Source organism: Arenimonas sp. (genome assembly GCF_044353605.1).
GTDB lineage: Bacteria > Pseudomonadota > Gammaproteobacteria > Xanthomonadales > Xanthomonadaceae > Arenimonas.
This window is the reverse complement of the sequence record NZ_JBILBO010000010.1, coordinates 1-56,049: the sequence shown is the minus strand read 5'-3', so window position 1 is coordinate 56,049 and position 56,049 is coordinate 1. Positions and strand designations below refer to the sequence as shown.

The 56,049-nt window shown below is 59.2% G+C and carries 54 protein-coding genes and 1 tRNA gene (1 of these 55 only partly in view); 30 read left to right on the top strand and 25 right to left on the bottom strand.

Annotation, left to right across the window (positions count from 1 at the left end; translation table 11 throughout):
* The 3 genes from ACIQ1A_RS07365 to ACIQ1A_RS07355 all read left to right on the top strand — a co-directional run.
* Positions 1–1,572 carry the 3' portion of a DUF5916 domain-containing protein gene (locus ACIQ1A_RS07365; RefSeq protein WP_395770415.1) on the top strand. The gene continues 621 nt to the left of window position 1, outside the view, so the window shows 1,572 of its 2,193 coding nt (coding positions 622–2,193); its start codon lies beyond the left edge, outside the window; its stop codon occupies positions 1,570–1,572.
* A gap of 106 nt (positions 1,573–1,678) precedes the next feature.
* The gene (locus tag ACIQ1A_RS07360; protein WP_395770414.1) at positions 1,679–2,149 is read left to right on the top strand and encodes an LEA type 2 family protein; all 471 of its coding nucleotides are present in this window, start codon (positions 1,679–1,681) and stop codon (positions 2,147–2,149) included.
* Between the two features lie 4 nt (positions 2,150–2,153).
* Positions 2,154–2,999 (top strand): S1/P1 nuclease, encoded by an 846-nt coding sequence (locus ACIQ1A_RS07355; protein WP_395770413.1) that lies wholly within the window; start codon positions 2,154–2,156, stop codon positions 2,997–2,999.
* 3 nt (positions 3,000–3,002) lie between these two features.
* On the opposite strand, the gene ACIQ1A_RS07350 is transcribed toward ACIQ1A_RS07355, so the two are convergent.
* From ACIQ1A_RS07350 to msrA, 4 genes are all read right to left on the bottom strand, one after another.
* Entirely contained in the window at positions 3,003–3,875 is an 873-nt protein-coding gene (locus ACIQ1A_RS07350; RefSeq protein ID WP_395770412.1) for a dienelactone hydrolase family protein, read from the bottom strand.
* A complete protein-coding gene (locus ACIQ1A_RS07345; protein ID WP_395770411.1) occupies positions 3,872–6,319 on the bottom strand; it encodes a mechanosensitive ion channel domain-containing protein in 2,448 nt (815 codons plus the stop codon). Before ACIQ1A_RS07345 ends, ACIQ1A_RS07350 begins: the two co-directional genes overlap by 4 nt.
* A gap of 13 nt (positions 6,320–6,332) precedes the next feature.
* Positions 6,333–7,913, bottom strand: coding sequence for a M20/M25/M40 family metallo-hydrolase (locus ACIQ1A_RS07340; RefSeq protein WP_395770410.1), 1,581 nt, complete (start codon positions 7,911–7,913; stop codon positions 6,333–6,335).
* An 88-nt stretch (positions 7,914–8,001) separates the two neighbouring features.
* Positions 8,002–8,631: a peptide-methionine (S)-S-oxide reductase MsrA gene (gene msrA / locus ACIQ1A_RS07335; protein WP_395770409.1), complete on the bottom strand. Its 630-nt coding sequence runs from the start codon at positions 8,629–8,631 to the stop codon at positions 8,002–8,004.
* Positions 8,632–8,757: 126 nt separating this feature from the next.
* On the opposite strand from msrA, the gene msrP reads away from it, so the two are divergent.
* From msrP to ACIQ1A_RS07315, 4 genes are read left to right on the top strand one after another with little or no spacing between them, the layout of a single operon-like run.
* On the top strand, positions 8,758–9,711 hold the full coding sequence (gene msrP, locus ACIQ1A_RS07330) for a protein-methionine-sulfoxide reductase catalytic subunit MsrP (protein WP_395770408.1): 954 nt from the start codon (positions 8,758–8,760) through the stop codon (positions 9,709–9,711).
* 5 nt (positions 9,712–9,716) lie between these two features.
* Complete coding sequence (locus ACIQ1A_RS07325; protein ID WP_395770421.1) at positions 9,717–10,316, top strand: sulfite oxidase heme-binding subunit YedZ; 600 nt, start codon at positions 9,717–9,719, stop codon at positions 10,314–10,316.
* Positions 10,317–10,322: 6 nt separating this feature from the next.
* Positions 10,323–10,679 (top strand): arsenate reductase (glutaredoxin), encoded by a 357-nt coding sequence (gene arsC, locus ACIQ1A_RS07320; RefSeq protein WP_395770407.1) that lies wholly within the window; start codon positions 10,323–10,325, stop codon positions 10,677–10,679.
* Between the two features lie 13 nt (positions 10,680–10,692).
* Positions 10,693–11,073 carry a GFA family protein gene (locus tag ACIQ1A_RS07315; RefSeq protein WP_395770406.1) on the top strand — a complete coding sequence of 127 codons (381 nt, stop codon included), beginning with the start codon at positions 10,693–10,695 and terminating at the stop codon, positions 11,071–11,073.
* A gap of 8 nt (positions 11,074–11,081) precedes the next feature.
* Here ACIQ1A_RS07315 and ACIQ1A_RS07310 read toward each other — a convergent pair whose 3' ends face one another.
* Positions 11,082–11,801, bottom strand: coding sequence for a pirin family protein (locus ACIQ1A_RS07310; RefSeq protein WP_395770405.1), 720 nt, complete (start codon positions 11,799–11,801; stop codon positions 11,082–11,084).
* 94 nt (positions 11,802–11,895) lie between these two features.
* On the opposite strand from ACIQ1A_RS07310, the gene ACIQ1A_RS07305 reads away from it, so the two are divergent.
* The 3 genes from ACIQ1A_RS07305 to ACIQ1A_RS07295 are packed head-to-tail and all read left to right on the top strand — an operon-like array spanning position 11,896 to position 15,092.
* Positions 11,896–12,771: a LysR substrate-binding domain-containing protein gene (locus tag ACIQ1A_RS07305; protein WP_395770404.1), complete on the top strand. Its 876-nt coding sequence runs from the start codon at positions 11,896–11,898 to the stop codon at positions 12,769–12,771.
* 12 nt (positions 12,772–12,783) lie between these two features.
* On the top strand, positions 12,784–13,878 hold the full coding sequence (locus ACIQ1A_RS07300; protein ID WP_395770403.1) for a succinylglutamate desuccinylase/aspartoacylase family protein: 1,095 nt from the start codon (positions 12,784–12,786) through the stop codon (positions 13,876–13,878).
* A 20-nt stretch (positions 13,879–13,898) separates the two neighbouring features.
* On the top strand, positions 13,899–15,092 hold the full coding sequence (locus ACIQ1A_RS07295; protein WP_395770402.1) for a glycosyltransferase: 1,194 nt from the start codon (positions 13,899–13,901) through the stop codon (positions 15,090–15,092).
* On the opposite strand, the gene ACIQ1A_RS07290 is transcribed toward ACIQ1A_RS07295, so the two are convergent.
* On the bottom strand, positions 15,089–16,960 hold the full coding sequence (locus ACIQ1A_RS07290; RefSeq protein ID WP_395770401.1) for an ATP-binding cassette domain-containing protein: 1,872 nt from the start codon (positions 16,958–16,960) through the stop codon (positions 15,089–15,091). The two genes, ACIQ1A_RS07295 and ACIQ1A_RS07290, sit on opposite strands and share 4 nt — an antisense overlap.
* Before the next feature lie 75 nt (positions 16,961–17,035).
* Between ACIQ1A_RS07290 and ACIQ1A_RS07285 the strand changes: the two genes are divergently transcribed.
* On the top strand, positions 17,036–18,565 hold the full coding sequence (locus tag ACIQ1A_RS07285; protein WP_395770400.1) for a DUF4080 domain-containing protein: 1,530 nt from the start codon (positions 17,036–17,038) through the stop codon (positions 18,563–18,565).
* A gap of 44 nt (positions 18,566–18,609) precedes the next feature.
* Here the strand turns inward: ACIQ1A_RS07285 and ACIQ1A_RS07280 are convergent, their stop codons facing one another.
* The 15 genes from ACIQ1A_RS07280 to ACIQ1A_RS07210 form a co-directional block, all read right to left on the bottom strand.
* The gene (locus tag ACIQ1A_RS07280; RefSeq protein ID WP_395770399.1) at positions 18,610–19,221 is read right to left on the bottom strand and encodes an OmpW family protein; all 612 of its coding nucleotides are present in this window, start codon (positions 19,219–19,221) and stop codon (positions 18,610–18,612) included.
* 161 nt (positions 19,222–19,382) lie between these two features.
* Positions 19,383–20,315, bottom strand: coding sequence for an alpha/beta hydrolase (locus ACIQ1A_RS07275; RefSeq protein WP_395770398.1), 933 nt, complete (start codon positions 20,313–20,315; stop codon positions 19,383–19,385).
* The gene (locus ACIQ1A_RS07270) at positions 20,299–21,774 is read right to left on the bottom strand and encodes a flavin-containing monooxygenase (RefSeq protein WP_395770397.1); all 1,476 of its coding nucleotides are present in this window, start codon (positions 21,772–21,774) and stop codon (positions 20,299–20,301) included. Before ACIQ1A_RS07270 ends, ACIQ1A_RS07275 begins: the two co-directional genes overlap by 17 nt.
* A 69-nt stretch (positions 21,775–21,843) precedes the next feature.
* Entirely contained in the window at positions 21,844–23,124 is a 1,281-nt protein-coding gene (locus ACIQ1A_RS07265; RefSeq protein ID WP_395770396.1) for an amidohydrolase family protein, read from the bottom strand.
* A gap of 64 nt (positions 23,125–23,188) precedes the next feature.
* Positions 23,189–24,169, bottom strand: a complete 981-nt coding sequence (locus ACIQ1A_RS07260; RefSeq protein WP_395770395.1) for a GGDEF domain-containing protein — start codon at positions 24,167–24,169, stop codon at positions 23,189–23,191.
* Between the two features lie 30 nt (positions 24,170–24,199).
* A complete protein-coding gene (locus ACIQ1A_RS07255) occupies positions 24,200–24,307 on the bottom strand; it encodes a GlsB/YeaQ/YmgE family stress response membrane protein (protein WP_395770394.1) in 108 nt (35 codons plus the stop codon).
* Positions 24,308–24,937, bottom strand: coding sequence for a 4'-phosphopantetheinyl transferase family protein (locus ACIQ1A_RS07250; RefSeq protein ID WP_395770393.1), 630 nt, complete (start codon positions 24,935–24,937; stop codon positions 24,308–24,310).
* Positions 24,927–26,288, bottom strand: coding sequence for an NAD-dependent succinate-semialdehyde dehydrogenase (locus tag ACIQ1A_RS07245; protein ID WP_395770392.1), 1,362 nt, complete (start codon positions 26,286–26,288; stop codon positions 24,927–24,929). Before ACIQ1A_RS07245 ends, ACIQ1A_RS07250 begins: the two co-directional genes overlap by 11 nt.
* 10 nt (positions 26,289–26,298) lie before the next feature.
* Positions 26,299–27,144: an ABC transporter permease subunit gene (locus tag ACIQ1A_RS07240; RefSeq protein WP_395770391.1), complete on the bottom strand. Its 846-nt coding sequence runs from the start codon at positions 27,142–27,144 to the stop codon at positions 26,299–26,301.
* Positions 27,141–28,058 (bottom strand): ABC transporter permease subunit, encoded by a 918-nt coding sequence (locus ACIQ1A_RS07235; protein ID WP_395770390.1) that lies wholly within the window; start codon positions 28,056–28,058, stop codon positions 27,141–27,143. The genes ACIQ1A_RS07240 and ACIQ1A_RS07235 overlap by 4 nt, the downstream gene beginning before the upstream one ends.
* Positions 28,055–29,200 carry an ABC transporter ATP-binding protein gene (locus ACIQ1A_RS07230; protein ID WP_395770389.1) on the bottom strand — a complete coding sequence of 382 codons (1,146 nt, stop codon included), beginning with the start codon at positions 29,198–29,200 and terminating at the stop codon, positions 28,055–28,057. The genes ACIQ1A_RS07235 and ACIQ1A_RS07230 overlap by 4 nt, the downstream gene beginning before the upstream one ends.
* Before the next feature lie 60 nt (positions 29,201–29,260).
* Positions 29,261–30,385 (bottom strand): polyamine ABC transporter substrate-binding protein, encoded by a 1,125-nt coding sequence (locus ACIQ1A_RS07225; protein WP_395770388.1) that lies wholly within the window; start codon positions 30,383–30,385, stop codon positions 29,261–29,263.
* Positions 30,386–30,449: 64 nt separating this feature from the next.
* Entirely contained in the window at positions 30,450–31,808 is a 1,359-nt protein-coding gene (locus ACIQ1A_RS07220) for an aspartate aminotransferase family protein (RefSeq protein ID WP_395770387.1), read from the bottom strand.
* A 14-nt stretch (positions 31,809–31,822) separates the two neighbouring features.
* Positions 31,823–33,331, bottom strand: coding sequence for a glutamine synthetase family protein (locus ACIQ1A_RS07215; protein WP_395770386.1), 1,509 nt, complete (start codon positions 33,329–33,331; stop codon positions 31,823–31,825).
* The gene (locus tag ACIQ1A_RS07210) at positions 33,328–34,086 is read right to left on the bottom strand and encodes a gamma-glutamyl-gamma-aminobutyrate hydrolase family protein (RefSeq protein WP_395770385.1); all 759 of its coding nucleotides are present in this window, start codon (positions 34,084–34,086) and stop codon (positions 33,328–33,330) included. Before ACIQ1A_RS07210 ends, ACIQ1A_RS07215 begins: the two co-directional genes overlap by 4 nt.
* A gap of 247 nt (positions 34,087–34,333) precedes the next feature.
* On the opposite strand from ACIQ1A_RS07210, the gene ACIQ1A_RS07205 reads away from it, so the two are divergent.
* From ACIQ1A_RS07205 to ACIQ1A_RS07175, 7 genes are all read left to right on the top strand, one after another.
* Positions 34,334–35,710, top strand: coding sequence for a glutamine synthetase family protein (locus ACIQ1A_RS07205; protein ID WP_395770384.1), 1,377 nt, complete (start codon positions 34,334–34,336; stop codon positions 35,708–35,710).
* Positions 35,711–35,724: 14 nt separating this feature from the next.
* Positions 35,725–37,002, top strand: a complete 1,278-nt coding sequence (locus tag ACIQ1A_RS07200; RefSeq protein ID WP_395770383.1) for an NAD(P)/FAD-dependent oxidoreductase — start codon at positions 35,725–35,727, stop codon at positions 37,000–37,002.
* Positions 37,003–37,104: 102 nt separating this feature from the next.
* Complete coding sequence (locus tag ACIQ1A_RS07195) at positions 37,105–38,010, top strand: segregation and condensation protein A (protein ID WP_395770382.1); 906 nt, start codon at positions 37,105–37,107, stop codon at positions 38,008–38,010.
* Positions 38,011–38,017: 7 nt separating this feature from the next.
* Positions 38,018–38,716, top strand: coding sequence for an SMC-Scp complex subunit ScpB (scpB, locus tag ACIQ1A_RS07190; protein WP_395770381.1), 699 nt, complete (start codon positions 38,018–38,020; stop codon positions 38,714–38,716).
* A gap of 29 nt (positions 38,717–38,745) precedes the next feature.
* Positions 38,746–40,410 (top strand): 23S rRNA pseudouridine(2605) synthase RluB, encoded by a 1,665-nt coding sequence (gene rluB, locus ACIQ1A_RS07185; protein ID WP_395770380.1) that lies wholly within the window; start codon positions 38,746–38,748, stop codon positions 40,408–40,410.
* A 246-nt stretch (positions 40,411–40,656) separates the two neighbouring features.
* Positions 40,657–42,447 carry a DUF3300 domain-containing protein gene (locus tag ACIQ1A_RS07180; RefSeq protein WP_395770379.1) on the top strand — a complete coding sequence of 597 codons (1,791 nt, stop codon included), beginning with the start codon at positions 40,657–40,659 and terminating at the stop codon, positions 42,445–42,447.
* Between the two features lie 11 nt (positions 42,448–42,458).
* Entirely contained in the window at positions 42,459–43,397 is a 939-nt protein-coding gene (locus tag ACIQ1A_RS07175) for a DUF2950 domain-containing protein (protein ID WP_395770378.1), read from the top strand.
* A gap of 201 nt (positions 43,398–43,598) precedes the next feature.
* Here the strand turns inward: ACIQ1A_RS07175 and trmY are convergent, their stop codons facing one another.
* The 4 genes from trmY to ACIQ1A_RS07155 form a co-directional block, all read right to left on the bottom strand.
* Positions 43,599–44,192, bottom strand: coding sequence for a tRNA (pseudouridine(54)-N(1))-methyltransferase TrmY (trmY, locus tag ACIQ1A_RS07170; protein ID WP_395770377.1), 594 nt, complete (start codon positions 44,190–44,192; stop codon positions 43,599–43,601).
* A gap of 134 nt (positions 44,193–44,326) precedes the next feature.
* On the bottom strand, positions 44,327–45,487 hold the full coding sequence (locus tag ACIQ1A_RS07165) for a PQQ-dependent sugar dehydrogenase (protein WP_395770376.1): 1,161 nt from the start codon (positions 45,485–45,487) through the stop codon (positions 44,327–44,329).
* An 11-nt stretch (positions 45,488–45,498) separates the two neighbouring features.
* Positions 45,499–46,305 (bottom strand): amidohydrolase, encoded by an 807-nt coding sequence (locus ACIQ1A_RS07160; protein ID WP_395770375.1) that lies wholly within the window; start codon positions 46,303–46,305, stop codon positions 45,499–45,501.
* Positions 46,302–47,450: a pyridoxal phosphate-dependent aminotransferase gene (locus ACIQ1A_RS07155; protein WP_395770374.1), complete on the bottom strand. Its 1,149-nt coding sequence runs from the start codon at positions 47,448–47,450 to the stop codon at positions 46,302–46,304. The genes ACIQ1A_RS07160 and ACIQ1A_RS07155 overlap by 4 nt, the downstream gene beginning before the upstream one ends.
* Positions 47,451–47,578: 128 nt before the next feature.
* On the opposite strand from ACIQ1A_RS07155, the gene ccmA reads away from it, so the two are divergent.
* The 12 genes from ccmA (at position 47,579) to ACIQ1A_RS07095 (ending at position 55,940) form a co-directional block, all read left to right on the top strand.
* Complete coding sequence (gene ccmA / locus ACIQ1A_RS07150; protein WP_395770373.1) at positions 47,579–48,223, top strand: heme ABC exporter ATP-binding protein CcmA; 645 nt, start codon at positions 47,579–47,581, stop codon at positions 48,221–48,223.
* Positions 48,216–48,881, top strand: a complete 666-nt coding sequence (ccmB, locus tag ACIQ1A_RS07145; RefSeq protein WP_395770372.1) for a heme exporter protein CcmB — start codon at positions 48,216–48,218, stop codon at positions 48,879–48,881. Before ccmA ends, ccmB begins: the two co-directional genes overlap by 8 nt.
* A 7-nt stretch (positions 48,882–48,888) precedes the next feature.
* On the top strand, positions 48,889–49,638 hold the full coding sequence (gene ccmC, locus ACIQ1A_RS07140; protein ID WP_395770371.1) for a heme ABC transporter permease CcmC: 750 nt from the start codon (positions 48,889–48,891) through the stop codon (positions 49,636–49,638).
* Positions 49,635–49,775: a heme exporter protein CcmD gene (gene ccmD / locus ACIQ1A_RS07135; RefSeq protein WP_395770370.1), complete on the top strand. Its 141-nt coding sequence runs from the start codon at positions 49,635–49,637 to the stop codon at positions 49,773–49,775. The genes ccmC and ccmD overlap by 4 nt, the downstream gene beginning before the upstream one ends.
* Positions 49,772–50,248, top strand: a complete 477-nt coding sequence (gene ccmE / locus ACIQ1A_RS07130; protein WP_395770369.1) for a cytochrome c maturation protein CcmE — start codon at positions 49,772–49,774, stop codon at positions 50,246–50,248. The genes ccmD and ccmE overlap by 4 nt, the downstream gene beginning before the upstream one ends.
* A complete protein-coding gene (locus ACIQ1A_RS07125) occupies positions 50,248–52,167 on the top strand; it encodes a heme lyase CcmF/NrfE family subunit (protein ID WP_395770368.1) in 1,920 nt (639 codons plus the stop codon). Before ccmE ends, ACIQ1A_RS07125 begins: the two co-directional genes overlap by 1 nt.
* Positions 52,164–52,691 carry a DsbE family thiol:disulfide interchange protein gene (locus ACIQ1A_RS07120; RefSeq protein WP_395770367.1) on the top strand — a complete coding sequence of 176 codons (528 nt, stop codon included), beginning with the start codon at positions 52,164–52,166 and terminating at the stop codon, positions 52,689–52,691. Before ACIQ1A_RS07125 ends, ACIQ1A_RS07120 begins: the two co-directional genes overlap by 4 nt.
* Positions 52,688–53,125 (top strand): cytochrome c-type biogenesis protein, encoded by a 438-nt coding sequence (locus ACIQ1A_RS07115; protein WP_395770366.1) that lies wholly within the window; start codon positions 52,688–52,690, stop codon positions 53,123–53,125. Before ACIQ1A_RS07120 ends, ACIQ1A_RS07115 begins: the two co-directional genes overlap by 4 nt.
* The gene (locus ACIQ1A_RS07110) at positions 53,125–54,114 is read left to right on the top strand and encodes a tetratricopeptide repeat protein (RefSeq protein WP_395770365.1); all 990 of its coding nucleotides are present in this window, start codon (positions 53,125–53,127) and stop codon (positions 54,112–54,114) included. The genes ACIQ1A_RS07115 and ACIQ1A_RS07110 overlap by 1 nt, the downstream gene beginning before the upstream one ends.
* Positions 54,111–55,241: a homoserine O-acetyltransferase gene (locus ACIQ1A_RS07105; protein WP_395770364.1), complete on the top strand. Its 1,131-nt coding sequence runs from the start codon at positions 54,111–54,113 to the stop codon at positions 55,239–55,241. The genes ACIQ1A_RS07110 and ACIQ1A_RS07105 overlap by 4 nt, the downstream gene beginning before the upstream one ends.
* Positions 55,238–55,822, top strand: coding sequence for a cysteine dioxygenase (locus tag ACIQ1A_RS07100; RefSeq protein ID WP_395770363.1), 585 nt, complete (start codon positions 55,238–55,240; stop codon positions 55,820–55,822). Before ACIQ1A_RS07105 ends, ACIQ1A_RS07100 begins: the two co-directional genes overlap by 4 nt.
* Positions 55,823–55,854: 32 nt before the next feature.
* Positions 55,855–55,940, top strand: a tRNA-Leu gene (locus tag ACIQ1A_RS07095).
* Positions 55,941–56,049 lie beyond the last annotated feature (109 nt).

Genomic DNA, 56,049 nt, shown 5'->3' with positions numbered 1-56,049 from the left:
CGCAAGGATGACCGCAATAACAAATGCGACCTGTGCCAGCAGAACAAGATCAGCGGCTTCGCCCATGCCGACCCGGGCAGGAACATCCTGGTCAATCCGACTCTGACCGCGGGTTACGGCGAAAACCGCAATGCGCCCGGTCAGGACTTCAGCAGAGACGGCAGCAACATCGATTTCGGGCTGGACCTGACCTGGTCACCGACGCCGAACAATACGCTCAGCGCGACCTACAATCCGGATTTCTCGCAGATTGAAATCGACGGCGCCCAGCTTGATGTCAATACCAGTTTCGCGCTGTTTTACCCCGAAAAACGGCCATTCTTCCTGGAGAGTGCCGATTTCTTCAGCACTCCGACGCAATTGGTGTATTCACGCAATATCGCCGACCCCGATTACGGCGTCCGCTTCACCGGCCGCAGCGACGACAACACCTACGGATTCTTCGGCGCCAGCGACACCCAGACCAATGTGCTGCGCCCTGGCCCCTTTGGTTCACGCATCGGGTTCATCAATGCCGAATCGACCGATCTGGTCGGCACCTACCGCTACAACCTGAATGCCACTTCCAATATCGGCACTCTGGTGACCCATCGCAGTGGCGGCGATTACCACAACACGCTGGTCAACCTGGATGGTAAATGGCAGAAAGGCGGCCATACCCTGTTGGCGCAATTCATGCACTCCGACACCGAGGATGCACTCGGTTACTCGGCCGTGCCGTTCACCGGTAACGCTTATCTGGTCAATTATGAATACCGCGATCGCGAAAAATCCTTCAATATCGGAAAACGTAGGAACGACCCAGGATTTCGCGCCGACATGGGCTTTGTCGGCCAGGTCGACTACGAACGCTGGGTCGTTGGCGGGTCGTACCGCTGGTATCCGAAAGAGCAATTTTTTAACCAGATTTCAATTAACGGCGACTGGGACATCACGCATCAGCTCACCGTTGACCGGCTAATGGAACGGGAGATCGAAGCGTATATCAGCGCCAGAGGCAAGATGCAAAGCTTTATTCAGACTGGTGGCGGACAACGTGAGCGTTTCTGGCGCGGCATCAACTACGATGAAACCTTCTATACGTTTTACGGTCAGTTCACGCCGTTCAAGTCCTGGCAGTTCGAGCTGTTCTACCGCGGCGGCGACCAGATCGACTTCCGCAACAATGCCCTGGGCCGTATCACCACGTTCGAGCCGGGCGTGACCGGGAGCATCAACGACAACATCAGCCTGAACCTGAATTATGTGGATGAAGCGCTCCGCCGCGATGGTGGCACGGTGTATCATGCGCGGTTGCTGGATACCCGGCTGTCCTGGCAGTTCAATCTGCGCCAGCGTCTGCGCCTGGCCGTCCAGTACGGCACCACCGACTTCGACCTGAGCCTGAACCCGGGCCAGACCGATGCCGAGCTGTCGGACTTCGGAACCCAGCTGGTGTATTCCTACAAGATCAACCCACGCACGGTGTTCTATGCCGGCTACAGCGACAACTACATCGGGTCCGACAGCATTGACAGCTTCCAGACCAATCGCTCGTTGTTTCTGAAGCTTGGCTACGCCTGGCAGCCTTGAGTCGTGCTTGAATCCGGACTGAATAAGCGGTCCAGCAGCGTTGCTGAAGACCGCCGATTGTAGCGGGCATCGGGCATACTGTGCCGAATCTTACCGGAGCCCATCCATGCTTTCCGCCCGTCTTTATGCTTTCCGACTGCTGTTCCCGATGCTGTTGCTGGCCGTTCTGGCCGGCTGCGCTTCCCTGCCCGAGTATGATCCACCCCGCATCGGCGTGGCCGGCATCGCTCCGCTCGCCGGACAAGGCAGCGAACTGCGCTTCAACGTCAAGCTGCGCATCCAGAACCCGAACCGGGTCGACATCAACTACAAAGGCGTGGTGGTTGATCTTTACATCGAAGGCAAGCGCGTGGCGACCGGCCTGAGCGACGTACCGGGCAAAGTACCCGCCTACGGCGAACTGGTCTATGACCTGCCGGTCACGGTCTCGACCCTGAATGCCATCGGACAGGCCTTCACCTTGATGCAGAAACCGCCGCAAAACGGCATCGGCTACGAGGTCCGCGGACGGCTCGATAGCGGTCTGTTCGGCACGGTTCGCTTCAGCGATAATGGACGCCTCACCCTGCCGAGATAATCCGATGACACCTGCCACCCGAATTCTGTTCTGCATCAGCCTTTGTCTCGGTTCCCAACAGCTTCTGGCCTGGGGCCAAACCGGCCACCGTGCCATCGGTGAAATCGCCGAAGCCAACATGCGTCCGGATGCTGTGAAAAAAGCCCGCGCCCTGCTCGACGGCCGTGATCTTGCCTATGCGTCCACCTGGGCCGATGAAATCCGCTCCGATCCCAAACGGTACAGCCACACGTTTAACTGGCATTACACCACCTGGCAGGATGAAGATGAGCGCTTTCATTCGGCGGACGAGACCAAGGACACGGGCTTTCTGCTGACCCAAGTGGACAAGCAGCTGGCCATCCTGAAAAACAGCAAAGCCCCGAAAGCCGAGCGCGCCGACGCCCTGCGTTTCGTGGTGCATCTGGTCGGTGATGCCCATCAGCCGCTGCATGTGGGTGGCGGCAACGACCGGGGCGGCAACACCTGCCGGGTGACCTGGTTCGGCAAAACCACCAACCTGCATTCGGTCTGGGATGGCGAAATCATCGAAGGCAACGGCCTGAGCTATACCGAATTGGCCGTCTTCGCCAGCCAAGGCCGGACCGCCGCCGACATTGCCGCGGCCAAACGCGGCGATATGCGCAGCTGGGCGCAGGAATCACGGAAATTGCGTAGCGAAATCTATCCGCCGGAAGTTCAGACGCCGAATGCACCAGTCACCTACCTGACCTATTGCCGTGAACCGGTTGCTGCTGAAGCCATGCCGAAACTGGGCTATGAGTACAGCTACCGCTTTCTGCCGATTGTGCACGACAGAATCTACGTCGCCGGCATCCGCCTGGCCCGCCTACTGGATGAAGCGCTTTAATCTTTAGAGCGTTTTCGAAAAAAGCCCGAGCGTGCGGGTCCAGGCCAGATCCGCCGCGGCTTTGTCATAGCGCGCGGTATTGGTGTCGTTGTGGAAGGCATGTTGCTTGCCGTCATACAGAAAACTCTCGAACCGGATGTTGGCGGCTTTCATGGCTGCTTCGTAAGCCGCGCGACCGGCATTGATGCGCTCATCCTGACCGGCGTAGTGCAGCATGACCCGGGCTTTGATCTGCGCCACCAATGCGGTTTCCGGTGCCATGCCATAGAAACAGACAGCGGCATCCAGATCCGGTTCGAACACCGCCAGTTGATTGACCATGCCGCCGCCCCAGCAGAAACCGACGGCACCGATGCGGCCGTTGCTTTCCGGCAGTGTTTTCAGGTAGGCCAAGGCCGCCATGCCGTTGTTGGGGGTTTCGGCACGGTTGAGCTTCGAGAACCACTCGCGCGCCGTGTCTTCATTGTCGGGGGTGCCGCCCAGCGGACTGAGGAAATCCAGAGCCAGGGCGTTGCAGCCGGCGAGTGCGGCACGGCGGGCGACATCGCGGATATGCGGATTGAGGCCACGATTTTCATGGATGACCAGCACCGAACCGCGCTTGCCCTTGGCGGCCGGCTGCGCCAAATAGCCCTTCAACTGATTTTTGGGGCCTGCGAATTCGATGGATTGCGTACGCAAACGCGGATCGGACTCCGGCACCAGTGCCGCATGCGCATAATTATTCTCCAGCAAAGGCAGTAATGCATAGGCGGCGGCCGTACTGCCGGCCAGCGACGCCAGCTGCTTCAGGAACACGCGCCGATCCAATGGCGCATGGGTGTATTCGTCGTAAAGATCGATAATCGGCTGTGGCAGATTGACTGGGGTGTTCATGGCGTGCTCCGTTGCAATTGACTGAGGATTTCCGGATCAACCGAACGTAAGTGCAGATCGCGCTGCGGATAAGGTATGGCAATGCCGGCCTCGATCAAGGCGGCATGGATATTCACGGCCAGGGCGCTGCGCACGAAGATCGCATCATCGTAATTATCGGTCCAGGCACGCACACTGAAATCAAGCGAACTGGCACCGAAACCCATGAACACCACCGATGGCGCCGGATTCCGGGTAACGCCATTCGCCGCCTCGGCCACAGCAGTCAGCACAGCCAGCACCTGTTTCGGGTCCGCATCATAAGACACGCCGATTGGAATTTCGATACGGCGCTTGTCGCTGCTGAGCGTCCAATTGATCATCTTCTCGGACAGGAGCATGCCATTGGGCACGATGACATCGGCGCCGTCGAAGGTGGTCAAGGTAGTGGCGCGCATGCCGATGTCACGGACCTTGCCTGTGGTATTCGAGACTTCCACGATGTCACCGGGCTGAACCGGGCGCTCGACCATCAGAATCAGGCCCGAAACGAAGTTCTTGACCACATCCTGCAGGCCGAGGCCGATACCGACGCTGAGCGCGCCGAGGATGATGGCCAGCTGCGAAATATGGAATCCGGCGGCGGCAAGCGCCACCATCAACCCCGTCAATAGCAGGGCGTAATAAGAAAGGGACGAGACGCTATTCGCTACCCCACGCGGTAGTTCCATGTTCGGCAGGATGTCTTCCGAAAGTACGCCCCGGATGGTTTTGGCCAGCCAGAATGACAAATACACGGAAATCCCGAAAAGCACGATGCTGCCGATGGTAATGGAGATGCTACCGAATTCAATGGCGAACGAGGCAATGGACTTCACAAGCGCCATCAACGGCCTGAAGACACGGAAAGCCGACAGAGCGCCGTAAAGCCAGAGCGCGGCAAGGGAAAAATTGAACAGCCCTGATATCACCTCCAGAAGACCGCCGGCATGCTGCGTTCGTGACTTCAGCCTTTCAGCGGTGCCGCGGAACAGCAATCGGGAAAATGCCCGCACCACATTGCCAACTGCGAAGAGGAACAGGCCCAGATAGGCTGTGTCCAGAGTAGCATCGGTCAACATGGCGGCCAAAGTGACGTTCCCGATGGCATTGGATATCACCGCAATCAGCATGACCAGAGCGCTCACCCCGATGATGATGCGCAGCAGCAGCTGCCGGTTAGTCCTGGTTTTCAGTTCCGTCCGCGAGCGGTAAAGCAGCCAGGCGAGCGTTCCAAGCATCAACAGGCCATTAAAGAGCACCGTCAGACGGAACAGGATCGGATTCTGGGACAGCAGAAACGCCAGCAGATTGATGACATAGAAAACCGCCGTCAGATACATCCAGCGTCCGATGCCGTCATGTACATGCTGTGGTTGCAGCCGCATGACCGGCAGCCAGGCCAGCAGCATCAATAGCTGGATGCGGATCATCGGTCCGGACATCTGCAGCAGCAGCAGCCCCATGACGGTCAGCAACAGCCAGGCCGAGAACGGACGGGTCAGGGTCTTGCGGTATTGCTCCAGACGCGAATCGCTTTTTAGAAGTGTCTTGGCACTGTATGAAAGCCAAAAAAACAACGGCAACAGAAGCAATGCGAAAATCCAGAATACACGTTCCGGCCTTGCATTGGCCCGGTCGAACTCGGCTCTGAAATCTTCTTCAATGCTGAGTCCCTTCTTCAGGGACTCCAAATCCCCAGCCTCATTGGAGCCCGATGTGGTCAGAGCAATGTAGAGGTTCTCGGAATCGAGCACGGCAAGGTCATGATCAACCGAGTCAATTTGCTTGCGTACCGCGTCCAGATTCCGGCTGACGCGTGCCTGAATGATACTGGCATCACGGCCAAGATCCAGTAACTTGGTCAATGGCTGGGATATCGCCTGATCGGCCTTTTCGAACTCGATCAGAAGTTCATCCAAGCTGCGCAGCAACGGAACCGCGAGAGTCCCGGCGGCCGCGGTGCGGGTGTTTATCCAGACCTGCTTGCGCGCGGCAAGTTCGGCTGCATCTTCGGAGAGCGGCTTTGCCGCAGATTGCAGCCGGCTTTGCCACTGTGTAAGTTCGCGGTCAAGAAAACTCCAATGCCGGTCCAGGCTTTCGAGCCGTGAAATCTGCACACCCTCAAGCTTGCTACTCTGCGACTTCTGCGAAAGTGTGCTGACGCTTTTCTGGATTTCCTTCAGTTGACGGGCCATGGCCTCGGCTTTGCTGGAAGATTGCGCCCTCAGCATGGCCTCTTGGATGAAACGCTCGTCTTCTTCCCGCTTCAGTGGAATATTGGCAATGGCAATGGTAGCCGGCGCCTCCACTTTTTCTTCGGCAGGCGCCGGCTCTGCCTTGCTCAGTCCCGGAATCTGGGCCATCGCTGCCATCGGCAGCAACAGCGCGACGAATGCATAACGAAGTTGTTGACGGCAATTCATGGAAACTCCGGACTCAGGGCTGGGCTTTGCGCGGCAAGGGTTCATCGCGCATGGCCGTCAGATAGGCCAGCGTGGCGACCACAACCGCCGACTGGCGCAGGTCTTCGGCCTGCAGGTGGTCGAGTCCATCGAGGTGGGTGTGATGGACATGGGTGAAGTAATCGAGATTGTCCTGTACGAACTGGAATCCCGGAATGCCCACGCGGTCGAAGGGAATATGATCGGTGCTGCCGGTGTTGCGGTTGGTGACGGTGGTCACGCCAATATCCGCCATCGGCACGATCCACTGTTTGAAAACCTCGGCTGCAGCCAGATTTTCCTGGGCATAGATGCCGCGGATGCGGCCGCCGCCGTTGTCATAGTTGTAGTAAGCCGAAATCCTTTTGTGATCGGCCTTGTAGACCGGCGGCAGGGGCGATTCCTGCAAAGATCGCGGAAGGTCTTTCAGCTTGGGATCTGCCGGTGGCGGCAATTCGGCAAAGTGCTTCTCGACATAGGCACTCGAACCGAGAAGGCCCTGCTCCTCACCGCTCCAGAGGCCGATGCGGATGGTGCGCTTGGGTTTCAGGCCGCTGGCTTTGAGAATCCGCATGGCTTCCATCATGACCGCCACGCCGGCGGCGTTGTCCGCCGCACCGGTACCGGTGTGCCAGGAATCCAGATGCGCACCGATCATCACTAGTTCGTTTTTACGGCTGCCGCCGGGAAGATCGGCCAGGGTGTTGTAGGCCATGCGGTCATCCTCGGAGGTGAACTGCGCCTTGACATCAACCGAGAGCCGGACCATTTCCTTCTTTTCGATCAGGCGCAGAATCTGGTTGTAATGCTCAGTGATCATCACCAATGCCGGAACGCCGACCGGTTCACCGGCCTTGCGCGAACCGCCGCCCGTGACCCGGAGGATGCCGTTGTCCCAGGAACTCAGGCTGACCGTGGCTACCACGCCTTCTTCGGCCATGAATCGGTTGCTGAAGACAGTGAACTCCCGCTGCTTCAGGAAGGCCTCGGCATCGGTAGCGCGCTTCTTGGGGTCGAGAGGCGCGGGAATCGGTGATGCCTGCAACTCTTTCAGCTTGTCTTCGTCGTACCGCGTGAAATCCGGCTTGTCGGCCGGTTTGTATTCACGGGCATCACTGATGAACAGGATTTTTCCTTTCAGCTGGCCTTTATGCTTTTCCAGATCCTCGCGGGTTTTCGCCACCAGCAGCATGGCTTCGCCCTCAACCGGGCCGGCGGTTCCCGGCGTCCAGGCCTTCGGCAAGGCGCTGAGGGTAAATGCACGTGGCGCGGTCATGTTGACCGAGGCGGATTGGTATTGCCAGCCACGGCCGAACGGACCAAAGGCTTCCAGTCGGGCGTTACTGAGGCCCCATGCGGCCAGTTGGTCACGTGTCCAGGCATTGGCGGCAGTCATCTGCGGGGAGTTGCTCAGGCGCGGTCCGATCTTCTCGGTCAAGGTGGTGACGGTCTCCATGACTTTCGAATTGGAAAAGCCCTCCTGGCGTATTTTCGCCAAGGCCGAATAATCAATCGGCTCCGCTGCGGACACTGCCGCCGACAAGGACAAGACCGCCAAAGACAAAAGGACACGCATGAAAACTCCCCGGAAAAGAACATTGAATGGCGCTGATGCGCATGGTCCGATTATAAACGGACAATTCCGTGTTAAGGCGGAACGGGCGTCAATCCGCCGATTTCAGCAAATGCGGGAAATACTGCCGCAGTTTTCCGGCCTTGGGCGCGGAAACACCGCGGATATAGGGCTGGTCCGGATTGCGGGTCGCATAGTCGAAGTGGTAGCGTTCGGCCAGGTAAAAGATCTGGCCGGGCTCGATGGTGGTCGCAATCGGGGCCAGGAAAATACCGGCATCGCCCAGCTCCCGGATATAGGACCGCAAAAGTTGTTCCTGTTGCCCATCCTGAGGAAACACCGCGGAGCGGTACTGGCTGCCGATATCATTGCCCTGCCGGTTCAGCTGGGTCGCATCGTGGGCCACGGCAAAGAACACCTGCAACAGCGCCGGAAATCCAATGACCGCGGGGTCGTATTCGATCCGGATGGCCTCGGCATGACCGCTGACGCCGGTGCACACCGCCTCATAGTTGGCACGCTCGGCCCGGCCTCCGGCATAACCCGGGGCGATGCTGCGGACCCCGTCCAGGGCGCCGAACACGGCTTCCGTACACCAGAAGCAACCACCGGCCAGGATGGCAACGCCGCAATCCATCGCCGGCGGTAAAGGCATCCCGGGTGGTGGAACCTGCTCCGGAGAGACGCTCAGATTCAAGCCGGGGATGGCGCAGACGCTCATGATTCACAATTCCTTGCCGCTTTGACGGCATACTGGATGTAAGGTAGCTGGATTGATTTTGCCCTGTAAGTTTAGCTCCGGTAGCGCGACCAATCCGTGAAGCCACCGTCTGCATCAGGATAGACCATGAACGATATGAGCCATATTCCCGCCTCCGAAATCACGCCCGAATCGGTGTATCTGCGGCGCCGGGAGCTGATCGGCGCCGGTCTGGCCACCCCGCTGCTGGCATTAACCGGTTGCAGCGAAGCCAAGGAACCTGCGGCCGTGAACCGTCCGAAGGATAGCCCAGATGGCTTCCGAACGGCGGATACCCTGACGCATTTCGAGGATGCCAGCAGTTACAACAATTTTTATGAGTTCGGGACCGGCAAAACCGACCCGGCTAAAAATGCCCATCGCTTGCGCACCCTGCCCTGGGTCGTGTCGGTGGAAGGCGAAGCGGAAATCACCGGCGCCTATCATCTCGACAAGTTGCTCAAAGGCATGGCCGTCCAGGACCGCATTTACCGTCTGCGTTGCGTGGAGGGCTGGTCGATGGTCATTCCCTGGCAAGGCGTTCCGCTGGCAGAGATCATCAAACGCTTCAAGCCGACCTCGAAGGCCAAATACGTCGCGTTCTACAGCAAAGCCGACCGCGAGCAGATGCCCGGAATGGCCTATGAGAGTATTCCTTGGCCCTACCGTGAGGGCCTGCGCATCGACGAGGCCATGAACCCGTTGACGCTGCTGGCCACCGGTATGTATGGCAAACCGATGCCGAACCAGAACGGCGCGCCGATGCGTCTGGTGGTGCCCTGGAAATACGGCTTCAAGAGCATTAAGTCGATCGTACGCATCGTGTTCACCGAAAAAATGCCGCAAACCAGCTGGAACATGCTGCAGCCCGAGGAATACGGGTTTTATTCCAACGTCAACCCGGCGGTCGATCACCCGCGCTGGAGCCAGGCCAGCGAACGCCGCATCGCCGGAACGGACAGCAAGCTGTTTGGCCAACGCATCGCCACCCTGCCCTTCAATGGCTACGCCAAGCAGGTGGCCCATCTCTATAAAGGCATGGATCTGCGCAAGTGGTTCTGAGCCACATGGACTGGCGCTGGTTCGGTCTGAAGACGGCAGCGCACGCGCTTGCCGTGTTGCCGGCGGTCTTGCTCATCACCAACGCCCTCAATGACCGGCTCGGCGCCGACCCGGTCGCGGCACTGACCCACCAAACCGGCGAATGGGCGTTGCGCCTGCTGCTGCTGAGTTTGGCCATGACGCCGCTAAGGATGGTCCTGAAACAGGCCTGGCCTATAAGATTTCGTCGCTTAATTGGTCTCTATGCCTTTTTCTATGCCAGTCTGCATTTCGCGGTGTATTTGTTTCTCGATTTGGGCAGCGGCTATTGGTCGCAGATCGGTGCCGACATCCTGAAACGACCCTTCATCACGGTCGGCTTCACGGCTTGGCTGCTGCTGTTGCCGCTGGCACTGACCTCGAACCGGTGGATGATGCGATTGCTGAAAAAGAACTGGCAGCGCCTGCACCGGCTGGCCTATGCCATCGGCGTACTGGCCGTGCTGCACTACTGGTGGCTGGTGAAATCGGATATCCGCGAGCCCTTGCTGTATGCGGCAATTCTTGCCCTGTTGTTGGGCATTCGCCTGTTTGCGCATTTGAAGGTCCGTCGTACCGCGGTATAATGCCTCATGGGATCCGTGACGCTTTATCACAACCCGGCATGCAGTAAATCCCGTGACACCCTCGCGTTGATCCGCGCCGCCGGCATCGAGCCGGTTGTCATCGACTACCTGCAAAATCCGCTTTCCCGGCATGACCTGGAAGCCTTGCGCATCGCTCTGGATCTTCCGGTCGTTTGCCTGCTGCGCACCGGCGATACACGCTATGCCGAGATGGGATTGGACGCGCCCGATTGCAGCGATGAACAGCGCATGCAGGCACTGGTTGCGGAACCATCCCTGTTCAACCGGCCGGTGGCTACAAGCGCATTTGGCACCCGTATCTGCCGCGCACCGGAAACGGTACTGGAAATACTTCCGAAATAAACAAGAGGCCTTTATGCATCAGGGATCATGCCTTTGCGGCGCCGTCCGCTTTGAAATCAATGCCGAGCTACATAGCCCTGATGCTTGCCACTGCCGGCAATGCCGAAAGCACTCAGGCCATTACTGGGCCTCCACCGATGTCAGTCGCATCGCACTTTCCATTCAAGGCGACGAAAACATCGCCTGGTATGCATCCTCTGAAAAAGTCCGCCGCGGATTTTGCAAAACATGCGGGTCGTCGTTGTTCTGGGACCCCATCCACAAGGATAAGATAGCGGTAGCCATGGGCGCTTTGGATGGCCCGACCGGCACCCAGCTCAGCATGCATATCTTCACTTCCGAAAAAGGCGATTACTACCGGATCTCCGATGGCATCACCCAGCACCTGCGCTAAAGCCGGCGTCAATAACCCGGCAATTCGTTCGGGCGCAGATCCCAGACCAGCACTTCGGCGTTCTCGCCTTTGCTGAAATTCAGTGCTGTTTCCCGGCGAACACGGGCGCCATCACCCGCCGTCAAACGCACGCCATTGACCTCAAGTGCGCCCCGGGCCACATGCAGATAGGCATAGCGGTTGTCTGCCAGCGCCAAATCGAAGCTTTCATCAGCATCGAACAGACCGGCATACACCCGCACATCCTGATAGACGTTGAGCGAGCCCTCCACGGAATCCGGCGAAATGATCAAGCGAAGTTTTCCGCGTTTCTCTGCCGCATCAAACTTTACTTCTTGATAGCGTGGCGCAACACCACGCCGATCCGGCACGATCCAGATCTGCAGCAAATGGACACGTTCACTTGCTGATGGATTGAATTCACTGTGCCGGATACCGGTTCCGGCACTCATCATCTGCACGTCACCGGGACGGATGATTGACCCAGTGCCCATCGAGTCCTTGTGCTCGAGCGCGCCTTCGAGGATGTAGGTGAAGATTTCCATATCCTGATGCGGGTGCGTGCCGAAACCCATTCCGGGCTGGACCACATCGTCGTTGATCACCAGAAGGTCGGAAAAACCCTGCTGTTTCGGGTCCCGGTAATGACCGAACGAAAAGCTGTGCCAGGTATCGAGCCAGCCAAAGTTGAAATGACCTCGTTCGCCGGCCTTGCGTATATCGATCATGACGTGCTCCTTGAAAGGGAATGGGGCATCTTCCATTAAAGCGGCAATCTGATAAAGTGGGATTCATCCAAATGATTGTTCCAAGTTTGCAACAATGCTCAACAACCTGAACGACATCGCCCTATTCGTGGCCGTGGTCAAGGCCAAAAGCTTCCGCAAGGCTGCGGATGTCTTGGACATGCCCACGTCGACGCTATCGCGCCGGGTCAGTCATCTAGAAAAGAGCATTGGAATCCGCTTGCTGCACCGGACCACCCGTCAAATCGAACTGACTGAGCTGGGACGCACCTATTTCGAGCGCTGCCAGGGCATCATTGCACAGGCCCAGAGCGCGCATGAGGAATTGAGTCATGCGGCGGAATCGCCCAGCGGCATGCTGCGGCTGTCGATGGTGGAGGAGTTCGCCGCCGATTACATCATTCCTTACCTGCCCGAGTTCCGCAGCCTGCACCCTGGCATCCGCTTTGAATTCGACATCAACCCGCGCCGCGCCAACCTGATTTCCGATTCGGTCGATATCGCCTTCCGCATGGGACAGGTCAGCGATTCCGGACTGATTGCCCGAAAATTGGCGGTGTTCAAGGTCGGACTGTATGCTTCCCCTGGGTACCTGAAGAAAGCGCCGAAGCTGAAAATCCCTGCCGATCTGGCGGCACACAGTTGCTTGCAATTGGCCGCGCTGGATTTCCAGCTGATCAAAGGCAGCCAGCGAACCGTGCATAAAATCAAAACTCCGGCCTACGCCTCCAACAGCATGAGCCTGCTGAAGAGCATCGCGCTGCGCGATGCCGGCATCGCCATCCTTTCCGTGCCCATGGCACACAGCGCGGTCAGCCGCGGCGAACTGGTGCGGGTACTGCCGGACTGGTGTCCGCCCGAAGTGCCCGTTTATGCCCTGACTGAAACCCGTCTGCTGCCCGCCAAAACACGCACCTTTCTCGATTACCTGCAAGACCAACTCACATCCTGACCCGGACACCTCATGAAACCATTCTTTAGCTGCGTCCTGCTCTTCGCCTATGCCACCAGCGGCCATGCCGCTACCGACTATACCGGCGACAGCATCGAGGGCGTGAAAGTCATCCGTAAACTGGACCTTGCCGATATCGACGCCGGAAAAATTCACCGCTTCTATCTACAGGGCGCCAGCAATGGTGTGGGCCAGCATTGGCTGGTTCCGGTGCTTGTTGCAAAAGGCAGCAAGCCGGGCAAGCGGCTCGGGCTGCAAGCCGGCGTGCACGGCGATGAACTCAACGGAACCCGCCTGATCCACCGCGTATTCGAAAATCTTGATCCAAAGACACTCAGTGGCAGCGTTATCGCCATTATCGGTGCCAACAGCACGGGGCTGCTCGCCAACAGCCGTTATTACCAGCTGCAGCATGACAGCGGCGGTGGCGTCGACTTCAACCGCATCTGGCCCGGCAAAGCCGAAGGCAATGCTGCCGAACAACAGGTGCATCGGATTTTCAACGGCATCTGGGTGGGCAACGCCGACTCCGTCATCGATCTGCATACCCAGAGCACCGGCACCGCCTACCCGCTCTACATCTATGCCGATTACCGTGTTGCCGGTGTCAAGGCACTGGCGGAACTGTTTCCGGCGGACATCATCAAAATTGATCCGGGTGAACCCGGCGCCGCCGAACAGGCTTTCAATGATGCCGGCATGGCTTCTATTACGCTTGAAATCGGTGCCGCAAAACTTTACCAGCCTGAATTGATTGACCGTGCGCTGGTCGGCGTTGAAAACGTCCTTAAGGCTTACGGCATGCTGCCGGGCAAACCCGGCCGCGATGCCAAGGCGCAGCGCAGCTTCATCGGCAACCAGACCCAGAGCATCCGTGCCGAACGCGGCGGCTTCGCGGAAGTGCTGGTGGCCTTGAATCAGGATGTCAAAGCCGGACAGCTGCTGGCTGTCCAGCGCAATGGCTTCGGCGATATCACCGCGCGCTACACCGCGCCCTTCGATGCCCGCGTGGCATCCATCGGCACCGATCCGCTGCGCGAGCCCGGCAGCCTGCTGGTCCGCCTGATCCGCGTCAATACGGACGCCGCCTGCAGCGACGGCTGCTGAATCCAAGGACAAGCGCGCATATGGCAAACATTCTGATTACATGGGAAATCGGCGAAGGCTCCGGGCATATAGCGCCCTATTTAAATCTCATTAAAGAGCTTGAAGCACGCGGGCATGAGATCACTTTCGCCTGCAAATACGTGTCCCGTGCATTCCGTCTATTCGAAGGCACCAACGTCCGGTATCTGCAGAGTCCGTATGTGTCGTCACCGGCCTCCGAGCAGGTCACGCCGATCGACAGTTTCGCCAAAATCCTCAACAACTCCGGCTACAGCAATGTCCCGCAGCTGGCCGGCATGATCCGCGCCTGGAAGAACCTGTTTGAACTGGTCAAGCCCGATTTGATCATCGCCGATTACAGCCCGACAGCGGTATTGGCGTCACGCGAGTCCGGTATACCCCGCCTGCAGATCGGCACCGGTTTCTACCAGATGCCGACCCAGGGCCGCGTACCCAGCCTGGCCGAGCTGCAGGGCATCCCGCAGGACGATCCAAGCGTTTTCGGATTCCAGAACAAAATCCTCACCCACATCAACAGTGCGCTCGAACTCAACGGCATGCAACGGATTGAATTCTTCAACCAATCGCAGATTGCCGAACGCAAATTATTCACGACGTTCAAGGAACTCGACCACTACCCCGACCGCGAACCGGCCGAATACATCGGACCGATGCGCATCGTGCAGGGTGCTGCGCCGGAATGGCCGGACGGTGACGGCCCGAAAGCCTTTGCCTACCTGAAGCCGTTTCCGACCCTGCCGCAGCTGCTGATGCAGCTGAACCAAAAGAAAATCCGCACACTCATCTATCCGGATGGTATTCCGGAAAAAATGATGAAGGAAAGTACCTCGGCGACCCTGCGCTTCGTCGACAAGCCGCTGGATATGCGTTTGATCGGGGAAAGTGCCGATTTCGCCATCCACAACGGCAACCACGGCACCACCTGCGAACTGATGTTAGCCGGCGTGCCTTCACTGGTGCTTCCGCTGCATGCGGAACAATCCATCATGGGCCGTCATCTGCAGTTGATGTCGGCTGGCCTGAGTTATGTCGAGAAAACCGCCGACCAGTTTCACCAAGGACTGAGTGCCTTGACGCGTGATCCGAAGTACCGCGAGGCGGCTCAGGCGTTTGCTGAAAAATACCGGGACTTCGACCGCGATCAGGCAACCCGTACTGCGCTTGCCGCCGTGGAAGAACTCTTGGCCGGTTAGCCGTCGAGTTCGGCCCAACGGGCGTAGGCGGCATCGAGTTCGGCCTGCGCACTTTCCAGATCGCGGGTATGCGCGGTGATGCGGTCAGCGGGCTGCGTGTAAAAATCTGTCTGCTGCATGCGCTCGGTCAAGGTTCCGACCCGGTTTTCCATCTGCTCGATTTTCTGCGGAAGCAATTCCAGCTCGCGCGCATCCTTGTAACTGAGCTTCTTTTTCGCCGGTTCCGGCGCAGCAACTGTTTTCGCGTTGGCGACCGGCTTCTGGGTTGTCGCAGGCCTGGATGCAGGCCGTCGGCTCTGGCGCTGGGCATCGCTGTAGCCGCCTACGTATTCGTCGATGCGGCCATCCCCGGAAAACATCAGGCAGGAGGTGGCGACGGCATCGATGAAATCACGGTCGTGACTGACCAACAACAGCGTGCCGGTGTAATCATCCAGAAGCTCCTCGAGCAATTCGAGAGTTTCCACATCCAGATCATTGGTCGGCTCGTCCATCACCAGCACGTTCGAAGGCTGGGCGAACAGCTTGGCCAGCAGCAAGCGGTTGCGTTCGCCACCGGATAAGCGCGTGATAGGCGCACGCGAGCGCTCGGGACTGAACAGGAAATCCTGCAGATAGCCCAACACGTGCTTGCGCGAGCCGTTGATGTCGATGAACTCGCGACCCTCGGACACATTGTCGAGCGCGTTCCAGTCTTCGCGCAGGGTATTGCGGTATTGATCGAAATACGCGACCTGCAGGCGTGTGCCCTGCTCCACGCTGCCTTGATCGGGCATCAGTTGGCCGAGCAGCAGTTTGATCAGGGTGGATTTGCCGGCACCGTTCGGGCCGATCAGGGCAATACGGTCGCCGCGCAGGACGCGCGTGCTGAAATCGCGTACCAACGGCCTGCCGTCATAGCCGAACGAGACGTCTTTGACATCGAAAACCCGTTTCCCGGAATTCTCTGCCTGTGCCGCCTGCATCTTGACATTACCGGTGGCTTCGCGCCGTTGCGCGCGCTCGCGGCGCATGGCTTCCAGCCTGCGTACACGGCCTTCATCACGGGTACGACGGGCCTTGATGCCCTGTCGGATCCACACCTCTTCCTGGGCCAGCAGTTTGTCAAAACGGGCACTGTTCTGCGCTTCGTCGTTCTGACGCTCGGCCAGCCGTCGCTGGTAATTGCCCCAATCGCCCGGCCAGGAAGTGACCGCACCGCGGTCGATTTCGACAATGCGTGTGGCCAGATTCTTCAAAAAACGCCGATCATGGGTGATGAACAGCAGGCAACCTTCCCACTGCAACAGGGTTTTTTCCAACCAATCGATGGCTTCGATGTCGAGATGGTTGGTCGGCTCGTCCAATAGCAGGATATCCGGCTGTGCGACCAAAGCGCGGGCCAATAAGACGCGCCGCTTCATGCCACCCGAAAGGGAGGCGAAATCCAGCTCGGGATCCAAGGCCATGCGCTCCAGAGCGGTACTGACCTGTTGCTCCAGATTCCAGCCGCCGGCGGCCTCGATGCGCCCCTGCACTTCGGCCAGCGCGTCACCATCGAATTCGGCGGCATGGCTCAGATGATGATACAAGGCCAGATCATCGCCCAAGGCGCCCAGACCGGTGGCGACCACATCGAAAATACTGCCGTGCAGACCGTCCGGCACTTCCTGCTCGAGCCGGGCGATTTTGAGACCTTCTTCGCGCACGATGCCGCCGTCATCGGCCTGCAGCTCGCCGGCGATGAGTTTGAGCAGGGTCGATTTGCCCGCGCCATTGCGACCAATCAGGGCAATGCGCTCGCCCTTGTCCAGGCTCAGACAGACCTTTTCCAGCAGTAAGGGGCCGCCAATGCTGAAATCGAGGTTATTGAGACTGAGCAAAGGCATGGCCGGACACCGTGAGAAGACCGGCTATTGTAGGGGTTGCGTGCGGTGATAGCCAGCATCGGCGATAATGACGGCATGTCCGAGATCCTGCTCGCCACCCTGAACGCCCGTTACAGCCATGCCTCGCTCGGGCTGCGTTACCTGCGGGCGAATCTCGGCGCCCTGCGCGAACGCTCGGCCATCCGCGAATTCGTCATCGGCCAGAAAACCGAAGAGATCGCCGAAGCGCTGTTGGACGAAAAACCGACGATTCTGGGCCTGGGCGTGTATATCTGGAACTGCGAAGAAAGCCTCAAACTGGTGCTGATGCTGAAAGCCGTGCGCCCGGACCTGATCATCGTGCTCGGCGGTCCGGAAGTCAGTTATGAATGCGCTGAGCAGGCCATTTGTACCGCCGCCGATTACACCATCACCGGCTGGGGCGATATCAGCTTCGCCCAGTTGTGTGCTCAGATTCTGGCCGGTCAGGCGCCGGAAGCCAAAATCATTCCCGGCATCCAAGCCAAACTCGATGACATCGCATCGCCCTACGCCGAATACACCGAGGAAGACATCCGCCAGCGCCACCTGTATGTCGAAGCCTCGCGTGGCTGTCCGTTCAAATGCGAATTCTGCCTGTCGGCACTCGATAAAACCGCCTGGCCGTTCGCCCTGGAAAACTTTTTGGCCGATCTGGAAATGCTCTGGCAGAAAGGGGCGCGTCAGTTCAAATTCGTCGACCGCACCTTCAATCTCAAAATCGAAACGTCGTTGCGAATCATGGATTTCTTCCTCGGCAAGATCGCTGAAAATCCGGAGGATCCGCCGTTTGCGCATTTCGAACTGATTCCCGACCACCTTCCCGAAAAGCTGAAGGAAGCCATCCAGCGCTTTCCGGCCGGAACCCTGCAGTTCGAAATCGGCATCCAGACCTTCAATGTCGAGGTTCAGGCACGCATTTCACGCAACCAGAAAAACGAATTGGCCCGCGACAATATCCTCTGGTTGGCGCAGAACAGCGGCGCACATCTGCACGTTGACCTGATTGCCGGCCTGCCCGGGGAAACCGTGCAGAGCTTCGGCGAGGGCTTCAACAAACTGGTGGCGCTCAAACCCCATGAAATCCAGTTCGGCATCCTCAAACGTCTGCGCGGCGCGCCGATTGCCCGCCATACCGCGGATTTCGCCCTGCGTTTCAATCCCGCGCCGCCCTACAACATCCTGTCCACCGATTGCATCGATTTCGGCGAGATGCAGAAGCTCTCGCGGTTTTCGCGTTACTGGGACATTCTGGCCAATTCCGGCCGATACTCCCGGACCCTGCCGGTGATTCTCGGCGACTCCGCTTTCGACGGCTTTTTCCGGTTGAGCGAATGGCTGTATGCGAAAACCCGTCAGACCCACGCCATCGCCCACGAGCGCATGGTGCACCTGCTGTACGACTACCTGCTGGAATGCGGCCATGCAGAAGACGATGCGGCGGCCGTTTTGATCGCCGATTACCGCGGTACCGGCGGCCGCAGCCGCCTGCGTTTCGAGTCGGCCGATGCCGAGTTGCCATTGCCGAAACCGGCGAAAGCGAAAAAGCATACCCCCGACCGTCAAGCCCGGCACCTGCAGGCATGAAAAAAGCCGGGCAAGCCCGGCTTTTTTCTTCACAACGCACTTGATCAGAAGCGCTTGCCGACCATGATCGAATAGACCATCGGGTCAACGCTGGCTTCACCGACATTGGTGCCATTCACCGAAACATCGGCGCTGATGTCGATGTAGCGGGCATCAACCACTACGTCCCAATCTTTAGAAGCCGCGAAGCGCAGGCCAAGCTGACCGGCAAAACCGAAGCTGTTGCCGATGGAGAGGTCGGTGCCGGAGATCGGGCCGCCGGTCTTGGAATCTTCACTGAAGGTCCAGGTGTAGTTCAGGCCGGCACCGATGAACGGGGAAACCGTGCCATCGGTGTTGAAGTAGTATTGCAGGCTGACGGTCGGCGGCAGGTGCTTGAACGAGCCGGCTTCGGCGCCATTCAGGGACACATCATGGCTGAACGGAGTGGCGGCCAGCACTTCGATGGCGACGTTCGGGTTGATGTGATAGCCGAAGGTCAGGCCGAGCTGGGTGTTGCTGCCGATGCTGGTATCCAGCGCACCGCCGGCCAGCGTGCCGTTGTCGGAGTCCGGATTGACATTGGTCAGACCGCCACGCACGAACCAGTCGGCGGCAGTGGCGGATTGGGCGGCAAGACCGGCCAACAGCAGAACAGCAAGTGTGGATTTTTTCATGACAAACTCCTTGGGTGGATTGGATGGGTTCATTATCACGTGTTAAGAAATCGTGATATTGACTCAAATCAAATCACTGCCACCCGGAATCCAGAAGATCCGAATAAATTATAATTTTCAGTTATTTATCGAAACTTCAATAGCCACAAACAGGATGGTGTTCATGAGATCCTGCGTTGGCACAGAAAACTCACCACTTCATCGATGGCTAAATCCGCCACCTTCAGGGTGCCGGCGTGGGCCTGAAACACATGCCATAAGTTTGGATAGCGTTGCAGGCAGACGTCCACTCCGGCGGCCCTTGCACGCTCGGCAAAACGCAGACTGTCGTTGCGCAGAATCTCGTCTTCACCGACCTGCAGCAACAGTGCTGGCAGGCCGTGCAGATCAGCGAACTGTGGCGACAGGCCGGGATCGTCATGGCTCAAACCGGGAGGACCATACAGCGAACGGGCCTGCTCCAGCCAGGCCCGTTGCAGCAGCGGATCACCGGCGGCCGGCTGGTGCAGATGCGCGCAGCTAAAGTCGGTCAGCGGAGAGAAACACACCAGCGCAGCGGGCTGCGGCCGCCCCAGGTCACGCAGGCAAAGACTGGTGATCAGGCACAGATTGCCGCCGGCCGAATCACCGCCAAAAACTATCTGCCCGGGCGCATAACCCAGCGCGAGCAAGGCTTCAAACGCGGCCACGGCATCGTCCCGCGCTGCCGGGTACGGGTGTTCCGGGGCAAGGCGGTAATCCAGCGCACACACATCCATCTGCCCACGCTTGGCCAGATGTGCACATAGCACCCGGTGGGTATTCGCCCCGCCGATGATGTATGCGCCGCCATGCAGATAGAGCATCACCATGCCGCGGCCATCCGGCGGTTTATGCCATTCGCAAGACCGCCCGCCCAGAGTGCCGGCTTTGCGGGTAATCCCCTGCGGCGACCTGCCGATGGTGGTCAGTACACGCAGTACCGCACGCTGTCCGGCAATGGGCATGGGCGGCCGCACCATGCCGCGGAAAAACACCCGCAGCAAGGCGCGCAGCACCCGGCGCAGCAGCGCCTGCTCGAGGTGTGGTGCCGTGAATTCAACGGATGCAGTCATAGTCGGCGAGCGCCGGCGCCTGGGTCTGCAAGCGGTAGGTAATCGTGTAACCGGGCCAGTTGTTGGTACTTTTGCCAGAGGCCGTCTTGTACCAGCTGTTACAGCCCTGTTCCCAGATGGTGCGGTGCGAACGCAGCTGAATGCGTTGATTGAAACGCTGTTGCACCGGTGCTTTCACATCCATGTAGCGTGCGTTTTGCGCGCGTAGCAGGCTCAGGCAGCCGAGTACATAGCGAAACTGGCTTTCCAGCATGTAAATGATCGAGTTGTGCCCCAGATTGGTATTGGGACCATACAGAATGAACAGATTCGGGAAACCGTTGACGCTGATGCCCTTGTATGCCTCCGCGCCATCCTGCCAGGCCTGGTTCAGCTCCAGTCCCCCGAGTCCGCGAATCCGCATCGGAGCGAGAAAATCCGTAGCGGCAAAGCCGGTCCCGTAAATCAGGACATCACAGGGATGCTCACGACCATCTGCTGTGATGATGGCATCGGCACTGACGCGGCTGATGGCGCTGCTGATCACGCTCACATTGGGCTGGTCCAGGGCCGGATAAAAGTCGTTGCTGATCAGAATGCGCTTGCAGCCCATCGGGTAATCGGGTTGCAGTTGCGCACGCAGGTGCGGATCCCGAATGTACTGATTCAAATGCCTTTCAAAGCTGAAACGATGCACCTTCATCAGCCATGGCATGCTGATGAATGCCAAACCGCGCACTTCGTGATACAGGTATTCGAAGCCGCGGTCGATAACCTGCAGCCAGGGCATGCGCCGCATCAACGCCAACTCCCACGTCCGGTAGTGACGGTCCGGTTTGGCCAGCACATAGGCCGGCGAGCGCTGGAACAGTTGCAACTGCGCGACCTTGGGCTGAATCTGCGGTACAAACTGGATGGCTGAAGCACCCGTGCCGATTACCGCCACCCGCTTTCCGGAAAGATCGATTTCGTGACGCCAACGTGCCGAGTGGAAAGCCTGCCCCTGAAACCGGTCAATACCCGGCAGCGCGGGATAAGCCGGCTGGTTGAGTTGGCCGCAGGCACTGATCAACACCGGCGCAGCCAACTGCTCACCGGTGCCGAGGGTCACCCGCCAAAGGCCGGCAGCTTCGTCAAAGGCCGCGCTGATGACTTCGCTACGCAATCGAACATGCTTGGTCAAACCGTACTTGTCCACGCAATGCTGCATGTATGCGTGGATCTCCGCTTGCGGAGCGAATTTACGGCTCCAGTCGGTTTTCGGCTCGAAGGAATAGGAATACAGGTGCGAGGGCACGTCACAGGCCGCCCCCGGATAACTGTTGTCACGCCAGGTGCCGCCGATGGCGTCGGCCTTCTCCAGCAGCATGAAATCGCTGACGCCGCTTTTCTGCAATTGAATCGCCATTCCCAGTCCACCGAACCCCGTGCCGATAATCAGCACCTGGCATGACTGAGAAGCCTGTGGAATGTCGGGCATCGTTATGATCTCAATTGAACCAGTGCCGGCATGCTATGAATGCGAAATGATTGGAGGTAATGTGCGCTTTTACGGCTTTTTGACGACTTCCCCGCCCTTCATGACGAAATCGACCCGTTCAAGCAGGGTCACATCCTGCGCTGGATTACCCTTTACCGCAACGATGTCGGCGTAACGCCCGGCTTCGATGACACCGATGTCTTTCCGGCCCAGTGCTTCCGCGGCATTGGCCGTGGCAGTCTGGATTGCCTGCGCCGGCGTCATGCCGTATTGCACCATCCAACGGAACTGCTTGCCGTTGTCGCCATGCGGATGCACACCCGAATCGGTGCCATACACCATTTTGACTCCGGCCTTGTGCGCCTTGCGGAAGCCCTCACGCTGGATATCGGCAACCTCGCGGTCCTTGCGGAGATTGTCTTCAAGCACGCCGTTCTTCTTTCCTTCGGATTGCGTGTACTCGGTGTTGTAGATGTCCATCGACAACCATGTACCGTACTTCTTTGCGAGTGCGATGCCCTCATCGTCGATCAGACTGGCATGCTCGATGGTATCGATACCGGCACGGATGGCATCCTTGATGCCGGAGGCGCCATGTGCATGGGCAGCCACTTTCAGTCCATACATATGGGCATCGTCGGCAACGGCTTTCATGTCCTCAAAACTCATCTGCTGCTGACCGGGCTCGGTATTGCGTGAGAACACGCCACCGGTGGCGCAGATCTTGATGACCTGGGCGCCATACTTGCGGATTTCACGGACTGATTTACGTGCCTCGTCCTTTGAATCGGCATTGTAGGCGTTTTTCTGGCCCATTGAGGGCGGGAAGAAGGTCGAGTCGCAATGGCCGCCGGTCGCGCCGAAAGCATAGCCGGCCGGTACGATGCGGGGGCCGGTCACTTTGCCCTGATCGATGGCCTGCATCAGACCGACATCGTTCCAGGCATCGGCACCGACATTGCGGATGGTGGTAAAACCGGCCTGCAGGGTTTTGCTGGCATTGGCAACGGCAATCATGGACCAGAAGCGATCGCCGAACTGCAACGAATTGTAGCCGCCGTAGGTCGGATCGGAATCGATATGGGTATGCATGTCGATCAGTCCCGGCACCAAGGTCATTCCCTTGAGGTCGATCACACGCACGCCAGCCGGCTGCAGGCCACCGGACTGCACCGACACGATGCGATCACCGCGTACCACTACCACCGGATTGGACAGCATCACACCGGTCCGGCTATCGAACAGGCGGTCGGCGAGTATCACGGTATCCTGCGGCACGTTCTGCGCAAGAGCTGCGGACGGCGTGGACAATACCGCCAGAACGGCGGCGACAGCAACTTTGGTTTTCATCGGAATCCTTGGTGGAAGTGACAACTGCAGTAGCTACCGATTATGGCAGTTTGGGCCTTGGGGCTCAATCGGCGAGATGGACGCGGTTCCGGCCGGATTGCTTCGCGACATAGAGGGCGGCGTCGGCACGGGCCACCCATTGCATGCAGCTTTCACCGGTCTGGGCGCCGGCAACACCGGCGGAGACGGTGACCCTGCAGTGCTTCCCGGTCAGCACTGATTCGGCCTGACTGCGTATCTTTTCGGCCAAATGCTGAGCCTCCTCCGGGCTGAGGCCTTTGGCGAGCATCAGGAATTCCTCGCCGCCATAACGGAAAAAGCGGTCGATCTGCCGGGTATGGCCGCGCACCATATCGGCAAAGCCGGCCAGCACATCATCACCGGCTTCATGCCCGTACTGGTCATTGACGTTCTTGAAATCATCGAGGTCCATCAGGATGATCGCCATCGGCGTCCGGCTGCGAGTGTACTCTTCGATGGCCAGATGCATTTCCTCCTCCATGCGCCGTCGATTCAGTGCGCCGGTCAGTGGATCGATGCTGGCCTGCAGCTTCAGAATCAGCTGCTGCTGGGAAAGCCGCTCGGCAATGATGTAGCTGAACAGCGTGAGCAGGCCGCTGGTGGCCAGAAATGACAGCTGTTGCGCGGTACTGTCGAAACCATGGCCCAGGAAGGCGATGGCCAGTAGCATGAGGATGTTGGCGCCGGTCGCATAGCGCAGATTGGTGGTGATGAAACAGTTGACCACGATCGCCAGGTACATCCAGAACGCACCCGTGACGCCGAGCATTTCCGAGCTGGCGATGGCGCCTCCGACATTCAACAGCACCATGAAGCGGCCTGCGCGTTCGGTATTGCGGGTCGAACGCCAGGCATACAGTAGGGTGCCGACCATCGCCAGGGTGATGGTCGCATCGAGCAGTCCGACTTTGATATTGCCATTCAGGAAGCGGTACACCGAGAAGGCTGCGATGAAGACGGAAGACACGCCGCCGACCAGCATCAAGATACTGAGTTGCAGATCGGCCAACAGTTTTTTCCACATTCGGACGTCTCCCGGAACGGCGGATGAGGCTTATTTTTTCTTGATCATGCCCACAATGAACAACAGCACCACGGCGCCGACGACGGCAACTATGCCAACAGAGCTATCTAAGCAAAATAAAGGGGGCGATGCAAGCACTCAGGCCCGAAGGGCAAGACTGATGAAGCCGTCAGCCAGTACCAGTGTATGCACCTCAAACCTATAGTCGGTGCCGTCAATGCTCAATGCGCTGTTGAGCTGCATCGGATCGGTCATGCGGTAATGTCTGAAATAGGCCGGCTGCGGTGCCGGACAGGCTTTGTAAACCGCTTCATTCACCGTCCAGAACCGTTGCAGGGCCTGCGCCTGCGACGATTCCGGCAATTGTCGCCACCACTCCAGGGTGTCATCGGCGAGAATCCGTTCCGCCATCATGAACGGCGGCGTGCGCTGCAGCTGCAGATCGATTCCGATCCCGTTGCCTTCGGCAAGCCCCACAGCCACGGCATAGCCATGGCTGTGACTGAGCGAACAAAAAGCGCTCGGCCAGACGACGCCCGCGGTATCGTCGTTTCTGCCGAGCGTCGTCAGCACGGCTTTCAATGCAGCCCGGCCAATCAGATATTCGGCACGGCGCTTTTCCGAAGACATGCCGGCATACTGGTTTTCTTCGGCGCTACTGAGCTCCGGTGCCGGACAGGACAAATCGCGCACTTCTAGCAAAATCGGCGCGGTACAGACCGCGCCGAGAGCAAGCTGCAGCGAAGGTCCATTCAGATCAATCGACATAGACCGTTTTGATGTTCATGAACTCATGGATGCCGTGCTCGGCCAATTCACGGCCGAATCCGGAGGTTTTGGTGCCGCCAAACGGCAAACGCACATCGGATCGCACTAACGCGTTGACGAAAACCGCGCCCGCCTGAATCCGGCGAGCAACGGACTCGCCATGTGCCTTGTCGCGCGTCCAGACACTGGCACCGAGCCCGAAGGCAGTGTCATTGGCGATGCGGATGGCATCGTCCTCATCGTCTGCGCGGATAATGCTGGCCACAGGTCCGAACAACTCTTCGGAATAGGCCGCCATGCCGGGCTTAACGGCATCAAGTAGGGTAGCGGGATACTCACAAGGGCCCGCCCCCTTCTTGCCACCGACCAGCAGTTTTGCACCGGCAGCAATGCTGGCATCGACCTGACGCTGAAGTTCCTCTCGCGCATCCGGCCGCACCATCGGTGCCAGCGTGGTGGCATCATCGTTGGGATCGCCGGATCTCAGTGCCGCCGCAGCCGCGCTGAAGCGCGCCACGAACTCCTCGGCAATGCCAGGCGTCAGAATGAACCGCTTGGCGGCGATGCAGGTCTGTCCACCGTTGCCGAAACGCGAGGCAATCGCCACCGGAATCGCTTTATCAAGGTCCGCATCATCCAGAACCACGAACGGATCACTTCCACCCAGTTCCATGACGCACTTCTTCAGATTGGCACCGGCATTACCGGCCACCGATTTGCCGGCGCGTTCGCTGCCGGTCAGTGTAATGGCATGCACGCGCGGATCGGCGATGACCGAGGCTGCACGCTGGTTATCGATATGCAGGACGTCGAATACGCCCTCCGGAATTCCGGCCAGCCGCAGGATTTCGGCAATGGCATCGGCACAACGTGGCACGTTGGTGGCATGCTTGAGCAGGGCCACATTGCCGGCCATCAGGCCGGGTGCCAGAAACCGGAACACCTGCCAGATCGGGAAATTCCAAGGCATCACCGCGAAAACACAGCCAATCGGCTCATAGGCGACGAAGCTCCGGGAAGCCTCGGTCGCGATGTGCTTGTCCTGCATGTAGGTTTCGGCCTGACCGGCATAGAATTCGCAGGCACCAGCCGACTTCTCAATCTCAGCCAAGGCTTCGCGGCGCAGCTTGCCCATTTCCGCAGTCATGATGCCGGCGATACGCTCCCGGTGCTCGCGCAATAGACCTGCAGCACGCCGGATCAGATCTGCGCGTTCGGCAAACGACAGTGCCGACCAGACCGGATAGGCCCTTGCACCAGCTGCAAGGCGTTGCTCAACCTGATCGTCGCTGAAGTACTCATAACGGTACTCGACGGCACCGGTCCACGGATTGATGGTTTCTACGGTCATGGAACCTTACTCAGTTCTGCTGCAGGGCCAGCTGCATGTCACGCTGGCGGCGTTTCTCGCTACGACGCATGGACCACCAGGCAATCAGCGCGGCGACGGACACGGCCAGAATCATCAGGGAGGCCAGCGCATTGATTTTCGGACTGACACCCATACGCACCGAGGAGAAAATTTTCATCGGCAATGTGGTCGAAGACGGGCCCGACGTGAAACTGGAAATCACCAGATCATCGAGCGACAGCGTGAAAGCCATCAGCCAGCCCGACAACAGTGCCGGCGCGATGATCGGAAGCGTGATCACGAAGAACACCTTCAGCCGGTTGGCGCCCAGATCCATCGCCGCCTCTTCCAAAGAGCGATCGAGCTCACCGAGGCGGGAGGATATGATCACGGTCACGAACGCCATGGTGAAGGTGACATGGGCGACCCACATGGTGGCTACGCTGCGCTGCTGGAAGATGCCAAACCAATCCCCGAGGGAAACGAACAGGAGCAGCATCGACAGACCGGTAATGACTTCCGGCATCACCAGCGGTGCGGTAATCAGCGCGCTGAACAGGGTTTTGCCGCGGAAACTGCGGAAGCGCGTCATCACCATGGCGGCCATGGTACCCAATACCACAGCCGCACAGGCGGTGAAGAACGCCAGCTTCAGGCTGATCTTTGCGGCATCGATCATCTGCTGATCGCGGAACAGCTCGAAATACCACTTGGTGGAGAATCCGGCCCAGACGGTGACCAGCTTGGACTCGTTGAACGAATAGACAATCAGGCTGAGCATCGGCAGATACAGAAACAGGAAGCCGATGGCCAGCATGACCATGCTGAATCGTGACAGGCGTGCGTGCTGGCTCATGCGAGTTTCGCCTCCATTTCCTTGGCTTGCGCTCGGTGGAAGATCATGATCGGAATGATCAGAAGCAGCAGCATGACGATCGAGACCGCCGAGGCCACCGGCCAATCGCGGTTATTGAAGAACTCCTGCCAGAGAATTCGGCCGATCATCAAGGTGTCCGGTCCGCCCAGCATTTCGGGAATCACGAATTCGCCGACCACCGGGATCATGACCAGCATGGATCCGGCGATGATGCCGGCCTTGGACAGCGGCAAGGTCACTTTCAGGAACGCCTTCCACGGACGGGCGCCGAGATCACTGGCGGCCTCCAGCAGACGCAGATCCAGCTTGACCAGATTGGCGTAAAGCGGCAAGACCATGAACGGCAGATAGGCATAGACGATGCCGATGTAAACCGCAATCGGCGTGTGCATGATGGCCAGGGGCTCGTTGATCACACCGGTCCACATCAGGAAATTATTGAGCAGGCCGTTGTTCTTCAGGATGCCGATCCAGGCATAGATGCGGATCAGGAACGAAGTCCATGATGGCAGAACCACCAGCATCAGCGCGATGTTGCGGGTGGCCGGATCCATGCGGGCGATGGCATAGGCCATCGGATAGCCAATCAACAGACACAGGAAGGTGGAGATCACCGCGATTTTGATTGAGCTCAGATACGCGCTCACATACAGCGAATCCTTGATTAGATACAGGTAGTTCTTGAGATGCACATCGAGCGCGGGGTGGCCGTCAATCCAGACCAGCAACGGGGTATAGGGCGGCATGGCGATGGCCGCCTGGGAGAACGAGATCTTGAAGGCGATGGCCAGCGGAATCGCGAAGAACAGCAGCATCCAGATATACGGCACCGCAATCACCAGCCATTGCGATCCGGGCAGACGCTTCTTCAGGCTGTGGAGCGCCCGGCTCATGAGGTCAGCACGACGCCGGAGTTGTCATTCCAGCTCAGCCAGACCACATCGTTCCAAGTGAAGTTTTCCGAAGCCCAGCGTTTCATGTTGACGAAATTACACAGCACCTTGGCACCGCTCGGCAGGCGCACGTGGTACACGGAATGCGAACCGAAGTAGGCGATTTCCTCGATGACGCCGCGCACTTTGTTGTATTTCTGCGCCGGTTCGTCTTTATCGATGTGCACCTTCTCGGGGCGGATGGCGAAGGACACGCTCATGCCGTCATAACCGGTAATGCCGTGTCCGACATAAATCGGCGCATCCATCTGGGGCGAGATGATGGTGACATGATCGGTTTCATCCTCGCCGATACGGCCTTCAAACAGATTGACCGAACCGATGAATTCGGCGGTGAAGCGCGAATTCGGCTGTTCATAGATTTCATCGGGGGTACCGACCTGGCGGATGCGGCCGGCATCCATGACCGCGACGCGGTGGGCCATGGTCATCGCTTCTTCCTGGTCATGGGTCACCATGATGCAGGTCACGTTCAGTCGTTCGACGATATTGACCAGCTCGATCTGCATCTGCGAACGCAGTTTCTTGTCCAAGGCCGCCATCGGCTCGTCGAGCAGCAGCAGTTTCGGACTGGTGGCGACGGCGCGTGCCAGCGCGACACGCTGCTGCTGGCCGCCGGAAAGCTGGTGCGGTTTGCGTTTGGCGAATTTGCTCATCTGCACCAAGGCCAGCATCTCTTCGACACGGCGGGCGACTTCGTCTTTTGGCATTTTTTTCTGGTTCGGACCGAACGCGACATTCTGCTCGACCGTCATGTGCGGAAACAGCGCATAGGACTGGAACATCATATTCACCGCCTGGTCGTAGGGCGGAATATTGTTCATCGACTGTCCGTCGAGGATGATCTCGCCGGCGGTCGGCTTCTCGAAACCGGCCAACATGCGCAACAGGGTCGACTTGCCGCAGCCCGAAGCGCCCAGCAAAGCGAAGATCTCGCCCTTGCGGATGCTGAGACTGACATCATCGACGGCAACGAAGCCATCGAACTCCTTGCGGATGCCTTCGATGCGGACGTAGTTGTCGGCCTTGGCCTTTTCAGGCTTGCCGTTGCCGGCAGGCGCGGTCTGAGTGGCTTGATTCATGGTGTTTCCATTCCCGTAAAAAGAAGGGCAAGCCGATCGGCTTGCCCTGGTTACTTCTTATTATTGACCGGTTTTCAGTCCGGTCCACAAGCGGTTGAACAGACGGTCGACGTCGGCCGGCAGTACGGCCAGACTGAACAGGCCCTTGCTGGCTTCAGGTGTCGGATACACGCCGGCATTGGCCTTCAGCTCCGGGTCAATCTTCTCGAAAGCTGCTTTGTTGGCGCTGGCGTAAGACACATAGTTCGAAATTTCAGCCGCCACTTCCGGACGCAGGAGGTAGTTGATGAAGATATGGGCGTTGTTGGGATGCTTGGCATCTTTCGGAATCGCCATCATATCGAACCACATCGGTGCGCCTTCCTTCGGAATCACATAGGCGATTTCAACGCCGTTCTTGGCTTCCGCGGCACGGTCCTGGGCCTGGAGGATATCGCCGGACCAGCCGACCGCGACGCAGGCGTCACCGTTGGCCAGGGCATTGATGTATTCCGAGGAATGGAACTGGGTAATCGACGGACGCAGCTGCTTCAGACGTTCTTCGGCCTTGGCGATCACCACCGGATCGAAGCTGTTGGGCTCTTCACCGAGGTATTTCAGCACCGGCGGAATGATTTCGGACGGGGTGTCAAGGAAATACACGCCGCATTCCTTCAGCTTCGCCAGATTTTCCGGTTCGAACACCATGGCCCAGCTGTCAGTCGGTGCGGCATCGCCGAACACTTCCTTGATCTTGGCGACGTTGTAGCCGATGCCGGTAGTGCCCCACAGGTAATTGACCGAGTGCGCGTTGTCCGGATCAAGCTTGGCGATGTTGGCCTGGATGGCGGGATCCATGTTGGCCAGATTCGGAATCTTGGACTTGTCCAGCGGCATGAACACGCCAGCCTGGATCTGCCGGGCCAGGAAGGTCAGCGACGGCACCACCACATCGTAGCCGGTGTTGCCGGTCACCAGTTTGGTCTCCAGCACTTCGTTGCTGTCGAACACGTCGTAGGTCACCTTGATGCCGGTTTCCTTTTCGAAGTTGGCGAGGGTTTCCGGCGCGATGTAATCGGACCAGTTGTAGACGTTCAGGACTTTCTCTTCTTCAGCCGCAGCGACCGGAGCGGCGTCGCCGTCCTTCTTGCCGCAGGAAGCAAGAATCAGTGCGGTAACCGCAATGCCCAACAGTTTCAATTTCATGATTCAACTCTCTCTATTGAAGTTTAATGTCACCATCCCGCCGGCATGGCGGGCCCCTCCCCGTTCAGGCCAAAGCCTTTGCGGTTTCATTCAACGACTTCCAAGTCTTCTCGAACAGCTCGTCGATTTCACTGCGGCTGATGACCAGGGGTGGCGACAGCAGCATGGAATCGTAGGTGGCCCGGAGGATGAGTCCGTTGTTCAAAGCAATATTACGGCATAATCCGCCCACCTTGCCACGGTCAGCGAAAAACTTGCGTTCGGCCTTGTTCGGCACCAGTTCCAGGGCCCCGACCATGCCGGCAATACGGACCTCACCGACCAGCGGATGTTCACCCAGCGCCTTCCAGCGCTCGGCCAGATAAGGGCCGGTATCGTACTTGCAGGTTTCCACGATCTTCTCGTCCTGCAGGATGCGGATGTTCTCCAGCGCCACTGCGGCGCAGACCGGGTGACCGGAATAGGTGTAGCCGTGCGCTAGCTCACCCCCCTGCTGGCGCAGCACCGAAGCCACGCGCTCGTTGAACAGCACCGCACCCATCGGTATGTAACCCGAAGTCAGGCCTTTGGCGGTGGTCATGATGTCGGGGGTGAAGCCGAAATACTGGGCACCGAACCATTCGCCGGTGCGGCCATAGCCGCAGATCACTTCGTCGGCGCAGAGCAGGATGTCGTATTTGCGGCAGATACGCTCGATTTCCGGCCAATAGCTCATCGGGGGGATATACACGCCGATGGCTCCCATGATCGGTTCGCCGATGAAAGCGGCTACGCGATCCGGGCCGAGCTCGAGGATTTTCTCTTCCAACCGGCGTGCTGCGACCAGTCCGTATTCTTCTTCCGAATAGTCGCCACCATCGGCGAAAAAGAACGGCGGTTCGATGTGGTGGATGTCCGGAATCGGCAGGCCGCCCTGGGCATGCATGCCTTTCATGCCGCCGAGGCTGGCACCGGCCACTGTCGAGCCGTGGTAGCCGTTGTAGCGGCCGATCACGATGTTCTTGTTCGGCTGGTCCTGCACCGCCCAGAAATGCCGGACCATGCGCAACACGGTGTCATTGCCCTCCGAGCCGGAGTTGGAATAGAACACATGGTTGAGATCGGCCGGCGAAATTTCGGCAAGCTTGGCGGCCAGGTGGATGGCCGGCTCGGTAGTGCATTGGAAGAAGGTGTTGTAGTAAGCCAGTTCGTCCATCTGATGGGCGGCCACCTGCCCCATTGACTTGCGGCCGTAACCGATATTGACGCACCACAGGCCGGCGAAAGCATCGAGTAGCTTGTTGCCTTCTTTGTCCCAGACATAACAGCCCTCGCCACGGGTCAGAATGCGGGTGCCTTTCTTGGCCAGCTCGGCATTGTCGTTGAACGGATGGATGTGGTGGGCGGCATCGAGCTGCTGCAGGCGTTCATAGGCGTGAGGCATTTGAGGCAATCCGGTTAGACGTTGAGCAACAGGAACTCGCGTTCCCAGGAGCTGATGACGCGGAAGAAGGTCTCGTATTCCTTGCGTTTGATGCACACATAGGCGCGGCAGAAACGCTCGCCGAGGATTTCGGACAGCGCCTTGGAACGCTCCAGATATTCGAGGGAGTCCTGCATCGACTTGGGCAGTTCGAAGCCGGTGGTATGCGTGTAGCCGGTCGAGGGTTCGGTCGGCTGGAGTTTCTGCTCGATGCCCAGCAGGCCGCAGGCCAACGTGGCGGCGATGGCCAGATACGGATTGACGTCGGACCCGGCGAAGCGTGTTTCGACACGCATGTTCTCCGGGGAATCGAACGGCACGCGCAGGCCGCAGGTGCGGTTGTCGTAACCCCACTGCACGTTCTTCGGCGACACTTCCCCGTAGATCAGACGGCGGTAGGAGTTCACGTTCGGCGCAAAGAACGCCATGGCCTCTGGGATGTAGCGCTGCAGGCCGCCCAGGTAGTTCATGAACAACTCGCTGTGGCGGGCGCCACCCTTGCCGATGAATACGTTCTTGCCGGTCTTGGCATCGACCAAGCTCTGGTGGATGTGCATCGAGCTGCCCGGCTCGTTTTCCATCGGCTTGGCCAGGAAGGTGGCATAGATATTGTGGCGCATCGCAGCTTCGCGCATGGTGCGTTTGAACAGGAACACCTGATCGGCGCGCGACAGCGGATCGGCGTGGATGAAGTTGATTTCCAGCTGGGCCGCGCCGGATTCATGGATCAGGGTGTCGACGTCGAGCTCCATGGCCTCGCAGTAGTCGTACATCAGATCGAGAATCGGATCGAATTCGTTGACGGCATCGATGGAATAGCTCTGCCGCGCCGTTTCCGGCCGGCCATTACGGCCAGCCGGCGGCTGTAGCGGGAAATCCGGATCGGTGTTCTTCTGGACGAGGAAGAATTCCAGCTCGGGGGCGATGATCGGCTTCAATCCGAGGGCGTCGTAACGCTCGATGACCCGCCGCAAAACATTGCGCGGGGCCAGATCGTGTGGCTTGCCTTCCTTGGTGAAGCAGTCATGGATGATCTGCACGGTCGGGTCGGACGCCCAGGGCACGGTGCGCACGGTATTGGGGTCCGGCCGCAAATACATGTCCGAATCGGACGGGCTGACGATCTGGTCGTACTCGTCGATGTATTCGCCGGTGACCGTGGTCGCGAAAATGCCTTCGGGCAGACGGGTGCCGAAGTCATGCGAGAACTTGGCGGCCGGGATGATTTTGCCACGCGCGTTGCCGGTCATATCCGGCACCAGGCACTCGACTTCGGTAATGCGGTTTTCACGCAACCAGCGCTTGAGATGGCTCTCTTCGCGCTCGCTGGCGGCACTTTGCTTGGCCGGGGTCGAAACGACCTTGTCTTCTTTGGCCGGAAGGACGCGACGCTCGGACTTTTTGCCCGACTTGCTCACGGTCTTGGCCGCCGTTTTTTTCGTGGCTTTCGCAGTTTTCGTGGTTTTGCTGGTTTTCTTACTCATGACTTCACCTGGTTACGGCCAGCGGCGCGGGCTTTGCAGGCCGCACCGAAAGCTTTGAATATTTCGAGAGAGAACGGATTTTCCGTGACCTTCCATTCCGGGTGCCATTGCACCGCCAGCAGGAACGTGTCGTCGGAATCGAGTCGGATGGCTTCAACCAGCCCGTCGGGCGCCATGGCTTCGGCAATCAGGTTGTCGCCCAATTTGTTCAGGCCTTGGCCATGCAGGGAGTTGACGTTCACTTCAGTGGCACCGGCCCAGCGCGCCAACCAGCCGCCCGGGACCAGATTCAGGGCATGTGCCGGCGCGTATTGCACATCCAGCGGCTGGCTGAGATCTTCCTTGTGATTCATCATGCCGGGTACCTCGTGCACTTTCTGGTGCAGAGTGCCGCCCATCGCCACGTTCACTTCCTGGAAGCCGCGGCAGACCGCCAGCACGGGAACGCCTTTGGCAATCGCCTTCGGAATGAGGTTGAGGGTGGTCAGATCCCGGCTGGGGTCATGCAGATTGCCTTCATAACTGGGCTCATCGGAGTAATGGTGCGGTTCGATGTTGCTCGGTGATCCGGGCAGAAACAATCCATCCAACTGATCCAGCAGCGCATCCAGATCCAGGCCCGGGGCAACGGAAGGAATGAGAAGCGGCTGTGCGCCGGAACCGTCCAGAATGGCGCGGATGTATTTTTCACCCACGGCCTGGAACGGGTGCGGGCCGATCATTCTGCTGTCTGCGGGGATTCCGACGAAAATCATGCACGCGGGCTAAGTGGCTCGATAGAGCGTTTACCCTAACCCGACTGTAAAATTTTATCAACAGAAATTTTTATCCCCGGATAAAGCCCAACAAACCCGTAATAACGCCCGTTGCGCCCGAATTGACGACCATGAAACGTTTGTTTGAGTTCCCGGATTACCGTAAATACGCATCGAAATCCGCGTTAATGATGAATATTTTTTACACTCTGCAAAATCTCTGCTAGTATCAGCGCAACCATTCCGGATGCCTGCAATGACCGATTCCACCCTCCATCCCGCCGACGCCAAGGTTCTGGCCGCCCACAACAATGCTGAACTGATCGATCTGATTCTGCCCGACATGAATGGCCTGCTGCGCGGCAAACGCATCACCCGTGACGCGCTGGAAAAAGTGTTCCAGAACGGCGTCTGCCTGCCGATGTCGCTGATCGGCACCGATGTAACCGGCAATACCGTGGAAGAAACCGGTCTGGGCTATGACATCGGCGACGAAGACCGCATCTGCCGCCCGATTCCGGGCACACTGCGCCCGATTCCCTGGCAGCAGCGCCCGATGTTGCAGTGCCTGCTGAGCATGGAAGGCTTCCACGGCGGCATGTTCTCGGCCAATCCGCGCGAAGTGCTGAAGAGTGTGGTGCAGAAATTCACCGATCGCGGCCTGACCCCGGTGGTGGCGGTCGAGCTCGAGTTCTATCTCCTCGACAAGCAACTGACCCCGGACGGTCGCCCGCAGACTTCGATCAACCCCTCCACCGGAGAACGCAACAAGACCACTCAGGTCTATTACATGGGTGATCTGAATGATTACCAGGGCTTCACCGACGCCGTGGCCGACGCCTGCACCGCCCAGAACATTCCGGCCGACACCGCCGTCGCTGAATACGCACCGGGCCAGTTCGAAATCAACCTGAAACACCGCGATGACGCCGTGGCCGCCTGCGACGACGCCACCCTGCTCAAGCGCGCCATCAAATCGATCGCCGAACAGCAGAATCTGCTGGCCAGCTTCATGGCCAAGCCGTTCGTCGATCAGGCCGGTTCCGGCACGCACATCCATGTGTCCCTGCTGGATAAAGACGGCAAAAATATTTTCGCCAGCAGCCAGGACAATCCGGCGGCGGAACTCAAGCACGCCATTGCCGGCCTGCAGTCGGTGTCCAAAGACTGCATGCTGATGTTCGCGCCGCACGCCAACAGCTACCGCCGCTTCGTGCTGAACGCCTTCGTGCCACTCAACGACTGCTGGGGCTTCAACAACCGCACCGTGGCCATGCGCATCCCACATTCCGATGAAAAGAACGTGCGCATCGAACACCGCATAGCCGGCGCCGATGCCAATCCGTATCTGGTCACCGCCGCGGTGCTGGCCGGCATTCTGCATGGTCTGGATACCAAAGGCGATCCGGGTCCGGCCATCAAGGGCAATGCCTACGAACAGACCGAGCAACGACAGCTGTTCTGGCGCGACACCATTAATGACTTCATGGCCAGCGGCTTCATCAAGGACATGTTCGGCACGGAATTCCAGCACGTGTTCGGCCAGCAGAAGCTCAAGGAAATGCGCAGCTTCTACACCGAAGTCACCACGCTCGAATACGACTGGTACCTGCGCTCGGTCTGAGCCGGGTTTCGCGCATGTCCGGCAGCCACGTCCGCTCCTGGTACGCCGCCTCGGCACCGGATTTTCCGGCGCAAGCGGCGCTTGAAGGCACACTGCAGGCCGATGTCTGCATTCTCGGTGCCGGCATCGTAGGCCTGTCCACCGCCATCGAACTGGCCGAAGCCGGTTTATCGGTGGTCGTTCTGGAAGCCCAATGCGTCGGTTGGGGTGCTTCAGGGCGCAGCGGCGGCCAGGCTATTTTCGGTTTTGGCTGCGATCAAAGCAAAATCACCCAAGCGGTCGGTCTGGCTGACTCCAAGCGTCTGTTCGACTGGTCGCTGGAAGGGCTTGAGCTGATCAAACAGCGCTGCACGCAATACGGCATCGACTGCGACTGGCGCGACATCCACGCGCATGTGCCAATCAAGCCGCGGCACATCACCGAGCTGAAAAGCTGGCAACACGATCTGGCTGAAAACTTCGATTACCCGCTGCAGTGGTGGGACCGCGAGCAGCTGCAGGCGGTCATGCCCAACCAACGCTATCTCGGCGCTTTGGTCGACCCCAACAGCGGCCATCTGCACCCGCTCAAATACACGCAGGGTCTGGCGCATGCTGCGCTCGGGCTGGGCGTGCGCATTTTCGAACAATCGAAAGTCACGCAACTGCTGCGCGGCGACCGGCCGGTGTTCAAAACCGCCCATGGGCAGGTGCAGTGTGATTTTGCCGTGTTGGCCGGCAACGCCTATGTACATGGCATCGCACCGGAACTGGACGACAAGATCATGCCAGTCGGCACCTACATCGGCGCCACCGAACCCTTGGGCGAAGCGCGGGCCAAAGCCCTGATCAGCAACGACATGGCGGTGGCCGATGTGAACTGGGCGCTGGATTATTTCCGGATGAGCGCAGATCACCGCCTGCTATTCGGCGGACGCGCCTCCTATTCCACGCTGCCGCCGCCGAATCTTTCCGGCACCCTGCGCCGGCGCATGACCCGGGTGTTTCCGATTCTTGAAGGGGTGCGCATGGATTATGTCTGGGGCGGCTATGTCGATATTTCGCTGAACCGCGCCCCGCACTGGGGCCGCCTGGGCAGCAATGTCTTTTTCGCCCAGGGCTTTTCCGGCCACGGCATCGCCGCCACGGGTCTTGCTGGCCGAATCATGGCCGAGGCCATCCGTGGCCAAGCGGCTCGACTGGACGTATTCAGCCGCATTCCGCACCGCAACTTTCCCGGTGGCCGCGCCCTGCGCACACCACTGCTGGTGGCCGCCATGGCCTGGTTCAAATTGCGTGATGCCTTGTTTTGATTGATAATAGCGGCATCCTCCAGGCCTCGGCTTTACAAGCCCCGGCTTTCGGCTTAACCTGAATTCACCTTCGACGCGCTCGCGTCGTCCATACGACCTTTCATGACCCAGACGCCCGCGCCAGAGGCCGTAGAGCCCTTTCCCGCTCATACGCCGCAACAACAGGAAATGCCGCTGGCCTTGGTCAAAGGCCAGCCGGTCTTGCAGATGCCGCAGGATCTGTACATTCCGCCGGACGCGCTGGAAGTCATCCTGGAAAGTTTCGAAGGCCCGCTCGATCTGCTGCTTTACCTGATCCGCCGTCAGAACCTCGACATCCTCGACATTCCGGTCGCCGAAATCACCAAGCAATACGTGTCCTACATCGGCGTGATGGAAGATCTGCGTTTCGAACTGGCCGCCGAATATCTGGTGATGGCCGCGATCCTGGCCGAAATCAAATCGCGCATGCTGCTGCCGCGTCCGCCCTCGGAAGACGGCAACGAAGCCGATCCGCGTGCCGAACTGGTACGCCGCCTGCAGGAATACGAACGTTTCAAGAAAGCCGCCGAAGACCTCGATACCCTGCCGCGTCTGGAGCGCGACACCAGCATCGCGCATGCGTTCATGCCCGACCGCATCATCCACCGCGCTCCACCTGAGGTGGACCTGAAGGAAATGCTGCTGGCCCTGCGTGATGTCCTCAAGCGCGCCGACCTGTTCAGCCGCCACGCCATCAAGCGCGAAGCGTTGAGCGTGCGCGAGCGCATGTCGATCGTGCTCGATCGCCTGCGGGACGGCCAGTTCCATAGCTTCGAAAGCTTCTTCATTCCCGAAGAAGGCCGCATGGGCGTGGTGGTGAGTTTCCTGTCCATCCTCGAGCTGGCCAAGGAACGCCTGCTGGAAATCGTGCAGGAAGGGCCGCTGGCCCCCATTTTCATCCGCGCCCGTGAGCTGACCGCCGAAGAGGCCGAAGCCACCGAGCGCGACAATGCCATGCAATCCGAATTCGACGAACCGTCAGCCTGATCCGAATATGAGCGAAAACGACCTGAATCTTGCCCCGATCCTGGAAGCCACCCTGTTGGCCTCCACCCTGCCGCTGAACACCACCCAGCTTTACGGCATTTTCGGCGATACGCCGCCGAAACCCGGTGCCATCGAGCAAGCCTTAACCGAACTTAAAGCAGCCTGCGAGGGCCGTGGGGTGGAGCTGGTCGAGGTTGCCTCGGGCTGGCGCTACCAGGTCAGAAGTGAGGTTCACCCTTATGTAGCAAGGCTTTGGACCGAACGCCAGAGCAAATATACTCGCGCCACATTGGAGACTTTGGCCCTGATCGCCTACCGCCAACCGATCACCCGCGGCGAGATCGAACAGATCCGGGGCGTCAGCGTCAGCGCAACTATGATAAAATCGCTGGAAGAACGGGAATGGATTCGCGTTCTTGGTCACCGCGATGTGCCCGGACGCCCCGAGTTGTTCGGCACCACCAAGACCTTTCTGGACTATTTCGGCCTGAAGAGCCTCGATCAGCTGCCGCCTCTGGCGGAGCTGAAGGAATATCCGGAACTGGAACCGCAGCTGTCCTTCGATATATCCGAGCCCATTCCGGCTCAGGCCGCCGTTGTTACGGAGCCGAGCGGAGATCTGCCGGACGAAACCGACCACGCCACCCCCGAGACCGAGCCGTCCACCGAATCCGTCGAGACGACGACTGACCCCTTGCAGCACTGAGGCGCCCTCCGCGCCGGAGACAACCCCGAATGAGCGAGAACACTCGCAAAGTCCTTTCATTGAAAGGCAAAGACGCCGAACCCAAGAATAAAGCTTCCGAACGATTGCACAAAGTCCTGGCCCAGGCCGGCCTGGGTTCACGGCGTCTGCTCGAAGAACGCATCGCGCAGGGCGCGGTCAAGGTCAACGGCGAAACCGCCCAAACCGGTCAGTCAGTCGCCAGCGGCGACCGCATCGAAATCGACGGCAAGGTGTTCGTCGCTTCGGCCCTGAGCGAACCGAGCTCGGTGCTGATCTACAACAAGCCCGAAGGCGAAGTCACCACCCGCGAAGATCCCGAAGGCCGCCCGACCATTTTCGATGCCCTGCCCCGCTTGAAAGGCGCGCGCTGGATCGCGGTCGGTCGCCTCGACATCAACACCACCGGCCTTCTGCTGCTGACCACCGACGGCGAACTGGCCAACGCACTGATGCATCCGTCCGGCAACATCGAACGCGAATACGTCTGCCGCATCCACGGCGAAGTGCCCGACAACGTGGTCGATCGCCTCGCCCGTGGCGTCGCGCTGGATGACGGCCCGGCCAAATTCGAAAAAATCGAACGCATCGGCTCCAGTGATTCGCACGCCTGGTTCCAGGTCGTCATCACCGAAGGCCGCAACCGCGAAGTCCGCCGCCTGTGGGAATCGCAGGGCTATCAAGTCAGCCGCCTGAAGCGCGTGCGCTACGGCGACATCACCTTGCCGCGCCTGCTCAAACGCGGCCAGTGCGTGGAACTGGAACAGACCAAAGTGGAATCCCTGCGTGCCCATTTCGGCCTCGACAACAACGCCCCGGTGCTGACCCTGCAGCCAGTGATCGGCCAGCGCAAATCTCGCCCGACTGAAATCCGCGTCGGCAGCGACCGCAACCAGAACGCCTACGTCAACGGCCATGTCAACGAAGAAGCCCGTGAATTGCGCCGCTTCGATCACGTGCGCGAAGAACGCCCGCGCGGCGGCCGTGGCCGCCCCGGTGCCGGCGCCAAGAAGCCGTTCAACAAAGGCGGAAAGTTCGACGGCGACAACGCCGGCAACCGCGCGCCGCATGCCGGCAAGCCGTTCAACAAAGGTCCGCGTCCGGAGCGCGATGACAACTTCGGCAACCGCGCCGAGAAACCGCGTTTCAACAAAGGTCCGCGCAGCGGCCAAGGCGCTCAACCGGCCGGCGAGTTCAAGTCCTGGTACGTGCCGGATGGCGTCGATACCGGCTCACGCGTGGCGCCGCCGCGCACGCCGCGTGCCCCGAAACCGTTCGGTGAACGCGGTCCGAAACCTTACGGCGACCGCGCCGCCAAGCCCTTCAATAACCGTGGCCCGCGTCCGCAGGGAGATCGACCGCAAGGCGATCGTCCATACGCCCCGCGTGGTCCGAAGCCCTATGGCGACCGTCCGCAGGGTGATCGTCCGTTCAATGCCCGGGGCCCGCGCCCGCAGGGTAATCGTCCGCAAGGCGACCGTCCATATGCACCGCGCGGTCCGAAACCGTATGGCGACCGCCCGCAGGGAGATCGTCCGTTCAATGCACGTGGCCCACGCCCCCAAGGCGACCGTCCGTTTACCCCGCGCGGTCCGCGCCCGGATGGCAACCGTGCCGGTCCGAAACCGCCGTTCAAGAAGCGCAAGCCGGAAGACGGTTTTCCCTCGGACGATTGATGCCTGAAAAAAGCCCGCGAATGCGGGCTTTTTTTCATATCATGCCGGCGGTTGATGCTTGATTGTGGGATTGCGCACGATTAAGAAACCACATATCGGCCCCACCCGCACCACAAGAAAAATTAGGGGGCACTTGTTAAGCTAAGTCTTTGTCCGCGAAAGTATAGCCACTAGTCCCGACCACGACTATTATCGGAGGTGCAATAGGGGATTTCTGCTCCATTTACAGACCAAGCCGAGGTAATCATGAATAAGGCACAACACGCGCTGGTGGCTTCCATCAGCATCGCCCTGCTGACGCTGGGCGCCTGCAAGAAAGAAGAAGCACCGGCCGCACCGGCAGCCGCAGCGCCCGCTCCCGCGGTGGCAGCACCCCCACCACCACCGCCAAGCGCCGAGCAAATGGCGCAAGCCGCCGAAGATCGCAGCAACACACTGGAAGCCGATGACACCACCTGGTCGCCGGAGGCCATGGAAGAACTTTTGGCGCCGATTGCCCTTTACCCCGATACCGTACTCGAGCAGGTGCTGGTCGCCTCGACCAATCCGCAGGAAGTATTGGATGCCGGCAACTGGCTGTTCGACAATCCGACCTTGAAAGGCAAAGCCCTGGACGAAGCCGCCGAAACAAAAGGTTTCACACCGCCAGTGCTGGCCTTGGTGCAGTTCCCGGAAACCGTGGACATGCTCTGCCAGGAAATGGCCTGGACCACCGAGCTCGGCCAGGCTTATGTGAATGACCAGGCCGGCGTGATGGAGGCCGTGCAGCGCCTGCGCCGCCAAGCTAGCGATGTCGGCAACCTGAAATCCTCGCCGCAAATGACCGTATCCACGCAAACCGTCGATAAAGTCCAATACGTGACGGTGTCGCCGCCGAGCCCGCAAATCGTTTACGTACCGCAATACGATCCGGTGGCGGCCTATGCCCCGCCGCCGCCGGCACCCGCCGCCGCCCCGACCACCACCACCGTAGTGCAGGAAGGCCACAGCGACGGCGCCATGCTCACCACCGCCATCTTCGCCTTCGGTGCCGGCATGCTGGTCAACGAGATCTTCGATGACGATGACGATTACTGCAACCGTTATTCCTACAGCTATAACTGCTATGGCGGCAGCTACTGGGGCCGTCCGCCGGTGTACTACCCGCCGTACCCGTACCGGCCCAACTACGGCAACGGTTTCTACCCGAGCTACGGTTACAACCGCCCGGGCTACAACAACCGCCCCGGTTATAACAACGACAGCTTCAACAACAACAACGTCAACATCAATATCAACAACAATGATTACTGGGGCCGCTACGATAACAACAACGGTTACAACGGTGGTCGCCGCCCGGAAGCACGCAGCCCGATTTCCCAAGCCAACCCGAAACGCAATGATCTGAACGATCTGAACCGTCAGGCCGCGAAAGGTCCGAAGCGCCCGGCACCGACCAAAGGTCCCGAGTTCAACGACCGCAATTCCTACAAAGCCGCACGCCCTGCCGACCGCACTGCCAGCACCCGCAACAGCATCACCGGCAAGCCCGGCACTGCGAAAGACGGCAAGGTACAGGGCAGCTACAAGGGCGCCAAGCCGAACAACGACAAGATGGCCGCCGGTAAAGCCGCCGGTGCCGCCGCCAGCCGTGATTTGCCAAAGGTGCAGGGTTCCTACGCCGGAAGCAAGGACAAATCCGCCGCGCAGAACCGGGATATGGCCGCCAATAAATCGGCACGCCCGACGCCTGACAAGAGCAATGCGCAGCGGCCGCAGCCGGGCAATAAAAGCGGCGCCGACCGTGGTTATTCCGATGCCAACCATGATCGAGCGCAGGCGCAGAACCGCCAGCAGCAAGATCGTCAGCAGCAGGATCGCCAAGCGCAGAATCGCCAGCAGCAGGACCGTCAGCAACAGAACCGCCAGCAAAAGCCGTCTGCCGTTTCCGGCAGTTCGCGCGGCGGCAATGATGCCCGCGCTGCCAGCCAACGCGGCAAGCAAAGCATGCCCGATGGCGCCCGCAGCAAACAACCCGCCAATAAAAAGCAGCGTTAAGGAGCATACCCATGTTAAAGAAATCTCGGATTCTGCAAAGCTTCGCTGCCATTGCCCTGCTCGGTCTCGCCCTGACCGGTTGCACGAAAAAAGACGACACGCCGCCGGTGGCCGAAAGCCGTCTGTTCGCAACGCCGGAAGCGGCGGTCGATGCCATGGTGGCGGCGTTGGAAAAGCAGGATAAAGAAGCCCTCAGTCGCATTCTCGGACCGGACGGTGTGGAAATCCTGTCATCCGGCGATCCGGTCTCCGATGCCGGCGACCGTGACGAGTTCCTGGCCGCGTACAAAGCAAAGCACGCCCTGCAGGCGGATGGCGAACGCAAGACCCTGGTCATCGGCACGGACGATTGGCCGTTCCCGATTCCGCTGGCCAAGCAGGGCGACAAATGGTATCTGGATACCGCCGCCGGTGCCGATGAGCTGATCTATCGCCGCATCGGTGAAAACGAACTCGGTGCCATCGCTGTCAGCCGCGGTTATGTGGATGCCCAGAAGGAATATGCGTCGGTCGGCCGTGATGGCGGCGAACCCGGCGTCTATGCCATGAAAATTCTGAGCGATGACGGTCTCCAAAACGGTCTGTACTGGCCAACCACGGAAGACGAAGCTCCCAGCCCGATTGGTGCTTTTGTGGCCGAGGCAGCGGCGGAAGGTTATAGGACCGATGCAGCATCGGCTTATCACGGTTACCGTTACCGTCTGATTTACCGTCAGGGCGACAAAGCCGCGGGCGGTGCCAAGGATTATTTCGCCGATGGCCGTCTGACCGGCGGTTTTGCGATGATTGCCTGGCCGGCGGATTACGGCAATAGCGGGGTCAAGAGCTTCCTGGTCAATCAGGACGGCACCGTGTTCGAGAAGGATCTCGGTGAAACCACCGAAGAAGCCACAGCAGCCATCGACAGCTTCAATCCGGAGGAAGGCTGGAAAGCCGTTCCGGCGCAGTAATGCCTTAAGCCTTCCTGAAAAACCCGCTTCGGCGGGTTTTTTCATTTCAAAGTTATGTCAATTTATCAAAACATGTCTGCCCATTCATCTTAAGCACAACACAAAGTTCATGGATGATGGAACGGCATTGGTAAGGCATAAGGATGCGGCGGAGTTAAGAAAAACAGGAATTCACAGCCGGGCTATGGTCCGGCAGTCGTCTTAATGCTGGTCCAGCGCATGGTGGATCAACACCACGCATTGTGATGCGAACAGCATCTTCGATCCCAGCGTGATTTTCTTCGCACCAAGGCGTTCGAGACTATGGAAGGTCTTCTTCGGCATCGGGATATGGTCGGTGAGCAGGAAGCAGGAATTGCCTTGAAAGCTCTGCTCTCGGATCGGGGTGCCTTTCCGGTCCATCACGAACAACTGGTGGTTCTCGGCCAGTTCCTGCACCAGTCGCTCGAAGCTCACCGTGCGCACAGTGACACCGGATTCCACCGACCGGGTTTCCTCCTTGCCCATCCCCTTTGACATATCCAGCGCCTTAGCGATTTTTGCCAGCAGCGCGCGTTCGTCGAAACCACCGAGTTCGTGCATGGCGTTGATGTCGAAAAAAACCGTGCGGGAGAAATCCTGGGTGCTTTCCAGGACTAAATAGACCCTGACATCCGCGCGGTGCGACTGGGCCACGAAAACCGCGTTCATCAGGGTATGCGCCAGAATTTCGGCATGGGCATCCTTGCCGATGGACGCCAACAGTTTTTGGCTGTCCGTGGGTGCCGCCCGCGCTCTCAGTAGAAAGGTTCGCATACATGTCCCGTCAATGGTACGCTCAATGATATCAGTATCGTTTCTGGTTCGAGCCTTCCATCAGCAGCAATACGCGGGCAACACGATACGCACGGCCAGAAAAAGACGACTGACTGGAAATTGAGCGGCCCGCACTACGGTTTTTCCGGAGTTGGGGAAATCCTCAGCAATTTACCGCTGTCCGCCAGCAGATAGACCAGGCCGTCCGGGCCTTGTTCGACATCGCGGATACGCTCGCCCAATTCACCAAGCAGTCGCTCGCGCCGGACTTCCTTATCGCCGTCGAACTGAATCCGCCACAGCGCGGTTCCGGCCAGTGAACCCATCAGGATGTGATTTCGCCACTTGGGAAATACGGGACCCGTATAGAACAGCATGCCGGAAGGGGCGATCGAACGCGGCACCCAGATACTCAAGGGTTCCACGAATTTCGGACTGTGTTTGCCGCCGCCCAGACGGCATTCCTCACCGACCGGCTCGCCGTAATGGCAACCGTAGCTGGCGGTCGGCCACCCGTAATTTTTGCCGGCCTGAACCCGGTTGATTTCATCGCCGCCCTGTGGACCGTGCTCACTCAACCAAAGCACGCCCGTGCCCGGATGCAGTGCCGCGCCCTGCGGATTGCGATGCCCCAGACTGTAGATTTCCGGACGGGCGCCGGTTGCTTTCCATACCGGATTATCCGCCGGTATGCGTCCATCGCGCTGGACGCGCACCACTTTGCCAATGGTCTGCGTCATGTCCTGAGCCGGGGTGAATTTCTGGCGATCGCCCAAAGTGATGAACAGGGATTTGTCGCGGCCGAACACCAGCCGCGATCCGAAATGTCCGGCACCCTCGACCTTGGGAATCTGGCGGTAAATGATTTCGGTGGACTGCAGTCGGCCATTGATGAGTTTTGCCCGCGCGACTGCCGTGCCGGACACGCCACCTTCACCGGGCTCGGCATACGACCAATACAGCCATGACGTGCGGGCGAAGTCTGGGTCCAGCGCCACATCCAGCAAGCCGCCCTGCCCCTGCGATGCCACGCGCGGCAGGCCAGTAATCGTTTGTTCAATACGCCCACCATCCCGCGAAAGCAGTGCGATGCTGCCGGACTTCTGGGTCACCAGCAGACGACCATCCGGCAGGAATGCCATGCCCCAAGGCGATTTCAGGCCGGCATTGAGCTCAGTCAGCTGCAGCGTGTAATCGCTGGATTTCAGTAGCTGTGTTTTCTGTGCCGCAGCCAATCCCGGAACACACAGTACTGCCAGACCGAGACCGCGCCAGTGCAATGTCCTGTAAGCCATACAAGATCTCCTCAATCGTGGAGGGTGAAGCTGTCGGCATCCAGATGCGCGGGAAACCGTTGCCGGAACGCCGCCAACTCGGCATACGATATGCGCGCACTCTGTGTCTGTGGCGTGTCCCCGGATTCGACCACGGTCTGTCCGAGGAAATCGAGCACCGTACTGCCGCCGAGATAATGCAGACCGTTGCCATCGCCGCCGGTGCGATTGACGCCGACCACATAACTCAGGTTCTCGATGGCGCGCGCCTTCAGCAGGGTCTGCCAAGCGAAATGGCGCGGGCTCGGCCAGTTCGCCACGTAAATCAATAGGTCGTAATCGTAGCCGTCTGCCTGTGTCTGCCCGAAACGGTTGCGCGAGAACACCGGGAAACGCAGGTCGTAACAGACCAAGGGGCAGATGCGCCAGCCTTTGTACTCCACGATGATTTTATCGCGGCCGGAAGCATAGCGATCGTGCTCTCCAGCCATGCGGAACAGGTGGCGTTTGTCGTAATGCTGGATGCTGCCGTCCGGCGCGGCCCACAGCATGCGGTTGAATACCGCGTCACCTTCACGGATCTGCACGCTGCCGGTAATCACGGAACCCAGCGCCGCCGCCTGGGCGCGAAGCCAGGCTACGGTCGGTCCGTCCATGGTTTCCGCCTGCGCCAACGCTTCGTTGGAGAAACCGGAGGTGAAGGTTTCCGGCAATACGATGATGTCGGCATCCGGTGCCAATCCGGCCAGCAATGCGGTGTAGTAGTCGCGGTTGGCTTGCGGATCATGCCAGACGGTATCGGCCTGCACGATGCGGATGTTCAGATCGGCCGGACTCATACCTGCTCCAAGCGTGCGATGGCGGCGTCAAGCGTGTCCGGATTCTTGGCGAAGCACAGCCTTACCAAGCGCTGGCCCGCCGGCGGCGACTCATAGAACGGCGACAGTGGAATGGCGGCGACGCCTTTTTCCGTGCACAGCCAGCGTGCGAATTCGGCATCGGGCAGATCGGAGATGGCGGAATAATCGACCAGCTGGAAATAACCGCCGGGCACCGGCAGGGCTTTGAAGCGCGTGCGCGCCAGCTTGCCGGCCAGATAATCGCGTTTGGCTTCGTAAAACGCGCCGAGTTCGGCGTAATGCCCGGGCTGCTGCACGATCATTTCGGCGAATGCCCACTGCGCCGGTGCGAAGCTGCAGAAGGTGTTGTATTGATGCACCTTGCGGAATTCTGCCGACAGCGCTTTGGGCGCGATGCAGTAGCCGATTTTCCAACCGGTGCAGTGATAGGTTTTGCCGAAGCTGGAAATCACGAAGCTACGTTCGGCCAGTTCCGGATAACGCAGGGCGCTTTCATGGCGAACGCCGCTGAACACGATGTGTTCGTAAACCTCGTCGGACAGCACCAAAATATCGGTATCACGGGTCAATTCAATCAGGCGCTGCATATCATCGGCCGACCACAGCGCGCCCGACGGATTGTGCGGGGTGTTGATGAAGATCATCCGGGTTTTTGCGGTGACCACAGCCTGAAGCCGTTCCCAGTCCACCGAAAAATCAACCGGATTCAGCGGCACATGCACGCACACGCCACCGGCCAGGTCGATGGCCGGTTCATAGCAGTCGTAGCAGGGATCGAGCACGATGACTTCATCGCCGGGCCGGACCACGGCCAGAACGGCATTGAAAATGGCTTCTGAGGCGCCACTGGTCACCGTGATCTCGGCCTCCGGACAGGCGGCATGGCCGTAACAAGCGATTGTCTTGGCGGCAATGGCCTCGCGCAGGGCCGGAATGCCGGTCATCGGGGCATACTGGTTTTTGCCCTCTCGCATGGCACGGCCCAAGGCGTCCACCAGGAATTCCGGCACCGGAAAGTCCGGAAATCCCTGCCCCAGATTGACCGCCTGATGCTGCATGGCCATCTGCGACATGACCGTGAAGATGGTGGTGCCGACCTTCGGCAGCTTGGTTTGCAGGGGCATGGCGGGGTTCCGGTATGACTTGAATCAATATTATGCAACAGGATTCCGAAATTCACGGGAAATTAGCGTTTAAGTGTTTGTAAAACCGCTAAAATGAGCAGGTCGTATTCCGGAACCCCGCCGCCAGCATGTCCGCCGCCATCGCCGCCTTGATTCAAGCCGATGATCTGTGCTTTTCGCGCAATGCCGAACGCATCTTCGGACCCTTGAATTTCCAATTACAGGCCGGCGAAGCCTTGATGGTAAAAGGCGATAACGGCTCGGGAAAAACCACCCTGCTGCGGGTGCTGGCCGGACTCTTGCCTCAGGAATCCGGAGTGATCCGTTTGAAAGGGCATCCCTTCAGCCGTGCCGCTTTCGTGCACCTCGCGGCATACCTTGGGCACCGGCATGGCCACAAAGCGGAACTGACGGTCCTTCAGAACCTGCGCTTCACCGCCAGCCTGCACGGTCGCGTCAGCGAAACCCATCTGGAAAAACTGATTGGCGAATGCGGCCTGGCCGGATTCGAAGACACGCCGGCCGGAAAACTTTCCGCCGGGCAGAACAAACGCCTGAGTCTGGCCCGTCTGCAAGCCCGACCGAGCGCATTGTGGCTGATGGATGAGCCCTATGCCAACCTCGATCTGGCTGGCATCGACTGGGTCAACCGTCTGGTCAAGCAGCATATTGCGACAGGCGGTGCCGCGCTGATCAGCACCCACGGGGCTTATGCCGCGCCGGCGGTACCGGTGCGCATGCTGGAAATTTCCCGGAGCGCGGCCCATGCGTGAACTGCGCGCCCTGCTTGCCCGCGACCTCGGACTGATGTGGCAGAAACGCAGCGATGCCGCGCAACCGATGCTGTTCGCCTTGATGGTCTGCGTGATGTTCCCGTTGGCGATGGGCTCCGAACCTGCGCGTCTGGAACAAAGTGCCAGCGCGGTGATCTGGGTCGCGCACTTGTTGGCCGGCATGCTCGTGCTCGACAATCTGTACCGCAGCGATTTTGAAGACGGCAGTCTGGAACAGTTGCTATTGGCGCCGGTGCCGCTGCCGATGGTGATTGCCAGCAAGGTCGCCGTGCATTGGCTGACCACCGCGCTGCCTTTACTTGTGCTGACGCCCTTGCTGGCGCAGCTGCTATTTCTGCCCATGAACCTGTTGGCGGTGCTGATGCTGAGCCTGCTGATCGGCTCGCTATTGATGAGCCTGATCGGCGCGGTGGTGGCGGCGCTGACCCTGGGCATCCGGCGCTCCGGACTATTGCTGGCGCTGATGGCCTTGCCGATGTATGTGCCTGTGCTGGTGTTCGGTGCCGGCAGCGTGTGGTCAGCCGGCCAGGGGCTGCCTTGGCTCGGTGCGATTTATCTGATGTGCGCCGGATTGGTGCTTTTGATTGTGCTGGCGCCGTGGGCCGCCGCCAGCGCCTTGCGTTTGGCCCTGAGTTGACGAAACGATGAATAAAATCCTGCTTTGGTTCAATCAAACCGGCTCTCCCGCCCGTTTCGACGATTTCGCGCGGCGATGGAGCACGCCCAGTTTCGTGCTGGCCCTGATCTTGATGGCCGTCGGCATTTACGGTGCGCTTTTGTCGGTACCCGCAGACTATAAGCAAGGTGACAGCTTCCGCATTCTTTACATCCACGTTCCGGCAGCCTGGATGAGCCTGATGATTTTCGTAATCATGGCGGTGCAAAGCGCCATCGCCCTGATCTGGCGCATCAAAATCTGCGAACTGCTTGCCATGGCCTCAGCGCCCATCGGTGCGGTGTTCACCGCCATCACCCTGATCAGCGGTGCGGTCTGGGGCAAACCGACCTGGGGCACCTGGTGGACCTGGGACCCGCGCCTGACCTCGGAATTGGTACTGCTATTTCTCTACCTCGGGGTCATCGGGCTGTACAACGCCATTGACGATCGCCGTGCCGCCGGCCGTGCTGCCGCCTTTCTCGCCATCATCGGCGTGGTCAATGTGCCCATCGTGCATTTCGCGGTGACCTGGTGGAACACCCTGCATCAGGGCGAAACCATCCGCCTGATTGGCCCCTCGAAAATGGACAGCAGCATGGTCTGGCCTCTGCTGGTCCTGGCCCTAGCCACCAAGCTCTGGTACATCGGCTCGGTACTGGTGCGTGCACGCGTGCTCAATCTGCAGCAGGAAAGCCGTAAACAATGGGTCATCGAACGTTACGGAGAATCGGCATGAGTCACTGGTTTTTCATCACCCTGGCCTACAGCGCATTCGTCGTGCTGCTGCTTTGGGATTTTCTGGCTCCGCAGTGGTCGCTTCAAGGCATCGTGCGCGCCATCCGTCTTCAACAACGCAAAAGCAGGTCCGCATGAACCCCGTCCGCAAACGTCGCCTCATTCTGGTCGGTCTGGTGCTACTCGCCGCCGCCGCCGCTGCCGCATTCATCGCCATGGCACTGCAGGAAAACATCAACTACCTGCACACGCCCTCGGAAGTCCGTACCGGCAAAGCACCCGAATCGGCGCGCTTCCGGCTCGGCGGCGTGGTCTGCAACGGCAGCGTTAAGCGCACCGACGGCACTCTCGATGTGCGGTTCAACGTTACCGATGGCAAGCGCTACGTTCCCGTGCAATTCACCGGCATTCTGCCGGACATGTTCAAGGAAGGCAGCAGCGTGATCGCCACCGGAAAAATGAAAGGGGCTGAATTCGTTGCCGGCGAAGTGTTGGCCAAGCATGACGAAACCTACATGCCGGCGGAAGTCGCGAAAAGCATGACCCCCGAAATGCAGGCCAAGATGAGTCAAGGGCCGGCCATGCACACCCTGGACTGCGGAGCACCCTGATGCTGCCTGAACTCGGTCAAATCGCCCTTCTCATCGCATTCGTGCTGTCCCTGTTGCTCGGTGTCCTGCCCCTTTGGGGCGCACAGCGCGGCAACACCACCTTGCAGTTGACCGCACGCCCTTTGGCATTCGCCCTTCTGGCCGCGGTGACCGTCAGTTATATCCTGCTGACCGTGGCGTTCGTGCAGCATGATTTCTCCGTCGCCTATGTCGCCAAAAATTCCAACACCCTACTGCCGATGATGTACCAGATTTCGGCGGTCTGGGGCGCCCACGAGGGATCCCTGCTGCTCTGGGTTCTGACCCTCTGCATCTGGATTGCTGCGGTTGCGGTTTTTTCCAAGAATTTGCCCGATGTAGTCCGGGCGCGGGTGCTGTCCATCATGGGACTGGTGGCGCTCGGCTTTCTGGCCTTTACCGTCATCACTTCCAACCCGTTCGAGCGCATGCTGCCCGCTCCGGTGGAAGGCCACGATCTCAATCCCTTGTTGCAGGATCCGGGCCTGATTTTCCATCCGCCACTGCTGTACATCGGCTATGTCGGCTTCTCGGTGGCCTTCTCCTTTGCTATCGCCGCGCTGATTGACGGCGAGATCGATCCCCGCTGGATCCGCTGGGCGCGCCCCTGGACCAACGTGGCCTGGGCTTTCCTGACGCTGGGTATAGCACTCGGCAGCTTCTGGGCCTATTACGAGCTGGGCTGGGGTGGTTGGTGGTTCTGGGATCCGGTCGAGAACGCCAGCTTCATGCCTTGGTTGGTTGGTGCGGCCTTGCTGCATTCGCAGGCCACCACGGAAAAGCGCGGCAGTTTTTCCAGCTGGACGCTGCTGCTGGCCATTGCGGCCTTTTCGCTCTCCCTGCTCGGTGCCTTCCTGGTGCGCTCGGGCGTACTGACCTCGGTGCATGCCTTTGCCTCCGATCCCGATCGTGGCATGTTCATTCTTGCTTTCCTGTGCTGCGTGGTCGGCGGCTCGCTGGTGCTGTTCGCCCTGCGTGCGCCGAAAGAAGCGGGCAAGCCCTTCCACTGGCAATCGCGTGAAAGTCTGCTGCTGCTCAATAATCTGCTATTGACCGCGGCCGCGGCCATGGTGCTGCTCGGAACCCTCTACCCCTTGCTGGCGGATGCGCTCGGTCTCGGCAAAGTGTCGGTCGGTCCGCCGTATTTCGGCAAGCTGTTTTTGATCCTGATGGCGCCGATGGTCCTGCTGATTCCATTCGGACCACTGAGCCGCTGGCAACGCGAGAATCTCTCGGATGTGGCACGCTGGTTGGCGCCCTGGCTAGCGCTTGCCGCCCTGATTGCCATCATCGCCTATTTCCGGGCACCGCAACATCCGTTGAAATCGGCCATGGCCTGGTTTTCCGGAATATGGATCGCGCTCGGCACCGCACGCTTCGTCTGGCACCGTTTTGCTCAGGCGCAGGGCCGGTTCACCGCGGAGATGATTGGCATGGTGACGGCGCATGCCGGCGTCGCCGTATTCTGCTTCGGCGCACTGATGACCGAAGGTCTGAGCGTAGAAAAAGACGTGGCGGCAAAGCCCGGCCAGAGCTTCGAGGTCGGCGACTACCGATTCACCTTCCTCGGCGTGAATGAAGTTGCCGGGCCGAACTTCATCGCGCAACGGGGCGATATCCAGGTCGGCGTTGGAGAACGCCATCTCGGCATCCTGCATCCGGAAAAGCGCCAGTACGCTTCGGGTGGCAGCAGCATGACCGAGGCCGATATGCATGGCGGTTTCACCCGTGATCTTTACGTCGCACTGGGCGAACCGACCGACAATGCCGGCGGCTGGGCATTGCGTCTGCATGTGAAACCTTTCGTGCGCTGGATCTGGTTCGGCTCCATCCTGATGGCGCTTGGTTCGCTCATCGTTATTTTCGACAAGCGCTTCAAACGTAAAGGCAATGAAGTATGAGCCGCCTGCTGCCGCTGCTGGCCTTCATCGCACTGGCGCTGTTGCTTTTCGTCGGCGTACGCATGAACTCCGGAAAAGACAACTCCGCCATTCCTTCGCCGCTGATTGGAAAAACGGCACCGGCAATGCGATTGCCGGAATTGGTGCTTCCGGAATCACGGCTTGGAATCGTAGACCTGAAAGGCAAAGCCTATGTCCTCAATGTCTGGGGCAGCTGGTGCGTCAGTTGCCGTATCGAGCATCCCGTCATCACACAACTGGCAAAGTCCGGCACCGTGGTCGTCGGTTACAACTACAAAGACAGCCCGGAAGATGCCGCACGTTGGCTGGCACAGTACGGCAATCCGTTTGCACTGGTCATTCAGGACCGCGATGGCCAAGCGGCTTTGGACTGGGGTATTTACGGCGCGCCGGAAACCTTCGTCATTGATGCCGCCGGTGTTGTGCGTTTCAAACATATCGGTCCGCTGACGCCGGAAATCGTTCAGGAAAAAATTCTGCCGGTACTGCAGGAGGCCCCATGAAAAATATCTTCGCAGCATTGTTGCTGCTCGCCGGCTTTCTGTGCTCCGGCACCGCCGCCGCAATCGATCCGATTGACTACCAAAGCCCGGCCGAAGAACAGCGCTTCAAGGATCTGGCGGCCGAACTGCGTTGTGTGATGTGCCAGAACCAGAGTATCGCTGACTCGAATGCACCCATTGCACACGATTTGCGCATGGAAGTATTGCGTCTGATGCGCGAGGGCCGTAACGATGAAGAAATTAAGCAGTACCTGGTGGAGCGCTACACCGATTTCGTGCTGTATGAACCGCCGATGCGAGGTGGCAATTGGCTGCTATGGATAGGTCCGTTCGTTCTGCTGCTAATCGGCGGAATTGCAGTTGCTGCTGTGATCCGGACTAAAAACAAACAACCGGATGCGGCCGGAAACGGCGCCGCCGGCGAGGAATGGTAATGACCCTGTTCATTTTGATCAGTCTGCTGCTGGTACTCTTGCTTCTGGCAATCGCATTGAAACCGCTCTGGCTAAAACAACGCGGCTTTGCAGCCGCTTTGTTGCTGGGCTGCGCCGGACTCACCGCTGGACTGTATTGGCAATTCGGCCGACCTGAAGCCATCGGCTATCAGGCTCCGCAGGCCGCCGAGCAGACCATTGAACAGGCCCTGGCCGAGCTTGAAACCGTCGTCCGCGAGCAGCCCACCAATCTCGAAGCCCGCGTTCTTCTGGCGCGCAGCTATCTTCAAACCGGGCAGTACCAAGTAGCGCAACCGCACTTCGCCGAAGCACTGAAACTGGCTCCCGACAACGCCGGACTGATGGTTGATTATGCAGAATCCATTTTCCGTGCCGGCAAACCGGAAGTTCCGGATCCGCGCGCACGCGAATGGATCGACAAAGCGCTGAGCATCGAGCCGGACAACCAGCGCGCCCGTTTCTTCAGTGGCATCCTGCTGTTGCAGGCCGGCCAACCGAAGGATGCGGCCGCTGTATGGGAAAGTCTGTTACCGCAGGTCGATGCGACAACCGCACAGGCTTTGTTGCCGCAAATCAACCGCGCACGCGTCGATGCCGGTCTTCCGGCCATGACCATGCCGAGCGTTCGTGTCGTCAGCATCGCCGTCGATGTCGATTCCTCTCTGAAAGACAAAACGCCCCCGGGCGGTGTTCTGTTCGTATTTGCGAAACGCATCGATGGCGTCGGTCCACCACTGGCGGCAAAACGGATTCCGCTCGCAGCATTCCCCATCCAAGTGCAATTATCCGATGCCGATTCGGTCATGCCGACAGACCGCTTATTCAGCCAATCCGGATTCGTTCTGCAGGCACGTGTTTCCGTCAGCGGCACTGCCGAAGCAGGTGCCGGGGACTGGCAGAGTGCGCCTGTCACGATGCAATCAGATAAACTGGCAGCGGTCACCTTGGTCCTGCGCCAGAATCCATGAGCGAATTCATTTCAACCGGCACCCGCTTTGCGCCCCTGCCCTCGCCTTTCGTGTTCAAGCGCGGCGGCAGCCTGAGTGGCGGGCGAATGGCGTTCGAAACCTGGGGGCAGTTGAACGCAGCGAAAGACAATGCCGTGCTGATTCTTACCGGGCTGTCACCCAGCGCCCATGCCGCCAGCTCCTCTGAAAATCCCGAGAAAGGCTGGTGGGAAGCCATGGTGGGAGCCGGCAAGGCCATTGATACCGGCTCTTGGTATGTCATCTGCATCAACACGCTCGGCAGCTGCAAAGGTTCGACCGGTCCGGCATCTGTGGATTCAAGTACCGAACAAGCTTACCGGCTTCAGTTTCCAGACCTGTCCATAGAAGACTGCGCCGCTGCCGCGAAGGCGGTGTTGAATCACCTCGGCATCGAATCGCTGGCCTGTCTGGTCGGAAACTCGATGGGTGGCATGGTCGCCCTGTCCTTCCTGCAGCAGTTCCCGCTGGTCACCCGCAGTCACATCAATGTTTCCGGCAGCGCCCAGGCACTGCCATTTTCCATCGCCATACGTTCGCTGCAGCGTGAAGCCATCCGGCTCGATCCGAATTGGAATCAAGGCCGCTATGACACAACTGACTATCCCCGCAACGGCATGCGCATTGCCCGTAAACTCGGCGTGGTGACCTACCGCTCGGCCATGGAATGGGACGGCCGTTTCGGACGGGTGCGCCTGAACAGCGAAACGTCCCAAGAACGATTCGGTATGGAATTCGAGGTTGAGAGTTATCTTGAAGCGCATGCCGAACGTTTCGTCGACCAGTTCGATCCGAACTGCTATCTCTACCTGAGCCGCGCCATGGACTGGTTCGACATCTGCCAGTCCTGTGCAAGAGATGGCGACGATGTGGTCGGTGCCTTGGCCACACTTCCTCTGAATAGCGCGCTTGTGCTCGGCGCCACCACCGACATCCTGTTTCCGCTGCACCAACAACAACAGATTGCCGACGGCTTGGCAAAGGGTGGAGCGAAAACCCGCTTCATGGCCCTTGACTCCCATCAAGGGCATGATGCCTTTCTGGTCGATATTGATAAATTCGCCCCACCCATCCGACACTTCCTCGACGAACTCAGGAACATTCCATGAACGACCTTACTTTTACCGGCAAGGAGCACCTGCTCGATCTGATCCGCAAGGCCTGCGCGGCTTCCGACTCGCAAGCCACCATGGCCATTCTGCGCGACGGCCTGAGCGCGCTGATCACGTCCAAGAAAGTTTTCCTGCCCGAATGCGTATACGAGCCGGTGGAGGGCCATTATGCCCGTCGCGAAATCTACAAATGTCCGGAAACCGGAGTCAGCGTGGTCGCGATGACCTGGGGTCCCGGACAGGGCACGCCGATTCATGATCATTGCGGCCTTTGGGGCGTCGAGGGTGTCTGGCAAGGTGAAATCGAGATCGTCCAATATGAGCTGCTGGAAGACGAGGCCGAGCGCTGCCGATTCGAGCGGCTCACGCCGGTCATGGGCGGCGTCGGCTCCTCCGGCTGCATCATTCCCCCGCATGAATACCACACCATCCGCAATCCAAGCCCCGATAAAATTGCGATTTCCCTGCACATTTACAAGGACAGCATGGGCGACTGCTCGATTTTCGAGCCGCTCGGCGACGGCTGGTACGGCAAAGGCCGCAAGTTGCTGTGCTTGGATCCGGTCGACTGTGAATAAACCGCCCGATTGGGTATAATGGGTGTCCACATGCCGGTGTGGCGGAATGGTAGACGCGGCGGACTCAAAATCCGCTTATGGTGACATAGTGTAGGTTCGAGTCCTATCACCGGTACCAAATCAAAAACCCCTCGTTGCCGAGGGGTTTTTCATGTCCGGGCACTTGATTCGGGTCAATTTGACGGTGCTATCAGTTGTGCTACATTGGCCTCTCACACGCCGAGGAG

What these genes read in the sequence shown, in the direction of transcription:
- ACIQ1A_RS07215 (WP_395770386.1), bottom strand. Translation starts at nt 33,331, where the DNA reads ATGAGTAAGAAAACCAGCAAAACCACGAAAACTGCGAAAGCCACGAAA.
- ccmB (WP_395770372.1), top strand. Translation starts at nt 48,216, where the DNA reads ATGCGTGAACTGCGCGCCCTGCTTGCCCGCGACCTCGGACTGATGTGG.
- msrP (WP_395770408.1), top strand. Translation starts at nt 8,758, where the DNA reads ATGAACGATATGAGCCATATTCCCGCCTCCGAAATCACGCCCGAATCG.
- ACIQ1A_RS07245 (WP_395770392.1), bottom strand. Translation starts at nt 26,288, where the DNA reads ATGACCGTAGAAACCATCAATCCGTGGACCGGTGCCGTCGAGTACCGT.
- ACIQ1A_RS07360 (WP_395770414.1), top strand. Translation starts at nt 1,679, where the DNA reads ATGCTTTCCGCCCGTCTTTATGCTTTCCGACTGCTGTTCCCGATGCTG.
- ACIQ1A_RS07125 (WP_395770368.1), top strand. Translation starts at nt 50,248, where the DNA reads ATGCTGCCTGAACTCGGTCAAATCGCCCTTCTCATCGCATTCGTGCTG.
- ACIQ1A_RS07345 (WP_395770411.1), bottom strand. Translation starts at nt 6,319, where the DNA reads ATGAATTGCCGTCAACAACTTCGTTATGCATTCGTCGCGCTGTTGCTG.
- ccmD (WP_395770370.1), top strand. Translation starts at nt 49,635, where the DNA reads ATGAGTCACTGGTTTTTCATCACCCTGGCCTACAGCGCATTCGTCGTG.
- arsC (WP_395770407.1), top strand. Translation starts at nt 10,323, where the DNA reads ATGGGATCCGTGACGCTTTATCACAACCCGGCATGCAGTAAATCCCGT.
- ccmE (WP_395770369.1), top strand. Translation starts at nt 49,772, where the DNA reads ATGAACCCCGTCCGCAAACGTCGCCTCATTCTGGTCGGTCTGGTGCTA.
- ccmC (WP_395770371.1), top strand. Translation starts at nt 48,889, where the DNA reads ATGAATAAAATCCTGCTTTGGTTCAATCAAACCGGCTCTCCCGCCCGT.
- ACIQ1A_RS07305 (WP_395770404.1), top strand. Translation starts at nt 11,896, where the DNA reads ATGCTCAACAACCTGAACGACATCGCCCTATTCGTGGCCGTGGTCAAG.
- ACIQ1A_RS07230 (WP_395770389.1), bottom strand. Translation starts at nt 29,200, where the DNA reads ATGAATCAAGCCACTCAGACCGCGCCTGCCGGCAACGGCAAGCCTGAA.
- ACIQ1A_RS07225 (WP_395770388.1), bottom strand. Translation starts at nt 30,385, where the DNA reads ATGAAATTGAAACTGTTGGGCATTGCGGTTACCGCACTGATTCTTGCT.
- ACIQ1A_RS07300 (WP_395770403.1), top strand. Translation starts at nt 12,784, where the DNA reads ATGAAACCATTCTTTAGCTGCGTCCTGCTCTTCGCCTATGCCACCAGC.
- ACIQ1A_RS07275 (WP_395770398.1), bottom strand. Translation starts at nt 20,315, where the DNA reads ATGACTGCATCCGTTGAATTCACGGCACCACACCTCGAGCAGGCGCTG.
- ACIQ1A_RS07325 (WP_395770421.1), top strand. Translation starts at nt 9,717, where the DNA reads ATGGACTGGCGCTGGTTCGGTCTGAAGACGGCAGCGCACGCGCTTGCC.
- ACIQ1A_RS07240 (WP_395770391.1), bottom strand. Translation starts at nt 27,144, where the DNA reads ATGAGCCAGCACGCACGCCTGTCACGATTCAGCATGGTCATGCTGGCC.
- scpB (WP_395770381.1), top strand. Translation starts at nt 38,018, where the DNA reads ATGAGCGAAAACGACCTGAATCTTGCCCCGATCCTGGAAGCCACCCTG.
- ccmA (WP_395770373.1), top strand. Translation starts at nt 47,579, where the DNA reads ATGTCCGCCGCCATCGCCGCCTTGATTCAAGCCGATGATCTGTGCTTT.
- ACIQ1A_RS07315 (WP_395770406.1), top strand. Translation starts at nt 10,693, where the DNA reads ATGCATCAGGGATCATGCCTTTGCGGCGCCGTCCGCTTTGAAATCAAT.
- ACIQ1A_RS07340 (WP_395770410.1), bottom strand. Translation starts at nt 7,913, where the DNA reads ATGCGTGTCCTTTTGTCTTTGGCGGTCTTGTCCTTGTCGGCGGCAGTG.
- ACIQ1A_RS07290 (WP_395770401.1), bottom strand. Translation starts at nt 16,960, where the DNA reads ATGCCTTTGCTCAGTCTCAATAACCTCGATTTCAGCATTGGCGGCCCC.
- ACIQ1A_RS07280 (WP_395770399.1), bottom strand. Translation starts at nt 19,221, where the DNA reads ATGAAAAAATCCACACTTGCTGTTCTGCTGTTGGCCGGTCTTGCCGCC.
- rluB (WP_395770380.1), top strand. Translation starts at nt 38,746, where the DNA reads ATGAGCGAGAACACTCGCAAAGTCCTTTCATTGAAAGGCAAAGACGCC.
- ACIQ1A_RS07270 (WP_395770397.1), bottom strand. Translation starts at nt 21,774, where the DNA reads ATGCCCGACATTCCACAGGCTTCTCAGTCATGCCAGGTGCTGATTATC.
- trmY (WP_395770377.1), bottom strand. Translation starts at nt 44,192, where the DNA reads ATGCGAACCTTTCTACTGAGAGCGCGGGCGGCACCCACGGACAGCCAA.
- ACIQ1A_RS07200 (WP_395770383.1), top strand. Translation starts at nt 35,725, where the DNA reads ATGTCCGGCAGCCACGTCCGCTCCTGGTACGCCGCCTCGGCACCGGAT.
- ACIQ1A_RS07250 (WP_395770393.1), bottom strand. Translation starts at nt 24,937, where the DNA reads ATGTCGATTGATCTGAATGGACCTTCGCTGCAGCTTGCTCTCGGCGCG.
- ACIQ1A_RS07260 (WP_395770395.1), bottom strand. Translation starts at nt 24,169, where the DNA reads ATGTGGAAAAAACTGTTGGCCGATCTGCAACTCAGTATCTTGATGCTG.
- ACIQ1A_RS07160 (WP_395770375.1), bottom strand. Translation starts at nt 46,305, where the DNA reads ATGAGTCCGGCCGATCTGAACATCCGCATCGTGCAGGCCGATACCGTC.
- ACIQ1A_RS07115 (WP_395770366.1), top strand. Translation starts at nt 52,688, where the DNA reads ATGAAAAATATCTTCGCAGCATTGTTGCTGCTCGCCGGCTTTCTGTGC.
- ACIQ1A_RS07220 (WP_395770387.1), bottom strand. Translation starts at nt 31,808, where the DNA reads ATGCCTCACGCCTATGAACGCCTGCAGCAGCTCGATGCCGCCCACCAC.
- ACIQ1A_RS07235 (WP_395770390.1), bottom strand. Translation starts at nt 28,058, where the DNA reads ATGAGCCGGGCGCTCCACAGCCTGAAGAAGCGTCTGCCCGGATCGCAA.
- ACIQ1A_RS07180 (WP_395770379.1), top strand. Translation starts at nt 40,657, where the DNA reads ATGAATAAGGCACAACACGCGCTGGTGGCTTCCATCAGCATCGCCCTG.
- ACIQ1A_RS07155 (WP_395770374.1), bottom strand. Translation starts at nt 47,450, where the DNA reads ATGCCCCTGCAAACCAAGCTGCCGAAGGTCGGCACCACCATCTTCACG.
- ACIQ1A_RS07110 (WP_395770365.1), top strand. Translation starts at nt 53,125, where the DNA reads ATGACCCTGTTCATTTTGATCAGTCTGCTGCTGGTACTCTTGCTTCTG.
- ACIQ1A_RS07205 (WP_395770384.1), top strand. Translation starts at nt 34,334, where the DNA reads ATGCCTGCAATGACCGATTCCACCCTCCATCCCGCCGACGCCAAGGTT.
- ACIQ1A_RS07100 (WP_395770363.1), top strand. Translation starts at nt 55,238, where the DNA reads ATGAACGACCTTACTTTTACCGGCAAGGAGCACCTGCTCGATCTGATC.
- msrA (WP_395770409.1), bottom strand. Translation starts at nt 8,631, where the DNA reads ATGAGCGTCTGCGCCATCCCCGGCTTGAATCTGAGCGTCTCTCCGGAG.
- ACIQ1A_RS07285 (WP_395770400.1), top strand. Translation starts at nt 17,036, where the DNA reads ATGTCCGAGATCCTGCTCGCCACCCTGAACGCCCGTTACAGCCATGCC.
- ACIQ1A_RS07210 (WP_395770385.1), bottom strand. Translation starts at nt 34,086, where the DNA reads ATGATTTTCGTCGGAATCCCCGCAGACAGCAGAATGATCGGCCCGCAC.
- ACIQ1A_RS07265 (WP_395770396.1), bottom strand. Translation starts at nt 23,124, where the DNA reads ATGAAAACCAAAGTTGCTGTCGCCGCCGTTCTGGCGGTATTGTCCACG.
- ACIQ1A_RS07310 (WP_395770405.1), bottom strand. Translation starts at nt 11,801, where the DNA reads ATGATCGATATACGCAAGGCCGGCGAACGAGGTCATTTCAACTTTGGC.
- ACIQ1A_RS07120 (WP_395770367.1), top strand. Translation starts at nt 52,164, where the DNA reads ATGAGCCGCCTGCTGCCGCTGCTGGCCTTCATCGCACTGGCGCTGTTG.
- ACIQ1A_RS07350 (WP_395770412.1), bottom strand. Translation starts at nt 3,875, where the DNA reads ATGAACACCCCAGTCAATCTGCCACAGCCGATTATCGATCTTTACGAC.
- ACIQ1A_RS07195 (WP_395770382.1), top strand. Translation starts at nt 37,105, where the DNA reads ATGACCCAGACGCCCGCGCCAGAGGCCGTAGAGCCCTTTCCCGCTCAT.
- ACIQ1A_RS07355 (WP_395770413.1), top strand. Translation starts at nt 2,154, where the DNA reads ATGACACCTGCCACCCGAATTCTGTTCTGCATCAGCCTTTGTCTCGGT.
- ACIQ1A_RS07295 (WP_395770402.1), top strand. Translation starts at nt 13,899, where the DNA reads ATGGCAAACATTCTGATTACATGGGAAATCGGCGAAGGCTCCGGGCAT.
- ACIQ1A_RS07105 (WP_395770364.1), top strand. Translation starts at nt 54,111, where the DNA reads ATGAGCGAATTCATTTCAACCGGCACCCGCTTTGCGCCCCTGCCCTCG.
- ACIQ1A_RS07175 (WP_395770378.1), top strand. Translation starts at nt 42,459, where the DNA reads ATGTTAAAGAAATCTCGGATTCTGCAAAGCTTCGCTGCCATTGCCCTG.
- ACIQ1A_RS07165 (WP_395770376.1), bottom strand. Translation starts at nt 45,487, where the DNA reads ATGGCTTACAGGACATTGCACTGGCGCGGTCTCGGTCTGGCAGTACTG.